The following is a 57,671-nucleotide window of genomic DNA, read 5'->3' on the forward strand; positions in this document are numbered from 1 at the left end:
AAACTTGAGTTGTCAGTATTGTCGCTTGCGTCTGACATAGTACCGATCGATCCAATAGGGTTGTTTAAGCTAAGTCCGCTTAAGACCTCATCTAAACTTCTATCACTATCAGCGTAGATATTGCTTTCATGACCGCCCTCGGTAAAATACGACTCGTTAAGCTGAGCTGTGCCACTGTTGTTGCCGCCTACAACACCTGCGGCGGTTTCCTCTAAGTCATCTAGACTTTCGCCTGCCAAGATCGCCTTTTGCAAGTCCGAAAGCTCGGCTATCGCATCGGCGCCAAAACTCTCACTGCTTGCAGTGCTTTGATCTATAGCCACCGTATCATTTTCTAATATCTCTATATTTTCGCCATTATCCATGGATAAAACAGCTCTAGAGTCGCCACCTTGCGTCTTTACCGTCTCACCTAAAAAGATCGCATCGCCAACATTTAGTGCTCTTTCTTTGCCATTTTCATCAACTGCTACGACGCTACCGATAATCTGCTTTACTACTCCAACTTGCGCTGCCATGGTATTTTCCTTAGTGTTTTACTTTTATTTTGACTAGATTATAACAAAACAAGTAGCTTGCGTCTATTGTACCTAGGTACAATACAAATAACATGATCACGAAGAGCGCTCTGCTTAATGCCCCTCTCTAATCCTTAAAAACACAGGAAATCTCGGCAGCCCGTTTTTGGTTAAATTTTGATATTTATAAGTTATTATCGTGCCTATTGCAGGTGGATTTTTACGCATTTTATCACTAAAGCCCGAGCCTATCTTAAAAGTCGCAGCATCTTTTAAATTTCTACAAGTAAGGCTTCCCATAAATCCTTGAAATTTACCCCTACCCGCATTTATCTTTATAACCTCGCACTCATCGTCTAAAAATTTCTTGAGTTTTAAAATTTTATCGCTTCTGCCACTTTGATAGCTAGCGTTTGGATCGCGCACGACAACACCCTCGCCGCCATTTAAGGTTACCTTATCAAGAAATTTTACTACATTTTCGTGCGAGATGGCTGGTAGTTGCTCTATGATTTTTATTTGCGGGCAAGGATTTTTATCTAGGTAATTCCTTAAAATTTCAAGTCTTTGTATAAGACTGCCATCTTCATTTGGTAGATCAAAGACATGATACTCTAACTCGCTCCAGCCCTTGTCTTGGCTACTGTTTACGATAGAAGTTATGCGTTCAAAGTCAAGAGAGCGACTGTAAATTTCACCGTCAAGGCTAAAATTTGGGAAGCATGACAGCCAGGATTTGGGTGTGGATATGGCTAAATTTGCCCTGCTTTTTAAGGTATTGCCATTCCAAATTCCACGCACACCGTCAAGCTTCTCACTCATCATCCATGTGCTTAAATTTTCATCGCCCTTATAGACTTTAAGGAGCATTGGCTCTTTAGCAAAACAACTCGCTACAAACACCAAAAATAAAGCAAAGAGCCTCTTCATGCGCTAAATTTTAACTCCGTAAAACTCACTATACCACTCGACAAATCTCGCCACACCGTCATTTACGCTTGTATTTGGCTTATAGTCAAAGTCCTCCACAAGATCACTCACGTCAGCAAATGTCGCAGGCACGTCGCCAGCCTGAAGTGGCATGAAATTTTTCTCTATCTCGCGCCCTATCCTTATCTCAACCGCCTTTATGTAGTCCATCAGCTCGACTGGACTGTTGTTGCCTATATTATAGACCTTAAATGGTGCTGACGAAGTCGCTGGATCAGGAGCTTTCGCGTTCCATTTTGGGTTTGGCTTAGCTGGGTTGTCCACGCATTTTATGATACCTTTTACGATATCATCCACGTAGGTAAAGTCGCGCTTCATCTTGCCGTGGTTAAATACGTCTATGCTCTTGCCCTTAAGTGCGGCTTCAGTAAATAAAAATAGCGCCATATCAGGTCTGCCCCAAGGGCCATAAACGGTGAAAAAGCGTAGACCCGTAGTCGAAACACCAAAGAGGTGGCTGTAAGTATGCGCCATCATCTCGTTGCTCTTTTTTGTCGCCGCATATAGGCTTATCGGGTGATTTACCGCTTCGTGAGTAGAAAACGGCATATTCTCATTTAGCCCGTAAACCGAGCTTGAGCTTGCGTAAACCAAGTTTGCCGTTTTGTTGTGGCGACAGCACTCTAAAATATTTAAAAAGCCCGTGATATTGCTATCTATATAAGCTTGTGGATTGATAAGCGAGTAGCGAACTCCAGCTTGTGCGGCTAGATTTACCACGCAGTCAAATTTATACTCTTTAAATAAATTTTCAAGCACCTCTTTATCGGCTAGATCTGCTTTTATAAATTTTAAATTTGCATTTGTTTTTGAGGTAATTAGCTTTCTTTCCTCTATCTCACTCACGTCAAAACCGGCATTTTTAAGACGCGCTAGTTTTAAATTTACGTCGTAGTAGTCGTTTATATTGTCATATCCAACAACCTCATCACCGCGTTTTGCTAGCGCATTTGCTAGGTGAAAGCCGATAAATCCAGCCGTTCCAGTTACTAAAATTTTCATATTTTTTCCTTTACTCATCATCTAAATTTATCTCAGGTAATTGCTCGTTTGATTCTAAATTTTCACGTTTTTTGTTTTTTAAATTTACCGCACCTTTTTGCAAGATCCCATCAAGTCCGACTTTTGCCAGATGTTCATCAAGCTCTTTAGGTTCGATCCGCTCAAGGTCTTCGTCTTCAAAATTTTCATCTTCAAAGTGCTCTTGAAATTCCTCTTCATACTCGCTCTTGCCCTCAAGTCTTAAAATTTCGCTCTCTACCGCATCACAGAAAACATCCGTATAACTCATTTTAGGACGCTCTTTTAGTAAAAATTCACTCATCACATTTAGGTAGCTAGCATAGTCTTCTGACGTTAAATTTCCACGCAAAAGCTCGTATTTTAAAAACAGCCAGTATGTGTTTAGTACGTCTGATTCACAATATTCGTTTATCTTCGCTATCTCGCCGCTAAAAAAGAGTTCGGTGACTTGATCGCCGTGCACATCGTATTTGCCAGGTAAATTTAACGAAGCACAAAGTGTGTCTAGCTTTAGACCTCTAACTGAACCAAAATCACTAATATGATCAAGCAAATCAAGATGAAATTTACCGTCGTATCTACTTCTGTAGTTTTCCCATTTATTTTTATTTAGCTCACGGTTTTCGCTCTCAAAATACGCAGGTGCACTTAAGTTATATTTCATCGCCCTTACCATGATCATAGGAAGATCAAACCCCCTTCCGTTAAAGCTAACTATGCGTGGATTATACTCGTTTATAAATTTGATAAATTTGGCCAAAATTTCTCTCTCATTTGCTCCTTCCATAGTATTTACGCGCAAAAATTTACCATATTCATCAGTCATAACCGCAGATATAGCCACCGTTTTATGAAACATCACAGGCAAAAACTCACTTCCGCTTGCGGCTTTTTGCGCACTAAATGCCTGCTGACACACACTCATGTCATCTCCCCTATATCCATAAATGCGCCTTAAAAGCGAAACATCAGGTATCGTCTCGCAGTCAAATACGCAAATGTAATTTCTAGCCATTTTAAACCTTTAAAAATTTTGTAAATCATATCAAATTTTAGATTTAAAACTAAGAAATATTTTTGATTTAAAAATTTAATCCGACAATTTTCATTTTACATATAATTTTGATAATTATTTGACATTAATTATCAAAATAGATATAATACTCGCGAAAAAATTTAAAGGCAGAAGAGAAATTTATGGAATTATTAAAAGGCAACCTCGACTACATTATTATAGGGATTTTAGGCTTTATGAGCTTTTTTGTTATTTGGTATAGCATTGAGCGCATGATTTATTACGCAAAAGTCGATATAACGCAATTTAAAGCCATAGAAACGCTCGAAGAAGCACTTACTAAAAATTTAACAACACTTTATATTGTGTATTCAAACGCTCCTTATATCGGGCTTTTAGGCACGGTTGGCGGTATCATGATAACATTTTACGACATGGGTATGGCAGGAGGGATCGATACAAAAAGTATTATGATAGGTCTTTCTTTGGCACTTAAGGCAACGGCATTTGGCCTGCTAGTAGCGATACCTACGCTCATGATCTACAACGGCTTTGTAAGAAAGGTCGATGTCATACTAAACCGCTATAAGGCATACAATGCGCTTAAATAGAAAAGACGGGCTAAATATCGTTCCTTTTATCGATATTATGCTTGTTTTGCTTGCCATTGTGCTTAGTATCTCGACATTTATAGCACAGGGAAATATCCCTATAGATCTGCCTAGTTCAAATAGCGCAAAACAAGAGAAAGGCGATAAAAAAGTGAGTATAGTTATTGATAAAGATAATAAGATTTTTATCGATGAAACAGAGGTTTATGACGAAGAGCTTAAAGACAAGCTTAGCAATGTCGACCCTAAAATGCTCATCGAACTTAGAAGTGACAAAGAGTCTAAATTTGACACTTTCGTCAAGGTTATTGATATTTTAAAAGAAAAACAACATGAAAACTTTGCAATCACAACTATCACTAAATAAATTCTCAAATTTTAGCGGATTTACTGTATCCGCTTTGGTTCACGCATTTTTTGTCGTATTTTTACTCCATCACCCTTTTGAGCAGATAAAACCTGCCGAAAACAAATCCATAAAGATAAACTTACACTCGTTTAACGTCCCGACATCAACAGTTGAAATTTCAAGCGCTCCACAGATAGCACCTGAGGTTATGATACCAGAGCCCACTCCTCCTGCTCCTGTGTTACCGCCAAAAGAGGCAGAAAAGCCAAAGCCTATCCAACCGATAAAAGAGATAAAACCTCAACCAAAAAAGATGGAAAGAAAAAAGGTTGAGAAAAAGATAGAAAAACCAAAAGAGATCGCCCCTTTGCAACCTACCCTAACACAAAATACACCTCCCGCTAACGTGGCTAATCCAAACAATTTACCGACGACTAATGCCGTTCAAGCAGCAGCTCCGATTGCAAAAATAGCTGAGCTAAATTTATCAAACTCTGCAGGCAGCGAAGAGTTTAAAAAGATAGTTGATGCGATAGTAAAAAACCAGCGATATCCCAAAAATGCAAAGAAAATGCGCCAACAAGGTGTCGCAGAAGTAAAATTTCTCATACGAAAAAACGGTTCGGTAGACGAGATAAAGATAGCCAAAAGTTCAGGATATGCAAGTCTTGACGAGGGAGCTATAAACAACGTAAAGCGTGCGAGTAAGGACTTTCCGATGCTTGGCGCGGATTATTACATAAACATTCCGATCTCATTTAGACTTTTATGATCAGGATAAATTTAAAGCTATCCACTAAAAATTTAGTGGATTAGCCGTTTTGTGTGTTAAAATTTTAAAAAGCAATTAGTCCAAAAATTCCTCTTTAAATTTCTCTTTATCAAAATTTTTATTTAAAAATTTACAGATCTGTTCCAAATCAACACGAGCCGTCTCAAAACAACTTGTAGCTCCCGGACTTGGCGTCATGTTAAAGCTTATGCCGTCATTTGTGCTTATCCTGCCCTCGCCAAGATCAAGCTTTTTATTAAGCCTATCCACAACTTGAGGTCTTACACCTCCAAAATTTTTAGCATAAAAAAGATCATCCTCTCTTAAGCTAGGCACGATTTTACGGGCATCTTTAACAAATTCTTTTTTATTTATAAAAGGGATCTCAAACAAGAAATTTCTTAAAACATAAGAGCGAATGTCTTCATCTTTCATTAAATTTACAAAAACTTCAAGCACATTTCTGTCAAATTTCAAAGCACTTAAAAATTCAAAAAAGCTTGAATTTCCATGATATCTCTCAAGCTTTGGCATGACAAGAGCAGTAGGTCCAAAGCGGGTATTGCCGTTTGCAAGGATGTCCGGATCTCCGTGAAGCGCAGCAAAAGGCAACTTGTCATTTTGCATCATATAAACCTTGCCTTTTAGAAAATTTTTCTTTGCAAAGTAAAAACTTCCCGCCACCGGCAGCGTGCTAAGGTGCATTCCATAGCCCATTTTATGAGCAAGATAGAGCGAGTGAGCACCCGCATCAACCACAACATAATCAGCACTAATCGACTGGCTGTCGCTTGTTTTTAGATAAAACGTATCGCCAACTTTTTTTATATCAAGGACATTGCAATTTAGACTTAGCTCATAACCGTCTCCGCCTATTTTTTGAGCGTTTTTTACGAGAGAGTCAGACATCGCACCAAAGTCAACCGTTGTGTATTGACCTTCTTTTGTGCCCATAGCCACTATATTTTCGGAGCGGGGATTGGCATTTATGTCAAATACAACATTTGGCTCTATCTGCTTTAAGTCCTCTTTAGAATAAAGCTCAAGATAAGGAAACACTTCTTTAAATTCACCGTATCTTGCCGTAAGTTTTTGCACCTCTTCGTCGCCAACGGCCAAAACCATCTTTTGATGAGAAAACATAAATTTGCCCTCATAGCCGTATTTTAGACCGTATTTTATCGGCATTTTTGCTACTTTATTGACCCGTTTTGCTTTTTCTAGTGTGTAGTTCGTCTCGATGTCACCACAATGAATCGTCTGCGAGTTACATCTGCCGTTTGAGTTTAGAGTAGCTACTCCTTCATATTTTTCCAAAAGGGCCACTCGTTTTATGTCCGTAAAAGCCGCTAACTCATAAAACAGTGCCGTCCCGCTGATACCTGCGCCAACTATAACTACTTCGAAATGTTTCTGCTGCATCAATGCCCCTAAGTTAAATTTGTAATCTAAATCATACTATATTTTTTAAAATTTCAAAGAGCAAAAAGTCAAAATACGATTTTATTTATATTAAATTTGACCTTTTGAAACACTTGTTTAGTAAAACCATATTTATATAAATTTTGCATATTTATCGCCTCAACACAAGCCATAAAATAAAGCAAAAATTTTAAAATAAATTTTACTTTTTCTCCTTATGTGATTTCATATTTTTAAGCTCTTCAGACAAGAACATGCCTGTGTATGAAAGCGTTTTTTTGTAATTTTTAGCGACATCTTTTACACTTCCCGCGGCTATGACTTTACCGCCTTTTGCACCACCTTCCGGACCCATGTCTACAAGGTAGTCGCAATTTTTTATAACATCTAAATTATGCTCTATTACAAAAACAGAATTTCCAAGCTCAACCAGATGATGAAGCACCCTAGTCAGCCTATCAACATCGGCAAAGTGTAACCCCGTCGTCGGCTCATCAAGTATATACAGGGTATTTCCTGTATCGCTTCTACTTAACTCTTTTGCTAATTTCACACGCTGAGCTTCACCACCGCTTAGAGTTGTAGCATTTTGACCAAGCGTGATATATCCAAGTCCAACATCGGCTATTGTCTTAAGTTTGGCATAAATTTTAGGGACGGCTTTAAAAAATTCCAACGCCTCGTCTATACTCATGTTTAAAACATCTGATATAGACTTACCTTTGTATAAAATTTCAAGCGTTTGCGCGTTATACCTTGTGCCGTTACACGCGTCGCAAACAACCATTACATCAGGCAAAAAATGCATCTCTATCTTTATCTCGCCGTCGCCTTGGCACTTTTCACATCTTCCACCTTTTACGTTAAAGCTAAATCGCCCGATCTTATATCCTCTTAATTTCGCCTCTTTCGTTTGGGCAAATAAATTTCTTATCTCGTCCATAACTCCGGTATATGTTGCCGGATTTGAACGCGGGGTGCGCCCTATCGGGCTTTGATCAAGATATATGACCTTATCTAAATTTTCAAGTCCGCTTAAATTTACACCGGCTACTTTTTTAACTTTTTTAGCACGGTTTAGCTGTTCTTGAGCCTCAGGAAGTAGAGTTTGAAGTATCAATGAACTTTTACCAGAACCGCTAACACCTGTTATGCCAACTAAATTTTTAAGCGGAAATTTTACGCTTAAATTTGAGATGTTGTTGATATTTACATTTGAAATTTCAAGCCATTTTTCTTGCTTTCTGTTTTGCTGATAGTCTATACTCTTATCACCGTTTAGATACTGGGCGGTAGTTGTGTTTGAGCTTAGTAATTTATCAACGCTTCCCGCAAATATCACCTCCCCGCCAAATTTCCCAGCTCCAGGACCGATATCAACCACAAAGTCAGCTTGCTCGATGGTCTTTTTATCGTGTTCGACTACGATTACCGAGTTGCCTTTTAGCTGTAAATTTCTAAGAGTTTTTATAAGTTTTATCGTATCTCTTTCGTGCAAACCGATACTAGGCTCATCAAGCACATACATGACTCCGCTTAAACCGCTTCCTATCTGACTTGCGATACGAATTCTTTGTGCCTCGCCGCCGCTTATGGTTCTAGCGTCACGGCCAAGACTTAGATAGCCAAGTCCAACATCATTTAAGAAAAATAGCCTTTCGCTTATCTCTTTTAAGATGGGGGCAGCTATGACTTTTTCTTGTTCGCCAAGATATTTAAATTTATCCTCGTTTGTAAAAAATGCTACACAATTTTCTATACTCATATCTAAAATTTCACCAAGCCCACATCCTGCTACCCTTACAGCTAAACTTTGAGGTCTTAGTCTATGACCACCACAATCAGAGCAGCGCTTTTCGCTCATGTATTCATCAAAGTCTTTATAGTCTTTAAGAAGATTATAGCTTATGGCTACAGCTCCTTCAAATTTACGACTAAGCTTATGTCTTTTCCACAAAAACTCAACCTCATTTGCATTACCATACAAGACAAGTCTACGCTCATCCTCGCTTAGCTCATAAAACGGCTTTTTGACATTGATGTTGTTTTGTTCACAAAAAGCCAGTAAAAATTTATAATAATAACTCATGTTATAGCCGTAAAGCAGCTTTATAGCACCGCCTTCTATGCTCTTATCCTCGCTTATAACCTTACTCATATCAAGACTGTATCTTATGCCAAGACCGTCGCAACTCTCGCATGCACCCTTTGGAGAGTTAAAACTAAAGCTCAAAGGTTCAAGTGGAGTAAATGAAATTTTACAATCAAAACAAGCCAAATGCTCGCTATAATGCACAAATTTATCATTTATGCCAAGCTCATCGGAATTTAAAATTTCAACCTCAACTTCGCCATAACTCTCATTTAGTGCCTTTTCCACGTCTTGCGCCAAACGAGTGGAGTTTTCATCACTTACGACAAGGCGGTCGATGACGACTTTTATCGTGTGTTTTTTGGTCTTTGAAAGCTCTATTTCCTCATCAAGTCTTACCGTTACTCCATCGATCTGCGCTCTAACAAAACCCTTTTGTCTTAAATTTTCGATAAGATCGGCCCATGTTCCCTTTTTTTCTCGCACAAGCGGAGCATAAAGCACAACTTTTGCACCATTTGGAAGCTTTGAAATTTCATTGATAATATCTTGCGCACTCATTTTTGATATCGGTTTACCGCATTTATGGCAGTGCTGAGTGCCTATTCTTGCATATAAAAGCCTTAGATAGTCATAAATTTCAGTTATCGTTCCTACTGTTGAGCGTGGGTTTTTAGATGTTGTTTTTTGATCTATCGCGATAGCCGGAGTAAGACCCTCTATCTTATCTACATCGGGTTTTCCTACTCGATCTAAAAACTGCCTAGCATAGCTTGAAAGACTTTCGATATATCGTCTTTGACCCTCAGCATAAAGCGTGTCAAATGCTAAAGTTGATTTACCGGAGCCGGAAAGTCCGGTAAAAACAGTAAGTGAATTTTTTGGAATTTCAAGATTTATATTTTTTAAATTATGCTCTCTTGCACCTGTTATTTTTATGATATTGTGGTTTTGCATATTTACCGCCTAATTTTTTTGAATTTACCATTATACATCATCTCTATTAATATTTTCATGTTACGTTTGTTGTCATTTTATTAAAAATATTTTAAAAATTTAAATCTAAACATACAATGTAAGCTATTTATTTGATAATATAAAATAAAAATTACAACAAGGTTTTATCATGTCAAATCCAAATATTCCTATCGATAGACGAACCAACAGAGTCGAGCTCATAGGGCTTATTTGCGGTATTGTTTTTGCATTTATCGTTTATAACATCATGCCCGGTAATGCAGGAGAGATAGCAACGGCGGCAGCAAACGGCAAAGTCTTAAAAGTAGATGCCATGCCTGCAGTTGCAGCTATCGCTACATTAATGGCGGTTTGGTGGATGACTGAAGCCATCGCACTTCCTGCTACGGCTTTGCTTCCTATGGTGCTTTTTCCAATATTTGGCGTAGATAGTTTTAGAGCCGTGGCTGCTCCTTATGCTTCCGATACTATCTATCTTTTTATGGGTGGTTTTGTTTTAGCACTTGCTATGCAAAAATGGAATTTGCATACCAGAATAGCCCTTGGCATAGTATCGTTAGTTGGAACAAGCCCTAGAAAACTAGTCGGCGGATTTATGATAGCGACCGGCTTTTTATCCATGTGGGTAAGCAACACAGCCACCGCCATAATGATGCTTCCTGTTGGCCTTAGCGTCCTTCACCTTGTAAACACCCTAACTAACAAAAACAATACCGTCTCTATAGAAGATGATATGAGAAATATCGATGAATTTTCTATCAAAGGCACACAAGGAGGCGTTGTTAATACAGCCTTTCATAAAGGTAGAGATATAGTAAAAGAGATAAAAGACAAAACAACGGCTTATAGCTCAAATTTCGGGATATCTCTTATGCTAGGTATCGCCTACTCGGCATCTATAGGCTCTATGGGAACTATCATAGGCACTCCTCCAAACACCCTACTTGTAGCATATATGAAGAATGAATTTAATATAGAAATAGGCTTTTTTGAGTGGATGTTAGTAGGTGTTCCGCTAAGCATTATCATGCTTTTTGTGTGCTGGTTTGTTTTAACCTGTGTTTTATTTAAACCCGAAATTAGCGAGATACCAAACGGCAAGGCTGTTATAAAAAATGAGCTTAAAAAGCTTGGTAAGATAAGCAGACCTGAAATTTTAGTAGGGGTTGTATTTTTATTAGCAGCAACTAGTTGGATAGGACTTGGTTTTGTGCTAAAAGGCTTTGGAGTCAAGCTAGCAAGCATTGATGCGATCATTGCCATGAGCACAGCCATACTACTTTTTATCATACCTGCAAATAAAAGCGGAGAGAGGCTGGTCGACTGGGATAGTGCCAAGAGGCTTCCTTGGGATATACTTATACTTTTTGGCGGAGGCTTATCACTATCGGCTCAATTTAGCAACACCGGTCTTTCGCTTTGGATAGGGCATCAAGTCTCTGCTCTTGGCGTTATGCCGATAGCTCTTATTATCTTGATCGTAACCGCACTCGTGATTTTCTTAACCGAGATCACATCAAACACGGCAACAGCAGCTGCATTTTTACCTGTTATCGCAGGAGTTAGTATAGGGCTTGGATATACTGGCACAAATGTCATGATATTTACTATACCTGTCGCACTTGCTGCTACTTGCGCATTTATGATGCCTGTAGCCACTCCTCCAAACGCCATCGCATACGGCTCTGGCTATGTCAAACTTAGCTCGATGATAAGAACGGGAATTTGGCTAAATTTAATAGGTGTAGCCTTAATCACCTTTACTACATTATTTATAGCAAAAGCGGTATTTGATCTTAGCATATAAATTTAACACACCTTAAAAGTCCGAACCGACATTTTCGGACTTTTACCTTTATTTATTAAAATATCTAACTTTGTAGTATAATGTAACTCGCACCTAAATTCTTGATTTGTCAAAAATAAACTTTATATCAATTTCAGTTTTTTTTGATACTCTAACGCTGAAAAATCAACCCAAAAGGAGAAGAAAATGGCAGTAAAAATTACAGATATTTGCATAAGTTGTGGCTCATGCATAGACGAATGCCCAGTAAATGCGATCGTAGATGACTCAGATAACCCAACAGGAGAGGATACATACTACGTATACGCCGATAAATGCGTTGAATGTGTAGGACACAATGATGAACCAGCCTGTGCTTCAGCCTGTCCAACAGACGGCTGCATAGTTTGGGATGCTCCTTATGCTGGTCAACCATCTCGTAGTGAGATCGGCGCAGATCTTAGAGATGGTCATAGCCCGGTTATAGCATAAATTTAGGCCCATTCTATGGGTCTATTTTGTTTTTTAGAATTTTTTTGATATAATTGCCGACTTTATTACGAAATACTTTAAGGAAATTTAAATGCAAAGAACACTTTCTATAATCAAACCAGACGCAGTCAAAAAAAATGTTATAGGCAAGATCGTCGATAGATTTGAAAGCAACGGACTAAGAATCGCGGCAATGAAAAAAATCAGACTAAGCAAATGCGATGCAAAAGCATTTTACGCAGTTCACAGTGAAAGACCATTCTTTAACGATTTAGTTGATTTTATGGTTAGCGGACCTGTTGTTGTTATGGTTCTTGAAGGTGAAAATGCAGTAGCTAAAAACCGCGAACTAATGGGTGCTACAAACCCTAAAGAAGCAGCAGCCGGAACCATCAGAGCAGACTTTGCAGATAGCATAGATGCAAATGCCGTTCACGGAAGCGATAGCCTTGAGAACGCTATAAATGAGATAAATTTCTTCTTTGCTGCAAGAGAAATTTGCTAAGCAAGAGGTATAAATTTGAAGATAGCATTTGCAAAAGTTGCAAATCAAAATGTAGACTTTGAAATCAAAAGTGAAGAGCTAAATTTCAAAGGACATTTAAAAAGAATAGATCACAAAAACGTAAAATGTTTAGGAAATATCAGTGGAAGCACAGCGCATAACTGCGATAGATGCGGAGCTGACATCTCGTTAGCCATAAATGAAAACGTAGGTCTTATCGTTAGCGATGGAGTATACACCGACCCCGAAAACGAATTAAGCGATGCGATAGAGTTTTTTGATCATCAGATTGATTTAGAAGAAATTTTAAAAAGCGAAATAGAAGCATTTAAGAGCGACTATTTTTATTGTAAAAATTGTAAAAATTTATAAAGGAGAATAAAATGGCAGTACCAAAGCGAAGAGTTAGCCACACACGTGCAGCAAAACGCAGAACACACTACAAAGTGACACTTCCAATACCTGTTAAAGATAAAGACGGTTCATGGAAAATGCCACACCGTATAAACAAAACAACAGGTGAATACTAAAATATGATACGCATTGCTATTGATGCCATGGGCGGGGATTTCGGCCCCGAACCTATAGTTACAGGTGTAGTCGAGGCTTTAAAAGACACAAATTTCTCTGCCGTGCTTGTAGGAGATAGCAATGCCATAAAACCTCTTATTCCAACTCATTTATTAAAAAACATAACATTTGTCGAAGCAAACGAAGTCGTTTCTATGTCAGACGGTGCAACTGATGCTTTAAAACGTAAAGATAGCACGATATACAAGTCGATAGAACTGCTTAGAAACAAAGAAGTAGACGCTGTTGTATCAGCCGGCCACAGTGGTGCAACTATGAGTTTAGCTACTTTGCGTGTCGGCAGACTTAAAAATGTCGCAAGACCGGCAATAGCAACTCTCATGCCAAATTCAAAAGACACTACTACTTTAGTGCTTGATGTCGGAGCAAATGTTGATTGTAAAAGCGAACACCTTTTTCAATTTGCCGTTATGGGGGAAGTTTACTCAAAGCAAATTTTAAACAGAGAAACTCCACGCGTAGGACTTTTGTCTAATGGCGAAGAAGCAAGTAAGGGAAATGAGGTAAGCAAAGAAGCTTTTAGCCTTATTTCAAGACTTGACAGCTTTGTCGGCAATGTCGAGGGTAACCAAGTTTTTGACGGAAGCGTCGATGTGGTGGTTTGTGATGGTTTTATAGGAAATATTTTGTTAAAAACCAGCGAAGGTGTCGCGGATGCGATCGGAAAAATCATAAAAAAACAGATCACTAAATCACCTTTGGCGATTGCAGGCTCTGTGCTAATGAAAAAAGTCTTTAAAAAGCTTAAAAAACAAGTTAGCTATGATGAATACGGCGGTGCACCACTTATAGGCGTAAACGGCTGTGTTATAATTAGTCATGGAAAAAGCAACGCGAAAGCTATCAAAAACGCTGTTTTCCAAGCTATAAATTTTGCAAATTCAGACATTAATAAAACAATAGAAGAAGAACTCTCAAATTTCGTAAGGTAACAAATGCCAAAAGCCTCTTTAATATCAATCGCAGCCTATACTCCAAGTCACGTTCTATCAAATTTTGATTTAGAAAAAATGGTTGAAACAAGTGACGAATGGATAGTAAAGCGCACGGGCATTAAAGAAAGGCGTATAGCAAAAGATGAGATCACAAGCGATATTGGCACAAAGGCAGGCGAGTTAGCCATTAAGCGTTCTGGGCTTAAAAAAGAACAGATAGATGCTATAATTTGCGCCACCATAAGCCCTGATCATCTTTGTATGCCTTCAACAGCATGTAAGATAGCAGCAAATTTGTCTCTTCCTCACGGAATAACCGCTTTTGACATAAGTGCCGCTTGCACGGGTTTTATATATCTACTTGAGATAGCAAAGTCCCTTGTAGAAAGCGGTGCTAAAAAAAATGTCTTAATCATCGGCGCAGAGAAGTTAAGCTCCGTGGTTGATTATACAGATAGAAGCACTTGCATACTTTTTGGAGACGGAGCCGGTGCGGCTGTTGTTAGCGCAAGCGATGAAAATGAAATTTTAAATGTTCACACAGCAAGCGACGGAACTCAGGGAGAGCTTTTAATCACCCCAGGATGTGGAAGCGCTTTTCCTGCAAGCAAAGAAACTCTTGATAAAAAACTAAATTTCATACATATGGCAGGTAATGAAGTTTTTAAAATAGCTGTTCAAACTCTTACAAAAAGCGTTCTTGACATACTAGAAAAAAACAACCTAACTAGCGATCAAATAGACTTTTTTATACCTCATCAAGCAAATATCCGCATAATCGAAGCGGTAAAACAACGCCTAAATTTTACAGATGAACAGTGCGTTTTAACTGTCGCAAAATACGGCAATACAAGCTCGGCTTCTATTCCGATGGCGATAAACGACGCATATGAAGACGGTCGTATCAAAAACGGCTCTGTGTTACTGCTTGACGCATTTGGTGGCGGGTTCACATGGGGTTCTGCAATACTAAAATTCGGTGGCAAAAACTACTGCGATCTTAACGCTTAAAAAGCGTTACACAAATTTAACCTTTAGATAGCTTTCATATATTTTAATCAAAAGCTTAGTCCCTGAAATTTTACTCAGGAACTAAACACCGTAAATATCGATTTAAACCTTAAACTGTGAAACCTTGCCGTCAAGCATTGCGCCCATATCTTGCAAATGTTTTGCCGCGGCACCTATTTCCTCTACGGCTCTTGCGTTTTCGCCTGAAAGGGCATTTGTTTTTGTGATATTTTCTATCATTAAATTTATCTGCTTAGCGACCTCAGCGTAATTACATATAAAATTATCGGTAACCCCTATGGCGTATTGCATAGAATTTGCCATTTGAGTTATCTTCTCCTCTACATTTGCGGATAAATTTGCTATATTTTGAATATTTTTCGCATTTTCGTTCATTGCTTCGCTTGATTGAGTGGTTGATTGCACTATGATTTTTAGTGTTACATTTATCTCATTTAATGACTTTTGCGTCTTTTCGGCAAGCTTCCTAACCTCATCGGCAACTACGGCAAAACCGCGTCCATGTTCACCGGCACGTGCGGCTTCTATAGCAGCGTTTAAGGCAAGCAAATTTGTCTGCTCGGCTATCTCTTCGATAACCGTTAGCACTTGCTTGATATTTTCGGTATCCGTAACAAGTCTTGAAAGTTTATTGGCAAATTCGGTCTCCACCTCGACACTCTTTTGCACTTCCTCGTTTAGTCGTAGGATAGAGTTGTTTGCTTCGCTTATATATAAATTTGATTTAAAAAGCTCGGTCTTGCCGTTTTCACCATCTTTTACAGACTCTTTTAAATTTTGCTGTATTAACATCGCATCTTTGGTTGTGCTGTTTAGTAAGAGTGCACCGTTTTCTACACGGCTTCCCGTGCTTATCGCGCTACTTGAAAGCTCTTGTGAGGTAGATAAATTCTCGCTTGAGAGTCCTTTTATCTCAATTACCATAAGTCTGATTTTTTCTATAAATTTATTTACCTCTTTGCTTACGTTGGCGATCTCATCATCGCCTTTTATTGGCATTTTTCTTGTTAGATCACCATCTTTTGAGGCTAAATTTTGCATATTTTGTGCCATTTGATTGATAGGGTGTGATATGATTTGTCTTATTAGAAGCGAGCTCATAAGTATCATTAGAACTATCATAGCAGCACTTGCTATATAAATATCCTTTTGCACCTCTTTTTGCGGAGTTAGATAATCGCTTGTAACCGCACTTCCTACAAGAACCCACTCAAACGGCTCAAATCTCTCAAACGCCATTATCTTTTCTACACCCTTATCTTTTATATGCACAAGTCCGCTTTTATCTTTTAAAACCGTATCTAAATCAAATGACGAATTTTCTCTTATGCTTTTGCCTTCACGAGTTGGGTCTATATCAAATTTTTGAGTTTTTAAATTTAATATAGAAAAATACCCGTTTTTACCGAGCTTCATCTGGGAGATCGCGCTCTTTAACGAGCTAAGTCCCTCCGTAAAATCATATCCGATAAATAAAATACCTATCAAATTTTTACTGTCATCAAGGATTGGCTCATAGATCGTCGTGTAATTTCTACCAAAAAGCATGGCCGTTCCTATATATCCTTGTTTTTGCATTATAGGCTCATAAGCCGGGTTTTGTTTTGTCAAAAATGTCCCAAGCGCCCTACTTCCGTCCTCTTTTTTAACCGAGGTAGAAATTCTCAAAAAATCATCTCCAACCTTTGCAAACACTGTAGCTACTGCGCCGGTGGCATTTGTGTATCTATCCATCATTGCAAAATTTAGATTTATTTTAGTGTCGCTTGCATAAAGAGTCGGCACTGCTTTACCATCCATAAACGAGATATTTTGGCTATCTATACTTATCTTTCCAAGACTGTCTTTTAAAACATTAAATGAGATTTTTGCATTTTTTTCATTATCCTCTTTAAAAACCATAATGGCGTGCATCGCCATCGCTACGCTTTGCTCTATAGTCCTTTCGACATCCTTTTTTATCTCACTCTCCAAAGACGATCTTACTCGTAAATTAAAAACCATCATAGAAATCATCAACAAAACAGCTAAAGCAACGGAAATTTTGCCCGCAAGACTTCTTAGATACCTCATTGCACCACCTCCTTATGTTTAAAATTTTTTGAAATTTAATTGTACTTAATAACATTTATAACAAATTTCAAAAACAGAATTTAAGTATTTTCTTTAATTGTTTATTAAGTAAATAGACATATAAATTTATTTTTTACCATTTAATGATTATTAATCTTTGAACGATATAATTTCGCTATTAATAAAATTTATTATTAGGAGAAAAAATGATAGTTACAAAAAAAGCACCTGATTTTACAGCTGCGGCAGTTTTAGGAAATAATCAAATTGTAAATGATTTCAACCTATATAAAAATATCGGCGAAAAAGGCGCGGTAGTATTTTTCTATCCAATGGACTTTACGTTTGTTTGCCCAAGCGAAATAATTGCATTTGATAAAAGATATGATGAGTTCAAAGCTCGCGGTATCGAAGTTATCGCAGTTTCAACAGACAACCAATTCTCACACTTTGCATGGAAAGAAACTCCGGTAAACAAAGGCGGCATAGGTCAAGTTCGCTTCCCTATCGTTGCTGATACAAACCACGCTATTTCACGCGGTTTTGACGTATTGATCGAAGAAGCAGGCGTTGCTCTACGCGGTTCATTCTTGATAGACAAAGACGGCACAGTTCGCCACGCGGTAGTTAACGATCTTCCACTTGGTAGAAACATCGATGAGATGGTAAGAATGGTTGATACAATGCTATTTACCAACGAGCACGGCGAAGTTTGCCCAGCAGGTTGGAACAAGGGCGACGCAGGCATGAAGCCTAGCACAGAAGGCGTTGCTAACTACCTTGGCTCAAATGCCGACAAACTATAAAATTTAAACAAAGAGGTCACTTGACCTCTTTAACACTTTCTTCAACTAAAATTATAAATTTTTAATTTTGCAAAAAACAAACCCCGATATGATATAATCCATCATTAAATTTAACCACGGAGAATCACATGGAGTTTAAAGGAAGGCAAGAGCTTGTGATTGCTTGTGAAGAGAGCATTTTAACACTTAAAAACCACTTCATACATACTAGTATAGAATTTTGCAAACACGAAAACATCTTTATATCACGAGAGAGAGAGCAGGCGATATTTGAGGATATCTTTGACTCGCTTTTGCTTCTACGCCCGGATGCAAACAAGCTTTATGACGAACTTAGCGAGATAATCAAAGATGAAAAAATACGAGAAAACTACATAAATTTCGCTATGTTAGGTCTTGTTTTAAATTTCAATAAACTACCAAATGTCCAAAACTACGTAGGCTTTTTTGTAAACGCCATCGAGCGAATAAAACAAACCCTTAGCAAGCTAAGCACAGCAAAAGAGCTAACATATGATGTTCCAAATTTAAACACAAGTTTTTTCTTTTTTGAAAATACCATAGACACACTTTCTCGCATGAAAAATGCAAACAAAAAACCGGAATTTCTAAATTTATATGACGGTGTTAATATCAAAAACGAGGCCGAAATTTTAAAAGTTCACGAAGATAGCGTTGTTTTTGGCGTGGATGTCATGCAAATTCTGGCCATGAAACAAGAAGGAAGCGGATTTATATTGCCAAATGAATTTTTCCCACAACACATAAAAGCTGACATCGTTGATTTTAGCACTATAAATAAAACGGTAACACTGGCAAATTTTACCCGCATATCAAAGATGAATGCAAACCTAAGAAAACATCAGCGCGTCCATCCAAATCGCTTTACAAAAGTCACACTCAAAAACCAAATTTCACAGCTTGGCGGAAATTTATATGATATTTCAGACGGCGGTCTTAGTGTCCTTAGCTCAAATATCGGCGATTTTAGGCAAGGTGATAGTTTGGAGGCAAATTTTGAGCTTTTAATGCCAAAAACAAACAAAATTTACAACGTATCGATAAAGCCGATCCTGATAACAGAGCTAGCTTATAAGGGTTGTATTCGCTATTGCTTACAAATACCACAAGATCAAAGTAGCGACATAGTGCACGAATTTACAACCGCACGTGTAGAAGAAACGCTAGAGGAGCTAAAAGCCCATATGGATCTATATAAATAAGGCAAAACATGAAAAGCATACAAGAAAATTTAAAGCTATTTTATCTAGGTCTTAAAGATAAAGAGCCGTTTTTTTATAAAAACAAGGATTTAACCACTCATGCAGCCATTATCGGTATGACGGGAAGTGGTAAAACAGGTCTTGGCATAACACTTCTTGAAGAGGCTTGTATAGATAATATTCCTTCGATCATAATCGACCCAAAAGGCGATATGACAAACCTTGCTTTGACATTTGAAAATTTAACAAGCGATGACTTTGTCCCATATATCGACGAAAATGAAGCCGTAAACAAGGGCATAAGTATAAGTGAATCAGCAAGTCTTCAAGCTGAGAGTTGGCGTAAAGGCATAGAAAGCAGTTTTCAAGAAATTTCACGCGTAAAAACACTCAAAGAAAGTGCCGATATAACGATATACACGCCAAAAAGTAGTGCCGGAGTCGGCATAGCTTTACTTAGTGATTTTCATGCGCCAAAGATAGATGACGAAGAGAGCTTTAGTGCATATATAAACTCGCTAACGGCTTCGGTATTATCTTTGGTGGGTATCAAAGATGACGACATGAGCTCAAAAGAGCAACTACTCATCGCAAAGATATTTGAGAGTAAATTTAAAGAGGATAAAGATGTAACGATAGAAGACCTTATCGGCTTTATCGCCTCTCCTTCATTTAGCAAAATCGGCGTTTTTGACATAGAAACATTTTATCCAAGCGCCGAGCGCATGAAACTAGCAATGAAGATAAACGCACTTTTAGCAAGCCCAAGCTTTAAAGGCTGGAGCGAAGGCGTTCGTCTTGATATTTCAAAAATGCTCTTTGATGCAAACGGCAAAGCAAAATGCAACATCTTTACCATATCGCATTTAAGCGATGAAGAGCGAATGTTTTTTGTAACGCTTCTACTAAACGAAGTCATCGCCTGGATGCGCACGACAGAGGGCACAAGCTCACTTAGAGCCATACTTTATATGGATGAAATTTTCGGATTTTTCCCGCCAAATTCCAATCCTCCGTCAAAAACACCTATGCTTACACTCTTAAAACAAGCCCGCGCCTTTGGTATAGGCTGTGTTTTAAGCACTCAAAACCCTGTCGATCTTGACTATAAAGGTTTATCAAATATCGGCACTTGGTTTATAGGGCGACTTCAAACAGCTCAAGACAAAGCGAGGGTGATCGACGGCCTAATAGGAATCTCAGGCTCGTCGCTTGATAAAAACGAGATAGGAAACACCATATCAAATTTAGCCAAAAGGCACTTTTTAGTTAAAAACATAAACGAAGACGGACTAAATATCATCTCGACAAGATGGGCGCTAAGCTACCTAAAAGGTCCTTTATCACGCGATCAAATTTCAAATTTAATGAACGAGAAAAAGACAAATTTACAACATAAGATAAGTAAAAATTTAGCAAAAACAGGCGGAACAAAACCCGTCTTATCAAACGAGATAGAGCAAATTTTTGCTCTAAACGAAAACAAATTTCTCTCTCCTTGTCTATTTGCAAAGGCTAAAATTCGCTACTTTGACGCCAAAAAAGGTATCGAAACAACAAAAGACGTGAGCTATCTTTATGAACTCGATGAAACGCAAAATTCCATAAACTGGCTAGAGGCATCGGAAGATTTAGATATAAGTTTAACAAGCAAAAAAGACGATGCAAGCTTTAAGGAGCTGCCAAATTTCATCCAAAACGCTAAAAATTTCAAAAATTTCGAACGCGATTTTAAAGACTTTGTGTTTAGAAACCGCAAGCTAGAGCTCTTTGAAGCCATGGGGATAAATTCAACCCCAGATGAAAGCAAAGAGGAGTTTTACGTAAGACTTAGCGATAAATGCAATGAAATTTTAGAGCAAAAAACCGCTGATCTAACACAAAAATTTCAAAAAGAGCAAGCAAGGCTTGAAGATGCTTTAAGCAAGGCAACCGCAAGGCTTGAAAAAGAGCAACGAGAGATGAATGCGAGCGGTCTTGAAGCGATAATTAACATAGGCTCAAGCCTACTTGGGGCATTTTTGGGAAGCTCAAGAGGTGTTACAAAAACCAGTGTCGGTAAGATCGCCACTAGTGTAAAAAGTGCAAACAAAGTCTTAAAAAACAGAACCGACGTAAAACTTGGCGAAGAGAGTGTTGAGGCGATAAATGCTAAGATCGAGGAGTTGATCCAAAATTTCACGAACGAAGCCCAGGCACTAAAAGATAGCTATGATATAAAAAATATCACCCTAAACACCATCGCCCTTGCTCCTAAAAAAAGTGACATTTATGACGAGAAAATCGTTCTTTTGTGGAGATGATTTATAAAATTATCAGCAAATTTTAATTATCATCTCGGTTTTTAAATTTAAACAAGGTTAAGACATGAATGAAAATTTAATAGCATATTTACTAGCATACATACTAGGCGGGATACCTTTTGGGCTCGTTTTTTGCAAACTTTTTTGCAACGTAAATATCACGCACTCTGGCAGTAAAAGTATAGGCGCTACAAATGTTTTACGCGTACTAAAAGAAAAAGAGCCAAAAAAAGCCAAAAAAATAGCCGTCTTAACCGTGGTTTTTGATGTTTTAAAAGGACTTTTACCATTAATCATCGCAAAAATGATCGGACTTAGCGAGCAAACTCTTTGGGCGATGGCAGTTTTATCAGTTATAGGACACTGTTTTTCACCGTTTTTAAAATTTGAAGGCGGCAAAGGCGTGGCAACGGGAGCCGGGGTGCTTGGGTTTTTTCTACATTTTGAGCTTTTAATAACACTTGCGGTTTGGTTTATCGTTGGAAAAATACTTAAAATAAGCTCTCTAGCATCACTTCTAGCACTTGTTGCACTTGTTATCTCAAGCTTTATTTTGCACCCAAATTTAGAGATAAACTCACATGCTCCGATATTAATTATCGCCTTTATCGTGATCTATAAACACGCACCAAATATCAAACGCCTCATTTGCGGCGAAGAGAAAAAAGTGATATGACAACAAAAATCACGACTTTGATTAAGGATTATGAGTTTGAAACCATAATCGGCATGCTTGATTTTGAACGAGTAAAGCCGCAAAAAATTCGCATAAATGCAAATTTTACAAGCGATGGTTTTATCGACTATGTTGAGATCATAAATTTCATTGAAAATTTTTACAATGAGCATAAATTTCAAAGCGTAGAAGAGTCAGTTGAAAAAATTTCAATTGCTTTAAAGCAAAAATTCAGCAATTTAACAAGTCTAAATTTAGAAATTTTAAAGCTAGAAATTTTAAAAAATGCCCTTGTGGGCGCAAAAGTAGAAAGTATTTATTAAAAATTTATTAAAGTATCTTGAAAAATTGCTTAATTTATGATACAATCGCGCTTAAATTTTAAAACAAGGAATTAAAATGAGAATTTTAATAGTTGAAGACGAGGTAACGCTAAACAAGACCATCGCGGAAGGTCTACAAGAGTTTGGTTACCAAACCGATAGCTCCGAAAATTTCAAAGATGCCGAGTATTATATCGGTATTAGAAATTACGATCTAGTGCTAACAGACTGGATGCTACCAGACGGAGACGGCGTAGACTTAATAAATGTTATCAAACACAAGTCACCTCGCACTTCTGTTGTTGTTCTTTCGGCAAAAGATGACAAAGATAGCGAGATCAAAGCGCTTCGTGCCGGTGCTGATGACTACATAAGAAAGCCATTTGATTTTGATGTTTTGGTTGCTAGAATAGAAGCTAAACTTCGCTTTGGCGGAACAAATATCATTAAGATCGACGACCTTATCATTAACCCTGACGAAGAAAAGATAACATACCTAGGACGCGACATAGAGCTTAAAGGCAAACCTTTTGAGGTATTAACACATCTTGCTCGTCACTCTGATCAAATCGTAAGTAAAGAGCAACTTCTTGACGCTATCTGGGAAGAGCCTGAGCTAGTTACTCCAAACGTTATCGAAGTTGCGATCAACCAAATTCGCCAAAAAATGGACAAACCTTTAAATATCTCAACTATCGAAACAGTAAGAAGACGCGGATATAGATTTTGCTTTCCCAAAAAAGCTTAAGAACTAGATTTATATTACAACTGGCATCCGCATCGATGATGCTAGTTGTAATTATCTCGGTAATACTCTACTACTACATCAAGGTAACCATTTTTGAAACTGCCGTTCAGGATCTAAATTTTGAAGCAAAAAGCATAGTTGAAAACAAAGAGAAATTTAATCCAAATAATCTAAAAAATTTTGACATTCAAATACCGCATAAAACGCTAAGTAATGTCCAAATCATACACACTAACACCAAAAAAAACCAAAAACCTTACTACTCTATGCAAAAAGAGGAAACTCATGTTTTTATGACGTTAAACTACCCTTATGATAGTGATTCGTATATGATACTTAAAAAAGATACAACCCTACAAAGTAAAATAGTAGATCAAATTCTAATCGATATCATGATGGTAAACGCAAGTGCGATACTACTGGTGCTTTTTTATGCGTTGTTGCTTTCAAGAATGATGCTAGTACCAATAAAAATACTAACAACAAAACTAACCAATCTTGATGAAAAATTTTTAAAAGAGATAGATTTTAAGCATCTTCCGGAAGAATTCTGTCCGCTTGGAAACAGTATAAATAAACTCATAAATAGGATACAAACCTTTGTAAAATACCAAAAGGAGCTTTTCGTCGGTGTTGCACATGAACTAAAAACACCACTGGCAGTCATGAAAACAAAAAACGAAGTTACTCTTTTAAAAGAACGTGACAAAGAGCGTTATATAGAGGCACTGGCATCAAACAACGAAGCCATAAAAACCATGAATTCCATGATAAGTTCTATCTTAGAGATCGGGCGACAAGAGGGCGCACAATTTGAAGAGCCTGTAAATGTTAATATTATTAGTTTTTTAGAAAAGCTTGGAAACGGCTTTAAAATTTTAGCTCATCAAGAAAGCAAAGAAGTTATCTTAAATCTTGAGCCAAAAATTTTAAATATGAAAATTCAAACAACATTACTAACTCATGTTATACAAAATTTCGTTCAAAATGCTATCAAATTTTCGCCAACAGGAGCAAAAATAACAATATCTTCAAAGGTTGTAAACTCAAATTTTATAATCGAAGTTACCGATGAAGGCGTCGGCATAGATGAGAGCAAGGATCTATTTGCTCCGTTTAAGAGATTTGGCGATAAGGGCGGAGCCGGACTTGGGTTATTTTTGGCAAAAGGTGCGGCTCAAGCACTGGGAGCTACAGTAAGTATCAAAAATAGAACCGATAGAAGTGGGGCTATTTCTACACTTATCGTGCCTATACAAAATCACAGAATCAAACAAACTTCTATCGGTAAAAAAGTTTAAAACAAGGCAAAGCAAAATGGCAAAAAGAACAGCGGTTATTGATCTTGGCTCAAATTCTATGCGTATGGCGATCTTTGAGCGCACGTCGCGCTGGGCATTTTTTATACTTGGCGAATACAAAATGAAAGTTCGTCTAGGAGAGGGTGGATATGGCTCAAACAATGAAATTTCAGCCCAGTCGTTACAAAAAGCATACGAAGCCTTTAGCGAATTTAAAAATATAGCCAAAAGCTACAAATGCGGTAAAATTTTATGCGTTGGCACAAGCGCTCTTCGTGACGCTCCAAATTCAAGCGAACTTATCTCACTAATCCGCAAGAAACTTGATATCGGCATAAAGGTCATAGACGGCAAAAAGGAAGCTACTTACGGTGCAATAGCCGCAAATAATCTCCTATCGCCGATAAAAGAAGCCGTAACTATAGACATAGGTGGTGGCTCAACCGAGCTAGCTCGCATAAGCAACTCAAAAATCATAGACACGATCTCTCTTGATATCGGAACAGTGCGCTTAAAAGAGCTATTTGCTAAAAACAAAAGCGAAATTTCGACTTTCGTTCAAAATATATCAAAGCAAATTCCGCCACACTTTAAATCCCAAAACATCATCGCTATCGGTGGTAGTTTGCGTGCTATCTCAACTGCAATCATAACAAAGACAAATTATCCCCTAAACACCTTGCATGGCTTTTCTTATAAACTAAGCGATCAGAAAAATTTCATACAAAGCATAATAAACGCCGACTACGACGACTTGAATAAATTTCTAATCAAAAAAGACAGACACGATACTATAAGAGAGGGTGCGCAGATATTTTTAACCATAGCAAATGCACTTGAAGCAAAAACTGTGCACACAAGCGGAGTTGGTGTGCGTGAGGGCGTATTTTTGAGTGACTTTTTGCGTCCTAGTTTAAAATTTCCACAAAATTTAAATCCAAGTGTAAAAAGCCTGCAAGATCGCTTTATGCCTACTGCAAATAAAAACATCATAAGATATGCTAAAGAAATTTTCCTAGCACTTGCGCCTATACATGAGCTTAATGAAAGCTATCTTGAGCATCTTCTAACAGCAGCAAGACTGTTTAATATCGGTCAAGAGATCGGCTTTTACGGAGATCATCAAAACTCCGCGTATCTTGTGTTAAACGGGCTAAATTTCGGCTTTACACACGAGCAAAAAACTCTAATCGCAGCCATCATCGGAACAAACGGTAAAAAAACAGTATATGAGTACGAAAGATACAAGGCGCTTTTGCCAAAGCAAGAACACGTCAGATGGTTAAGCTTTATACTAACTTTAGCAAAAATTCTTGATCTAAATTGCAGTGGAACGAAGCTTAAATTTGAGCTCATAGCCCATACACTTCAAATTTACGGAGCTAAAAATTTAATAATGTCAAAAGAGGAGATAAAAAAACTTGCAAAGCCTGAGCTTTTTGCTATCTGCTTTGCTTAGTTCATACTCATCTTGTCTTTATAGTCGCTAAGGCTGTTTTTGCGCTCTTCCAAAAATGAGCCTAGCTTCTTTTTATTATCTTCAAAAAACGCTTGAAAATCCTCTTCGTTTTGTATCTTGTCTTCACCAAAGCTATCAAGCATAACATTTGAGTTGCCGACTATCACAAGATATCTGCGATTTTCATAGCTTAAAAGCATAAGCTTATTGGCCTTATCAAGATGTTTTTCATATATCACGTTTACATCACTATTTTGATTTTTAAGAAGCCAGCTAATAGACTTCGTTTTGTTTGCAGGAGCTTGGGCAGGAGCCGTAAATCCTGAAAAATTTTGCTTACCAAGCATGATCTTTTTAAACACAAACAAGAACAATAAAAGCAAGACAAGGACACCAAGGATTATAAAATACCTTGAGTCCACAACCGGCTCATTACTGTTTTTAGGGGCTGATGTAGACGGGGTTTCTACTTTTACACTTGCTTGTGGCATTGTAGCTACTTGGGCCGGTGTATTTTTCGGGCTTACTCTTATGCGAAGACCAAAACCATCTGTAGTTTTTGAAGCATTTACTACGATAGGATCTTGGGATTTTAAATTTAATATAAGTGAATTCTGCTTAGGTTCGATATCAAATTCTTGTAAAATTTTAGAATTTACAGCCTTGCTTACGGTTTGATCAAAACTTAGCGAATTTAGTATCAAAGACGTTGTATTTTTCTCGCGTTTTTGAAAGATATTTCCCTCATAAGGCGCATCAAAACTTAGCATGATATCTACACGGTCTGTTCTTTCGTAGATATTATATGTAAGTAGATTAGAAGCCAAAATGGGCAAAAAAGATATTAAAAACGTAAGTAAAATTTTCATAAAAGCTCTTTTTTAAAGTATTGTATAACCGACTTAGAGTCTAAAATTTCATTGATACGGATGGCTAGGTTTTTCTCGTAAACCATAACTTCACCCTTGCCAAAAATTCTATTATTTATATAAAGCTCCACGCTCTCTCCTGCAGGCTTTTCAAGATCTACAACAGATCCTGACTCAAGCTTTAAAAGCTCATGCACGCTTATAGTAGTCGTGCCAAGTTCCGCGATGAAGTCAACTCCGATGTCCATCAACTCATCATAGCTTTTAAACAAGCCAACACTGTCTAAATTTTCTAATTTTTCCTCTTCACTCATGCTTTTTTATAGCCTATCTGAAAAGTTCGGTTTTTCATTTTATATATAAATTTTTCATCAAGCTTGACGTGAAATTTATCAACTTCACCGAGAAATTCCGGAGTTCCAAGCTTATATGCGTCATCTTCTTGTTCATTTAGTAAATTTTTTGCTTTGCCGATGATCATGTTTGCTATCTCTTTGCAAAGATCATCAAGGTCATTTCCCTCAAATTCTTTAACTCCAAAAAACGCTTCTAGAAAAATTCTTAACGTATCTTTTTTAAAAAATAGATAAAAATGATACTCTTCTTTGCCTTTATATACAGGAATACTAGCACCATAAAAGCCGTTTCCGATACTTGACCCACTTTCTAGCTTAAAGCCTAAAGTATCAGAGCAAAGATATCTAGTTGATACGTCTATAACGTTTTTCATCTTATTTCCTTAAAAATTTATGACCTCTATTATACTTTGCATTTTCTAAAAAGGTTATAAATTTAGCAACCAAGCCAGCGCCGCACAAGGTAACATTATCACTGAAAATTCGCACTCATACGGGTAGCATTATCAAAAAGGATATGAAATGAACAGACGAAATTTCTTTAAATTTAGCGCCCTGTCTGCTGCTGGCACAGTCGTAACGGCAAATAATGCACAAGCAAGCGAAGTTAAGGACAAAGCAATGGCAAGCATTATCGATATTGATCTTTGCGATGGATGTAAAGACTTTGATATACCGCGTTGCGTAAATGCTTGTCGCACAAAAAATGAGCAAATTTTTCCTGTTCCTAAAAAACCCATCATGCCGTATTTTCCTCAAAAGAAATTTGAGGACTACTCAGATCAAAAAGATAATATCTCACGCCTAACGCCATATAATTTTACCTATATAGAAACGCTAAAGATCGATGAAAAACAGGTATTTATACCGCGCAGATGTATGCACTGCGATCATCCACCATGTCAAAAGCTCTGCCCTTTTGGAGTCATAGGCAAAAGCGACGAGGGTGCTGTAAGTATAGATAAGGATTTTTGCGTTGGCGGGGCAAAATGCAGAGATGTCTGCCCTTGGGGAGTGCCGCAACGCCAAGCAGGAGTTGGTATATATTTAAAAGTTATGCCTAAACTTGCAGGCGGAGGCGTGATGTATAAGTGCGATATGTGTGCGGACTTACTTGCTAAAAACCAAAAACCCGTATGCGAAACGGCATGCCCGAAAAATGCCATAAAATTTGGCAAAAAAGATGAGATATTTGCCATTGCAAACGAGATGAAAAAGAGCCGTTTTATATACGGCATGAATGAAAATGGCGGAACCTCCACTATATACGTAAGTTCGGTTGATTTTAACACCATAGACGAAGCTATATCTAAAAAATATAAAGACAAGTCAAAATCCGGGATAATGGATATGAAATTTAACACAAATCCTCTGCGCAACTCTCAAAATCTTACAATGGCTACGTTAATAGCCCCTATGGCTGCATTAGGTGCTGCAAGCATAGCCGTCATAAAGAGCAAAAAGGATAAAAAATGAATGATAAAGTCATTAGACAGAGCCTTCAAAATCGCATAATCCACTGGGGTATAGCCTTTAGTATTTTTGGGCTAATTATCACGGGGATTTTACAAATGCCGGTAGCAAAAAGATATAATATAACTAAAGTTTTCGAGTGGAGTGGGGATTATTTTTTTACTCTAAATTTGCACTATATTTTTTCGGCTACGTTGATATTTTTTAGCTTTTATCACATCTTTTATCATGGACTAAAACGTGAATTTGACATAGTTCCAAGAAAAGCAGATATCAAAAATAGCTATCTTGTCATAAAAGCAATGATAAAAAAAGACAAAGAGCCTCCAAGCCCAAAATACCTGCCAGAACAGCGTATCGCCTACGCGGCAGCCGTGTTTATCATTGCTCTTCTTATCGTAACTGGACTAATTAAAGCGTATAAAAATTTATTAGGATTTGATATATCAAATTCACTCTATACCTGGGCGGCCACTTTACATAACGTAGGTCTTGTTTTGATAATACTTTTTATCATAGCTCACTTAATGGCATTTGTCCCAAAGGCAAATAGAGCACTTTTAGGCGGTATGTTTAGCGGTAAAATAGATAAAAAATACGCAAAACACAGACATAGTTTATGGAAAATAGAGTAGAAATTTTTAAAAATTTAAGCTACTTTTAATTTTGGTAGTAAAAATGAAAAAAGAGCCGAAACAACGCAAACTAACGATATAGCGTAAAATGTATATGTTATGGTGTAAGTGTCGGCTATCTTGCCAAAAAACGGTGCGGTTATCCCGCCTATACTAACGGCAAGTCCTAGTGTAACACCGGAAGCTAGCCCTATGTGATTTGGTAAGTAACTCTGCGCTAAAACAACCATAGGGCTATATGACATACCCATAGCGGCTCCAAGCGGTATAATCACGGCAAGTGCCATATAAAAGTTGTCATTTATTGCAAATAAAAAGATCGAAAATAACAAAAAAGTAAATGCAGACTTGATAACCGTGTGGTATCCGTATCTATCAGCCAGCACCCCACCAAGAAGCGTGCCCGCCGCAACAATAGCATAGTAAGTGCTTAGTATAACGCTCGCGCTTGAAGCGGAATTTCCAAATTTACTTATAAAAAACAGAGCCAAAAACGTGTTTATACCGTGAAAAACTATAGACCTACTCATGATCACAACACAAAGATAGCCAAACGCACTCCAGTCATCCTTACTCTCTTTTTGCACTATCTTTTTTGTTTTAATATATGTCCCAAGCTCGCTTATGCCCTTATAATGATATATAAATAACATAGCAAAGATAACTTGAGGCAACAAAAACCATATCATGCCTCTAAGCCCAAAAAGATAAACAACTAAAGATACGAATACCGGACCCAGTGTAAAACCTAAATTTCCGCCAAATGAAAATATACTAATATTAATCGCACGGTTATTATCGTTTGAGGCTTGGTTGATGATCTTTGCGGCTTGAGGATGAAACATCGCCATGCCTATACCGCTTATCGTTACAGCAAAACAAAGTAGATAAAAATTTGAGCTAAATCCAACACAAGACATACCGCTACCTGCTAGTATAAGCCCGATCAAAACTATATATGGGGTATTTTTCTTATCGTTTATATATCCAATAAACGGCTGGACAAACGAGCCTATAATATTTGCATACAAAACAAGCATGGCTGCGGTTGTGTAGTCATAGTTATAAGTAGCAATCAAAAATGGCAAAATAGCGCTTAATGCACCTTGATTAACATCAGAGCAAAAATGCCCAAAAGATATTAGGTATTTATAAATTTTGTTGTTTGTCATTTAATTTTGCCGAGAGTTAAATTTAAAGAGGGGCTTCTCCCTCTTTAAATTTAAAAAAGCTCCGAGATCTTATCCATCAGCTCTTTGCCGCTGTATTTTGCCGTTAGCTCAACTATCCCAGTGCCGATTATCGCACCATCGGCATAGCCTTTGACCTCATTTACATCAACGCTATTTTTAACACCAAAACCAACTGCAACAGGCAGGTCGCTCTTTGACTTTAGCTCCTTTACCAACATTGCCAAACGCTCATTACTGGCACGTTTTGAGCCGCTTACTCCAATAGCGCCGATAGCGTAGATAAATCCAGATCCAGAAGTTAAAATTTTATCCGTTCTATAGGCTGAAGTTACGCTAATAAGAGGCACAAGCGCTATCTTATGAGCCGTGCAAAGTTTGAAAAATTCACCATTTTCCTCATAAGGCAGATCAGGCACGATAAGCCCGCTTACACCGTATTGCGCGCATGTTTTTACAAATTTTTCCATGCCGTATGAAAATATAAGATTAAAATATATCAAAAACACTATCGGCTTGTTAAATTCACCCTTGCACTCTTTTAAAATTTCAAACACGCTATCGGTATTTACGCCGTTTGCTGCTGTAGTAAAACTTGCCTCGGCTATAAGCTTGCCGTCTGCTAACGGATCTGAGTAAGGCACTCCAAGCTCAAGCAGATCAAGCGAACTTTTGTCATAATTTCGCAAAAATTCTTTCGTGTGTTCTATGCTTGGATATCCTGCGACGATATAGCCGATATTTGCCTTTTTGCCATTAAATGCTTCTCTTATCTTATCCATAAATTTTTCCTTTTTCATAACCCATTATCGTATCCATATCTTTATCGCCTCTGCCTGAAACGTTAACGACTATCGTCTTTTTAGACTCTAAACTTGGGCAAAGCTTTTCTAAATACGCCAAAGCATGCGAGCTTTCTATCGCAGGAATGATACCCTCAAGCCTTGTCGTAAGTCGCAATGCATTGACACACTCATCGTCAGTTATAGCGTAGTATTTTACACGCTTTATATCATGCAAATGTGCGTGTTGCGGACCAACACCAGGGTAGTCAAGTCCTGCAGATATGCTATGAACCTCCTCTATCATGCCGTAAGCATCCTGAAGCACCATGGTTTTCATGCCGTGTATGATACCCTCACGACCGTTTGTAAGAGTTGCCGCATGATAAGGAGTGTTAGCACCAAGACCTCCTGCTTCTATGCCGATTAGTTCGGTGTCTTTATCATCTAAAAATTCGTTAAAAATTCCTATCGCGTTACTTCCTCCGCCAACACAAGCGATGATATAGTCAGCCTTTATGCCATAGTCTTTAAGCTGGGATCTAGTTTCACGCCCTATGATACTTTGAAAGTCGCGCACCATTTTTGGATAAGGATGTGGACCGACAGCCGAGCCTATAACGTAAAACACGCTTTCTATCTCATTTACCCATGCTTGTATCGCAGCCGTTGTCGCCTCTTTTAGCGTCTTTAGACCATCTTCTATGCTAACAACGTTTGCTCCAAGAAGCTGCATGCGGTAAGCATTCAGTTGCTGTCTAGCGATATCAACCGCACCCATATATACATCACACTCTAGCCCTAAAAGTGCCGCCGCAGTCGCACTAGCAACGCCGTGTTGTCCCGCTCCCGTTTCTGCTATGATCTTTTCCTTACCCATCTTTTTAGCAAGCAAAGCTTGTGCTAAAGCGTTGTTTATCTTATGCGCTCCTGTATGGTTTAAGTCTTCTCTTTTTAGATAAATTTTATGCCCATAATGCTCACTTAGGCGCTTTGCATAATAAAGCGGACTAGGACGTCCAACATAATTTTTAAGCAAGTCGTCTAGCTCTGCTTGAAATTGTGCGGTAGATGCGATACTTTCATACGCACTTTCTAGCTCGTCAAGCGCAAACATCACGGTTTCAGGCACAAACTGACCGCCGAATTTTCCAAAATACGCCTTTTTATCCATATTTTTTATCCTTTATTCTATTTTCATTTTGTTATTTACTATAGCGGCTAGCACGGCTACCTTGCTTGGAATTTTTATAAATTTTTCATCTTCAAGCTTGCTATTTGCATCTATTACAAGTGGATGAAATTTTAACGCCGCGCATGCGTTGTTTTCATCTATCCCACCTGCTATACCAAAGCTAAACGGTTCTAAATTTTCAAGCTTTTGCCACTCAAAACTAACACCGTTTCCGCCTAAATTTCTTCCTTTGCAGTCATAAAGCACCATGTCGTTTGGTTCATTTGTTTTTGGAAGATCACCCTCTGAGACACTTAAAACACGCCAAACCTCAACATCTAAATTTTTTAGACCAAGATATAAACTTTGGCTTATTTCGCCATGAATTTGAGCCACATTAAGCATTGCAAATTCACAAAGCTCAACTATCTCGCTATCGCTTTGTCCCGCAAAAACCCCTACACACTTCCTATCCCGCTCCCGCGCTAAGGCTGAAATTTCTTTTGCCGTATCAGGAGCTACCTGACGCACACTTTGTGCAAATATCACGCCTATATAATCAACATCGAATTCAAGCACATCAAGCGCTTCTTTGACGTTTTTGATACCACAAATTTTAAGACGTGTAGCGTTTAAAGAACTCATAGGCTTTCCCGCTTTCTATCGCTTCAAGCACGATCTCTTTGGCATCCATAGGTGTTTTAACCACGTCTGCCGCATATAGTGCAAACATTGCGTTTAGCACAACTATATCAAGCTTTGCGCCCTTTACTTCGCCTCGCAAAGTCGCTCTTAAGATTTCGGCGTTTTCTTCGCTTGTGCCACCCTCTATGTCGGCGTGAAACGCTCTTTTAAAGCCAAATTGCTCCGGCGTTATGCGGTATTCTAAAATTTTACCGTCTCTTACCTCATGAACTAACGTCTCATCGCAAAGCGTGATCTCATCCATACCGTCCATGCCGTGAACAACCAAGGCATGTTTTCTGCCAAGCTTTAAAAGAGTCTTTGCCATTAGTTCGTTCACCTCTTCAAGATAGTTGCCCACCATTTGAAATTTAAGTCCTAAATTCGGGTTTAAAAGCGGTCCTAGCATATTAAAGCAAGTGCCTATTTTCAGACGATCACGCACCTCTTTTATCTCAGCTGTTATTTTATGGAAAAACGCCGCATGGAAAAAGGCTAAATTTTCATTTTTGATCCTCTCGCGATTTTCGTCTATGCTTGCGCTTAGTTTTACACCTAGCGCGCTTAACGTATCGCTACTACCGCTTTTGCTTGTTATGGCTTTATTGCCGTGTTTTGCAACCTTTACACCAAGACTAGCAAGTATAAACGCAACCGTAGTTGAAACATTTATAGTTTTTAACCTATCGCCTCCGGTGCCAACTATATCAAACATATCGCTTGGGTCATTATAAGTTATGGAATATTTTAGGATATTTTGCACCAAAGCCACAACGCTTTCAGAATAAAGGCTCTTTTCGCTTATAAGCACAAGCAAGCCGGCCAGCTGAACAATGTCGTATTCTTTATCGTTTATAGCTTTGCAAATAACAGCGTAATCAGCCCCATCAAGCATCAGACCCTTTTGTAGTTTTATCATAAATGGTGCAAAATTTACCACTTCATTCTCCTTTATCATCTCTTTTTTGTTTATATTTAAAAAATTATCGATTATTTTTTTGCCATACTGTGAAAAATAGCTTTCAGGATGAAACTGAACACCGTATATTGGGCGATCTTTTACCTTTAAAGCCATCACTACGCCATCATCACTTACAGCCAAACACTCTAAATTTTCGCTAAGTTCATCGACATAAAGCGAGTGATAGCGCATGACGCTAAATTTTTGAGGAAGTCCCGTAAATAATGGCTCGGCATTTAAAATTTCAATATCTGAAGTCTTACCATGAAGAGGCTTTTCAAGACGCTTTATCACACCGCCAAAACATAGTCCAATCGCTTGATGACCCAGACAAATTCCAAGTATCGGCTGGGTTAGATCTGACTTTAAAATTTTTAGACAAATTTCACTATCTTTTGGGTGTTTTGGGCCCGGGCTTAAAATTATTTTTGTAGGATTTAGTGACTTTATCTCACCAAGAGTAATTTTATCGTTTCTAACACATAAAATTTCCTCATCGCTTAGATCCTCTAAATACTGTTTTACATTAAAAACAAAACTATCGTAATTATCAATTAAAAGTATCATCTTACCTCTTTGCAATTATCTCTAAAAACCCTAACGACACTGGCGCGTTTATGGCAAATTTCAGCGTATTCATTCTTTGGAGTAGAGTCATAAACTATACCAGCACCGGCTCCCACAAAAACATCTCTAAAGCCTTTTGTGTCGGTCTTTGCATTAAAAAATGCCGAGCGTATCAATATCGCCATTTGCACGTCACCGTTAAAATGTAAAAATCCTATACCGCCGCCATATATGCCTCTTTGAAGACCTTCAAGCTCAGATATGATCTGCATGGCGCGAATTTTTGGCGTTCCACTAAGTGTTCCTGCAGGAAAAATACTTCTAATAACATCAAGCCACGAAAGGTTATCGCGGCAAATTCCATAAACCTCGCTTACGATATGCATAACACTCTCGTAATACTGAATATGCATTGGATTTTTTACAACTACGCTTCTTGGCTTTGCCACATGTCCGATATCGTTTCGCGCCAGATCTATTAACATCTTATGTTCGGCTAGCTCTTTTTCATCGCTTAAAAGATCGTTTTTTAACCTCTCGTCTTCATTTGCATCGCTTCCTCTTGGACGAGTTCCTGCTATCGGTGCAACGAAAATTTTTTTATCTCTCATTTCAAAAACAAGCTCAGGCGAAGAGCCTACGATATCGCCGTAAGGTGTGGGAAAATGAAACATATATGGGCTTGGATTAAGCGTGCTGAGTTTTTTATAAAACTCCACGCTATCTAAATTTGATGAGATTTTTAGCTGTTTTGCAAGAACAACTTGGAAAACATCGCCCGATCTTACATACTCTTTAGCTTTTTCAACAATATCTTCAAAATGTTTCTTTTCGGCATCTAAATCTGTTAAAATTTGAAATTTTGCCTCTTGATATTTACTCTCTAATGGCTTTAGCTCTTTTAAAAACTCGTAATAATCATTATTATCGCCGTAAAATGTATAAATTTTACTCACTTTATCAAAATGTAAATAAGCATTTGCATTTGCGTAAAAAAACTCCGGAAATTCATATGCACACTCGCTAGGCTCGGCTATATCTTCAAAAAATTTAACACTTCCGTGAGCAAAAACACCAAAAAGACCCGCAAACGGAGCTTGGCTCTTTTGAAGATTTGCATTATAATATCCCACGAGTGCGTCTAAATCATAATTTTTAGCGTCAAAATATTCGCAGTCTATGCCGATTATCGCTTGAAATTTATCTTCTGCAAGGTAGCTTTTAGGGAATTTGTTTTTGATCTGTTCGTAGTAAAAAATCGGTTCATATAAGAGCATTTGATTTCCGTTATAAAATTTTACTTTCATTATAAATAAAAAAGCTTTGCATTTTTTAAAATTTAAAATTCTTTTTACATTTTAAACAAAATCAATACGCATTTTACACAACTTTAAATTCATTTTGATAAAATTCAAGTTTTATAAGGACTTACCATGCTATTTGCTCTTTTGTTGATTGTTGGCACATTTGTGGGCTTTATCTCGGGATTTTTCGGTATCGGAGGCGGGACTATCATAGTGCCTATCATGCTAGCTTTAGGCTATAACATCAAAACTGCTATAGGCATAAGCATAACGCAAATGTTAATGGGTGCTATCTTTGGCTCATGCATGAACTATAAAGCCGGTCTTTTGCGTCTAAACAAAGGAATTTATCTAGGTCTTGGCGGCATGAGCGGGGCTAGTCTTAGCGGATATATCGTGGAGCTTGCACCTGAAATTTTACTAGAGAGTATCTTGCTTGCGACATTTGCTTTTTCTATTTTTAGACTTTATTTTACAACCGTCAGTGAAAATTCTTCACCAAATACTTCAAATTTATTGCTATTTTTAGTAGGTTTTTCAGTTGGAGCTATAGCAATTAGTATCGGTATCGGCGGAGCGGTTTTTATAACACCTATTTTGGTTGGATTTTTAGGGTATGAGATGAAAAAGGCGATTTCCATGGGCGTCTTTTTTGTTATGTTTGCTTCTATTTCGGGATTTATTTCTATGGCATACCATGGGCACGTGGAGTATGCAGAGGGCTTTACTTTGGGTATCGGTGCGCTTTTAGGAGTTTATTTTGGCACAAAAACAACTCACAAAACAGACAAAAAAGTTCTTAAAAAATGGTTCTTACTTCTTTATCTGGTCATGAGTTCGTTGATGATAAAAAAGATATTTTTTAGTTAAAATTCTCTAAAAAATACGCCTCGCTTAGCTTGTTGCTAAGCTTATTTAAAAACTCATCCGCATTTTTTAGAGCAAGCGAGGTTTTTATCTCTTCAAGGCTATTTTGACCATCAAATTTTAATGCCGCTTTAGCTTCGCTAGGAGTTAGCTCAACTTTTAAATTTAGCTCATTTGCAAGCAGTATCACAGGACTTGGCTCGTTTATAAAATACTCAAGATAACGTGCAACACAAGGTTTTATGCGAATTTTGCCCTTTTTGTATTTTACATGATGAAATTTCTTTGGTGCTATGCTAACATTTTGTGTGGCAAAAATTTCGATAAGTTGCGAATAAGTGCTTTGCAAATCCTGCTCTAACATATTTGATAGCTCTGACAAATTTAAACTTTGCGGATATGCGTTTTTTAATGCCTCATAAACTGCGTTACCGCTTTTATCGTCTCTTGAGTGAAGGATAAAATTTAATTTACTAAATTCATTCACGCCGATATCCATATCAAAGTCACTCTTGCCGCCTAAAATTTCACTCTTCATAACAAGACTTTTTCTAAACGAGCGATTAAGCATAAAGTCCCTCATCTGCTCGCCCTCTATACGACTTGGGTAGTTTTGCGAGATATGAGCGTCAAAGCGGTAAATCCCAAGACTGTTTCTAAAAATGTCATCAAGCCCTGCATCTATAAGATAGCAAAGCCCGCTCTTCTTAAGAGAAGCGGCAAATTTATAAAAATACATTGGGTCATTTGAAGTCTCTAAAAAATCATGCAAAACATAATAGTCATGTCCTTTTTTGATGATATTTTGCAAGAAATTTGCCTGAGTTAGTAAAAGCTGGGTGCTATCCCTTAGGGTCGGATCATTTTGCGCTTGTAAATTTATTCTAAGATAATCACTTAAAAATTTAAGCTCTTTTTTTGCTTTTTCAAGTCTACTTGTTTGATCTTTTTGAGTAGATGAAACAAATATCATATAATCACGCAAAATATCAAAACTCTTCCAACCCGGATAGACATTATATGAGATATAGGCTATGCCATTTTGGCTTAAAAGCTCGTGTATAAGGCGTAAGATAGCCTCTTTAACCTCATCGCAAACCCAGCTATAAAGCCCATGTGCGATAATATAGTCAAATTTGCCAAGCTCTTTCAACTTATCTTTGTCGATACTTAGGATATCTTTTTCGATAAGTTTAAAATTTTCAAGGCCCATGCCTTTGGCTATCTCGTTACCGACTTTAACCTGAGTGCTTGAGATATCAATACCAACAATATCGGCTTGGCTGTTATGGACTGCAAATGGAAGGATATTGCCACCGTAAGCGCAACCAAGCTCAAGCACACGAGCGGTATTTGCCTTTGGTGCATCTAAGCCTAAAAATTCAGCTACCGACTGAAGTCTTAACGGCGAGCAGTCTGCAAACGCAGCTGAAAAATAAGGGAATTCATCATAGTATTCTTTTACGTTTTGCATTTTTATCCTGGATTTATTGTTATTTATGCTTTTTGTAAAACATAAAGCATCTCTTTGACGTAAGTATCTCTTGCGCCCAAATTTCTACTACCTCTAAAGGCGTTATATCGTTGTTCTAAAATTTTTAGTTCGCCCATTTTGGCAAGATTATGGACAAAATTTTCTCTTGTTATAAAGCCCTCTGAGTTAAACGAGATAAGTACAAACCGCGCTTTTAGTGAATTTATAAGGTCAAAAAATGCTTCGGGCGCTTTTGTCTTTTGGTTGTAAACAGAGCGGTTCCAGTCTTGCGAGATACCGGATACTTTTGAAATTTCACTTGGTCTTTCGTTTTTAGCGATCAAATTTAGCATGAAGTAATTTGAACTATAAGGGTGCTGGTTATAAGGAGGATCAAGATATACAAGATCAAGCGTGTCAAGATCTGAAACAATGGCGTTTGCATCCTTTTGAAACACCGTATACGGCACACTAAAATTTGAAAAAACAGGCATTTTAAGCAAGATATCGCCGGTTATTCGTTTTAATGCGTTTTGCCCCTCTCCTCCGTATTGTCCTATGCCCTGTTTGTTTTTATAAAATCCCTTAAACACGCCGCTTGTATTTGCGCGGTTGCTAGCCTCATAAAGCAAGGGTGCGATAAAGAATTTTTGCATTTCACAAGGTAGATCATCGATCAAATTTCTAGCCGTATCGATAAATATCGCATTTTTTCTAGTGTAAAAGGCACGTTCGCCTTTTTGTATGTTTTTATCATCTTTTGGCGCATAAAGCTCTGTTATAAACCCTGGCTTTAGTTCCTTGTTTATACGCTTTACAAATGCTTGATATGATGCTTTTAAATGTGTCTTAAACTCTTCATCGGCATTGTATAGATAGCATTCGTTTGCTATACGCGAGTAAAGCTCGATGTCGTTTGCTATTATAAAATTTGAATGCTGTTTTAAAAACCTAGCCACTATGCCAGAGCCTGAAAACAGATCACCACAGCTAAGTTTATCTTTATCAAGCTTGCTCTTGGCATACTTTACGCCCTGCCCGATAAGCCCGAGCAAGGCGCGTTTGTTGCCAAGATATGTTAAAATTTGTTCTTTTAAAAAGGCGGGATTTTCAGCCATTTTTACGAGCAAATTCTTTCATAAAATCAACCAAAATTTTTACATCGTTTTGACTTACGGCATTGTAGATTGAAGCACGTATGCCACCTAAATGACGATGTCCTTTAAGCCCTAGCATGTTGTGTTTAAGCGCTTCTTCTACAAACAAAGGCTCAAGGGTGGCATCAGGAGTGATGTTATAGCTTACATTCATTACTGAACGATGCTCTTTTTGTGCGTGTCCTTTGTAAAAGCCACTAGATTCGTCAATCGCATCATAAAGCAACTTAGCCTTAGCGTCATTACGAGCTTTTATGCCTTCTAGTCCGCCATTATCCATTATCCACTGCATTGTTAAATTTAATAAATATATTGCAAATGTCGGCGGTGTATTATAAAGACTTTTTGCGTCCGCATGGGTTTTGTATCGTAAAAATGTCGGCACATTTTGACTACTTACGCGCTCTATCAAATCCTTTCTTATTATCACGATAGTTACACCACTAGGACCGGCATTTTTCTGTGCTCCGCCGTATAAGATACCAATATCACTAAAATCAAGTGGCTGCGAGAAGAAGTCACTACTTGCATCAACAACAAGCGGTGCTTTACTTTTTGGAAGTGCTTTATACTGAGTGCCATATATCGTGTTGTTTGAGCAGATATAAGTATAGTCTGCATCATCGCCAAATTTTATCTCGGGAATATAGCTAAATTTATCATCTTCGCTTGAAGCTGCGACACGGACATTTACACCCATTAGCTTTGCTTCTTTTATGGCCTTGTTTGTCCAAACGCCCGTGTTTGCATACTCACACACGCCGCCTTGACTTAAATTCATCGGTATCATAGCAAACTGCAAATGTGCTCCGCCTTGTAAAAATAGCACCTCATACTCATCGCCTATGCCATAAAGCTTTTTAATCTTATCCATCGCGCCAAAATGCACCTCTTCATAGGTCTTTGAGCGATGTGAAATTTCCATAACAGAGTAACCCTCTCCTCTATAATCAACAAGCTCTGACTGCGCGTGTTCTAGCACGCTCAAAGGTAGTCCCGTAGGTCCTGCACTAAAATTTATCATTCTCATGTTTGCTCCTTAAATTTTGGCTGTTATCTATAAAATTTTTGCTTTTTTAATGGCGTTTTGTCCGACAAGTTCTACTTCGTCGCCCGCTTGCAACTCTTCAAGTATAGCATTTGTGTTATTTAAGCGCACTTGAATTAAGCCTTTTGTGCTCTCAAAAAAGCTCTGGCGTGCCTTATATGTAGCATTTAACTCATTTATCTTGCTCTCAAGCTTTAAAATTTTACCCCTTAAAAGCATATCAAGCTTTTGAGAACTTGCTAAAATTTGTGCTATTTTAAGATCAATTTTGACTTTTAGGGCATTCGTAGAAAGTTTTGCCATGATAAAATTTAGTCTATTTTCAAGCTTTGAAATTTTTTGTAGCATAACCGTATCAAGCGACTTTTCAACAGCGTCTAAATATTGTAGAATTTCATTTTCATCTGGCAAAATTTGCATCATAGCAGCTGTTGGGGTCGGTGCCCTAAAGTCAGCCACAAAGTCACTTATGACATAGTCTATCTCATGCCCTATCGCCGATATTACAGGCGTTTTAGCGTCAAATATCGCCCTAGCAAGACCCTCATCGTTAAAACACCACAAGTCTTCCCTACTACCGCCTCCGCGCGCCAATATAATCACATCAACGCCATATCCGTCAGCTTTTTTAAGCGCACTTATGAGCGAGGTTGGTGCATTTTGACCTTGAGTTAATGCATCAAATATAAAAATTTCAGTCAGCTTCCAGCGAGAGTTAGCGACCTTTAGCATGTCTTGTAAAGCCGCAGAAGTTGCCGAAGTAACAAGTGCGACCTTACGAGGCATACGCATAAGTTGCTTTTTGTAAGACGTGTCAAAAAGCCCCTCCTTTGATAGCTTTTCTTGGAGTTGCTTAAACGCAAGTTCTAGCTCGCCCTCGCCGTCAGGACGCATGGATGAGGCGATAAGCTGATAGCTCCCGCTTGGTGTATAAAGCGAAATTTTACCGTAAATTTGCACCTTCATACCATCTTTAACGTCAAATTTAAGTTTGGCATTACTCATACGATACATTACGCACGAAATCGCCGCTCGCTCGTCCTTTAGTGTAAAATACCAATGCCCAGAGCCATGCTTTGTAAGACGCGAAATTTCACCGACTACTTCAACATACTCAAAATGCGTCTCAAGCAAAGCCTTAGCTTGTTCGTTTAACTCAGATACGCTTAGCATTTTGCACCGTTAAAATTTATTAAATCTTTGGCATAAATTTTTAGTGTATTCATAAATTTTTGAACGTTAATTACAATGTGTTTTTTCTTAAGCGTAGTAGATTTTAAAATTTTAAAATCAACCGCAGGCACAAGAAAAGACCAAGCGGTCATTAGCGCACTTTCTTTGCGATAAATAGCGTTGAGATATCCATACTAAAACCGCGACACACCTCAACTTCAAATCCCGCTTCATAAAGCTCATCACAAAAAGTCTTTGCGTCTAAGAAATTCTCTATCGAGCTTGGCAGGTATTCGTAAGCCTCTTTGTTTTTAGAGATAACTCCGCCTATACGAGGTAAAATTTTACTAAGATAAAAGTCCCTTGTCGATGTTATAAGACCTTTTTTACTGCGTTTTGTAAATTCAAGCACAACCACATAACCGCCTGGTTTTAAAACACGGTTAAACTCACGTAGTGCAGCCTTGCGCTCTACTACGTTTCTTATGCCATAACTTATACTTAAAATTTGAGCAAATTCATCACCTAAAGTCGTGTTATCCGCATAAGCTTCGATAAATTTAAAATCCGGAAATTTAAGTCTTGCAGCATCAAGCATGCCACTTGAAGGGTCAACCCCCACAAGCTCGTCTATATGAACTCCAAATTCACGTGCCATACTCTTCCAAATACCCATCATATCGCCTGTTCCACACGCTACGTCTACGATATTTATACTTTGTGCGCGAAATTTTTCAAGCATGTATCTGCAAGCAAATTTACGCCAGCTAACATCTATGCCAAGACTCAAAACACGATTTGCCAAGTCATAAGTAGGCGCTATCTCATTGAACATTTGAACTATTTTTTGTTGTTTTTCCATAAATTTTAAGACCTTTTTAAATGTAATAATACTTTAATTTTCGTGAAATTTTACATGTTTTTTCGACAAATTTTACCCTTTTTTGCAAAATTTCTTCTCTTAGTTTATAAATTTGTTTATAAATTTTTGACTGTAGTTTTTTCACTCTTTGGCTTGGCGGCATTTTGTCTAAAATTTCAAGCCATATATCGCGATCTTGAAGCGAGCCAAAAAGCTCTTGCATAAATTTAAGACGACTTTCGTATTTTTTAAAATTCCCGACATAAAGAGTGTTTGAAAAATACTCCATAGCATATCTTAAACGCTTAAGTTCGATCCTGATCTTATGAAATTTTTCGTTTGCACTTTTTTCATTTAGGGCCATGATCTTGCGCTCAAATGCCACAAGTTCTCTTCGTATATGATATGACGCGACTGTTTTTAGATCAAGCTTGGCTTTTGGACCGTTATAAAAGTCGCTTTCTTCTTTTAAGAACAACTCCCAATCATCTAAAAATTCATAATTTTTAACATCGCTTAGAAATTTTTTTATCTCTTCGCTCTCTTTTTCATTGGCTTTACTTATAAAATACACTATCTCATCAACATTTTTTTGAGAGCTCAAAAAGTCCAAAAATACATCAAAATCACGTTTTAGGTTTGTAGAATTTGCCAAAATTTTAAATTTATCACTAAAAATTTCAGTCGTTTTTTGGTCAAAAATATCACTAAACATACGAAGCAAAGAGCGATTTTTACGTAAATTTACGCGAAACTGATGAAGCACCTCCTCATCAAATATCAAAAGATACTCATCTTTGTATTTTTTGATATTATTTAAAATTTTAAAAAACAAAACTCTAAACGCCTCTTTGCTGTCCATGTTAGGTGGAAATTTAAGCTCGACATCGCTATTTTCCAAAACATTAAAGATATTGTTTATACTAAAATTTACATTTGGATCGCCGCATATCGCAAGATTTTTATTTTTATATCTTGCATCACATGTAACATCGCTGTGTATAAAATTTGAAAAAAATTCAGGCAGCTTATAAAAAACGGCAGTTTGCTCATCTTTAAATTCAACCTCAAACGTGCAAAGTCCGTTTAGTTCAGCGTTAAAAATGTCGATATTGCAGGAGTTATTGTTTAGCTTAAAGAGATAACGATCTTTTTGTATAAGTGTGCCGATGCGATTTTTAAGAGCCTCTTTAAACTCTTTTTTGTCGCACTCGCACTCGTTTTCTTCGCGTATAAGTCCTTTGCCGATTTTAATGGTTTTTATAAATTTACCATCTTCGCTTCGGTATCTTATCTCTTCGTTTTTTGTGATTTTTATGTAAAATTGCAAAATTTCAAGGTGCTTAAATTTCAAACCTTCTTTTTCTAAGAAACTAATAATTTCAGCATTATGAAGCAAAAATTTACGCTCTATCTCTAAACCCATCAATGCCCCCTGAAATTTTTTATATATTTTATCAGGTTATGGCTTAAAATGCGAAAGAAAGCGCCTTTTATCTACAATGTTTACAGCTTTTTACACTCGCTACTATGTTTAATCTCTCTATGATATTGCAAAGTTTTTGCTCTAATTTCTCTTGGTATTTTCCAAGCTCAGAGTCTTCGTAGCTTACATCTTCAACATTTCCGCAACCCTCGCAAACAACGTGTATATGCGGATGCTCGTAGATGTCGTATCTTGGTTTTTGATTTACGATATTAACCTCGACAACAAGACCTTCATCTTTTAAGGTATTTAAATTTTTATAAACGGTTGCCAGCGAGATCGATGGGTTTTCTTTTAAAATTTCCTCATAAAGTTCATCGATAGTCGGGTGTGTGTGACGATCAAGTATCTTTAAAACACTCAATCTTTGCGGTGTCACTTTTAGTCCAGAGTGTTTTAACATTGATATATACTGCATATTATTTCCTATTTTTTTAGAGAATAATACTACATTTACTTTTAAAAATGGCTTTATTATCTAATATTAATTATCTAATAATAATTTTTGGGCTATTTGTTCTGCACTTATACCAAGATAGTTTTCAACTTCTGCGGTATTACCGTGTGGAATAAAAGCGTCATTATACTCAAAACTTGCTATAGATACGTCATAAATTCTATTGTCTTGCAAAAATGCGCTTAAAATTTCACCTACTCCGCCTTTTTTGGCGCTATCGCTAATGATATACCATTTTTTGCAGCTCTTACTAAGCTCCAAAAGCATCTCTTTATCAAGCGGCTTTACAAATACCAAATCAACAAGACTCACATCAAGGCTATCCTTGAGTAAATTTCTTACACTAAGACCCTTTGCAACAGCATTACCGTAACAAATTATCGCCGTGTCAGCGCTTCCTTTGATTAAAATTTCGCCTTTGCCAAGCCTAAAATCCTTTGCCTCAAATTCATCATTTAAACCAAAAGCTCCACGAGGATAGCGAAAAGCGCTAACTCCTTTGTAATGATAGGCAAATTCCATGGCTTTTTTCATGCTAGTTTCGCAACGTGGGGCAAACATCACAACATTTGGGATAGCGTTTAAAAAGCTTATATCAAAAGCACCCTGATGTGTCTCTCCGTCTTCTCCGACTATGCCAGCTCTATCCATAGCAAATGTGATATTTAATTTTTGTATACAAGCATCATGTATAAGCTGGTCGTATGCGCGCTGCATAAAAGTAGAGTAGATAGCAACGAACGGTTTAAAGCCCTCTTTTGCCATCGCCGACATTGAAGTTACCGCGTGTTGTTCAGCGATCGCCACATCCCAAAAACGCTCTGGAAATTTTTCTATCAAAGCGTCTAGCCCCGTGCCTGTTGGCATGGCTGCTGTTACACCGACGATGTCGCTATGCTCTCCAGCCATCTTTAAAAGATGTTCGCTAAATATTGCCGTGGCTGACTTGTTTGACTGTTTTTTTATAAATTCCCCGCTCTTTAGGTCAAATGGACCAACTCCATGCCAACCGGCAAGATAACCCTCTGCATACTCGTATCCTTTGCCCTTTAAAGTCTGAACATGCACAATAACAGGCTTTCTCATCGCTTTTGCTGTTTCAAAAGTGCTTAGAAGCGAAGAGAGATCATGCCCGTTTACCGGACCTATATACTCAAGTCCTAACTCTTCAAAAAACATACCAGGAGTGATAAGTCTTATGCCCTCTTCCATCCTGCGCGCCATGTAAGCGGCACCGTCTGGCATATACTCTAAAAATTTCTCGACTCTGCCTTTAAATTTTTGGTAAAACTGTCCAGCCATCATCTGGCTTAAATACTTGCTAAGCGCGCCGATGGGTTTACTTATGCTCATTTCATTATCGTTTAGCACGATAACACATGGGTATTTTCGGTCGCCTAACTCATTTAACGCCTCATACGCCATACCTCCGCTAAGCGAACCGTCACCGATAATAGCAACAGGTATGCGGTCTTCATTCTTTAGTTTTATTGCCTTTGCTGCGCCCACGGCTAGCGATATAGATGTAGAACTGTGCCCCGCGATAAAGTAGTCAAATTTACTCTCACTGGGCTTTGTATATCCGCTTACGCCTCCAAATTTACGCAAGGTATCAAACTGATCCCAGCGTCCGGTTAGTAGCTTGTGCGCGTAACTTTGATGGCTTACGTCAAATATAAAAGGATCTTTTTTGACATCAAAAATATAATGCATAGCTACGATGATCTCGACTGCACCGATATTAGAGCTTAAGTGTCCGCCGTTTTTGCTTACGGTTTGTAAAATTTTATCTCTAAGCTTATGGCAAAGCTCGTTTAGTTCTTCTAAATTTAATCTTTTAATATCCAAATTTTGCACTTACTCACCAACCAACATTTTTAACTTTTCAATCCTAGTTTCGATAGTCGCGTCAATGTTTCCAACCTCACTAATAATCACAACCCCACCCTTGCTAATAGCATCATCGGGAATGATTTTGATATTTTCTTTTGCACTAAAGTGCGACTTTAGATACTGAGCGTCGTCCGGATGAACTCGAATTTGGATATTTTTTGCATCGCTTAAATCACGCACCAAAGAGCTTGAGATATTTGTAGCTATGAGTGCCGAATTTGATGAAATTTCTTTTGCAACTATCTCTTTTGCTATTAAAGTAGCAGCATCGGCAAGTTCAGTCTCGCTCTTTTTTAAAAATTCTTCAAATTTATCATATTCGTCATCAAGTTTTGCAATAGATGATGTAAATCTAGCTTCAAGCTCAGCGATCTTAGCTTCATATGATGTGCTTGCTTGAGCTAAACCTTCGTTTCTGCCATCCTCTTTTGCGCGTAAAATTTCACTCTCAAGCCTTTTAGCAAATTCACTTTCTTGGTTTTCTATTTGCATTTGAAGCTTGATGATGTTTCCACTAAGTTCGTCAGTTTTTTTAAGCAATTCTTCAACAAAATTTACATCAAAACCTGCTTGAGGCTGGTTTAAACTTTGCTGTGGTTGTTGGAACTGGCTTTGCGCAGGCTGGATAGGATCAGACTCTTGCGTCTGTGCAACCTGGCTTTGCGGAGTAGCATACTCCACAGCAGGCTCGTCAGAAACCATTAACATCTCTTCGCTGTATTCGTTACCTCTGCTGTCATTACCCAGTACCTTAAAGCGGTAGTTCTCAACAAAATGCGTTGATGCATTTTCGTTTGTTATGACGCTACTTTTCATTTTCTACTCTATCATCTCGTCTGCTTCACCGACTTGGAATACTCCCTGCTCGGCTAGAGCTTGAACTGCTTCTACTATGCGACGCTGCGCCTCTTCGACATCCTTAACACGAACGGCTCCAAGATAGCTCATCTCCTCTTTAAACGCTTCAGATGCACGCTGCGACATATTGCCAAGGAATTTATCTCTAAGAGCCTCACTTGAGCCCTTAAAGGCAACCATAAGGTCTTTTTTATCAACATTTTTAAGAATTTCTCTAATGGCGGTATCATTAAGCGTGATAATATCTTCGAAAGTAAACATAAGCTCTTTGATTGTAGTTGCAAGCTTTTGATCGTTTTGTTCGATCCTCTCGATAGTTGTTTTGCTAGCTTTTTGGCCAAGGCGGTTAAGCACCTCTGCAACGGCTCTTGGACCGCCGACTTCGACTTTGTATGAGGTAAGACTTTCAAGTTTACCTTCAAGGACGGTAGAAACACGTTTGATAACAGACGGGCTGATATCGCCTAAATTTGCCATCCTAATCACAACTTCCCCTCTAAGCTCATCGCTAAAAAACGAAAGCGTTTCCGCCGCACTCGTAGAGTCCATGTGAGCCAGGATTAGCGCGATAGTTTGCGGGTGTTCTTTGATGATAAAGTCGGCTAGTTGCTGAGGCTTGATCTTACTAAGATAGCCAAAGCTTTTTGTATTTTCCATACTTTTTGCTAGTTTATCAAGGATCTTTTGCGCCACTTCGGCTCCAAAAGTTCGATATAAAATTTCTTTTGCGTATTCTAAACCACCGCTTCTCATGTATTGATTTGACTGCATGAGAGCATAAAATTCTTCCAAGATAGCAGCAGCTACTTGCTTGTCTATGTTTCTTGCGGTTGCGATATATCCCGATATATCAGTGATAACATCAACATCCATATGAGAAAATATAAGGCTCGTCGCCTCCTCACCAAGCTGAATAAGAAAAATAGCAATCTTTTCAGGCATAGAAAGGTCATCATATATCATCTTTTGTTGTTCGGTTAATTTTACTGACACTAAATCTCCTTGCGGACGTTAAAGTCGCTATCGTTTCTAACTAGCTCTTGAAGTAACGACGCTATCTCTTCGTTTCTATCAATCACCATATTTCTTATCTTTTCAAGAAGCACATCATATCTAAGCTCATCCTCATTAAAGTCACCGCTAAGACCAAGTTGCTCCTCAACCTTTCGTCTTGCCGCCTTAAATTTCTCAAGTGTATCTTCCGCATCTGTTTCGATCTCTTCAAGCTGATCTTGTAACATTTGTGGATCGTCTTCTTTTGTCTCTTCAAGCATTTTCTGCATAAAGACAACGATGACCTTTTTATAAAACACATAAAGTAGTAGCACGACAAAAAGATATTTAAATATCGGCATAAACGGCATGATATAATTTTGCATAAAACCGTTTACTCGTTGGTCTGTGCTTAAATCATCTTTAAATTTAAATTCAAAATTATCAAGCGTGACCTCATCACCTCTTTGCTGGTTATATCCAATAGCTTGTTTGATCAAATTTGTTATAGACTCTTTTTGTGCGGGTGTAAGCTCTACAAATTCTATCTCACCGGTATCTTTACCGTTTTCATCTTTTTTGCTTTGATACTTACCGTCAACAACGACTGCAGCACTAACTCTAACAATACTTGCAAACTGACCTTTTATGTTTGTAACTTTTTTTGAAACTTCGTAGTTTGTTTGTTGTGAGCTTTTATTGTATTGCTCTCTTATGTTGCCATCTTCAAGACCTTGAACCGGGCCTATATTACTAACGGCACCCGGTACTCCCTGGATCTCATTTGGAGAGGTTCCTTGACGTTTTTCTTCGATATTGCTTTCGCTTCTAACCACGTTGTTTGGGTCATAAACTTCACTCAAGCTATCTTTTTTATCAAAGTCAAATTCTATATTTACCTTTGCAACAACACGCTCACTACCTCCTACTATCGGAGAAAGAACGTTTATGATCTTTTGCTCGTAGTTATTTTCAAATTCTCGCTTATATCTTATCTGCTGAGCGATCATCTCACTATCAAATTCGCCATCCTCTTCGCCAAGAGCTATGCCGTCTTGATTTACGATCTTGACATTTTCTATATTTAAATTTGTAACTGCGGCTGCGACTAAATTTTTAATACCAAAAATTTGCTTTGAATTTAGACTTATACCCTGCTTTAGCTCAACAACGATCGAAGCCGTCGGAGGTGCTTGGCGTTCGGTAAATACCGTCTCTTTGGGTATCGCAATGCGCACAGTTGCTTTTTGTATAGTTGAAAGGCTTTCTATCGTTCTAGCAAGCTCTCCCTCTAGTGCACGTTGAAATTTCACGCGCTGTTCGGCATCGGTCGAGCCAAATTCTTGTTTGTCAAATATCTCAAAACCTATCTTGCTATCTTTTGGAATTCCAAGCGTAGCAACCGCGATACGTTCTCTATAAACATCCGCGGTAGGAACAAGGATAGTACCTTCGTTTGCAAGCTTGTATTTTACTCCGTCTTTATTTAGTTGATCAACTATCAAGGCGGAGTCATTTGGGCTTATGTTTTCAAAAAGCACACTATAGCCTGCGTACGTATCGCCTCGCATATCTTTGTATATACTTAAAAAAACTAAAAATCCCACAACAACGACAACCGAGCTTGCCGCTACTATCCTCTGCTTTAGTGTTAGTTTTTGGTAAATTTGACTTATTTGCTGAAGTAATGCCCGAAAATCCATATCTTCACTTTAACATTTCTTTTAACTCTTTAAGCACCCTATCGTTTTGCCACGGCTGGCCTATGGTTATACGCAAAGCATTCATGCCGTAACTTTTAAGATCCCTTAAAATTATACCTTTTTTTAACATTTTTTGCACTATTTCGCTTGCGTTTTGCTCTTTAAATTTAAATGTAATAAAATTAGTATAGCTAGTGATAAATTCTATATCGAATTCGCGAGCAAATTCCTCATATCTAGTCATCTCTTTGAAGTTATTTTCAAGAGATTTTGTAACAAATTCTTCATCTTTTAGGGCCTCTATCGCGGCTTTTAAACTAAGAGTTGTTATGTTAAAAGGAGAGCGGATTTTACCTAGTTCTGCTATTATATTTTCATCAGCTATACCGTATCCTACGCGCATGCCACCAAGTCCGTAAGCCTTTGAAAATGTCCCAAGATAGATCGCATTTTTAAATTCATTTACGATCTTAGCAGGATCTATCCATTTTTTCTTATCTTTAAATTCCGCAAATTCATTATACGCACAATCAAAAACAACAAGTGTTTCTTTGCTGATTTCATTTAAAAATTTATATACCTCGTCTGCATCCAAGCAGCCTCCAAGCGGATTATTAGGAAGGCATAAAAATATGATCGCGATCTCATCTTTGTTAGCTTTATAAATTTCTAAAAATTCAGTCAAATCATGCTCTTGTGCTTTCGTGCGATAAACTTTAGCCCCTACGTGCTTTGTGTAAATTTCATACATAGCAAAGGTTACGCCAGCCATCAAAACGGCATTTTTTTCATTTGCTTTTGCGTGTATGCAAAATTCTATCACCTGATCACTTCCGGAGCCTATGATTATATTTTTTGCACCGATATTAAATTTACTAGCTAGAGAATTTTTAAGCTCAAAGTAGCTATCGTCAGGGTATAAAAACGCATTTTTAGCCACATCTTTTATCGCGTTTACAACACGCTCGCTAGTGCCAAATGGGTTTTCATTGCTTGCAAGCTTTACAACATCTTTTGGTTCTATTCCAAACTCTCTAACAACAAGTTCTATAGGCTTTCCTGCTTCGTAATTTACAAGTTGGGCTAAATTTTCATTAAATTTCATTGTTCGTCTCCGTTTAAATAGCTTCCAAGCCAAGTGATCTCGGCACCGCATTCTTTTGCTAACGAAAAGACATTTTGGACTTTCTCGTCATCAACATGACCTTCAAAATCAAGATAGAAAACCGACTTAAATTCGCGTTGTTTTATCGGACGGCTTTCTAATTTTGTTATATTTATATTTTCATTTTTAAAAATTTGAAGTAAGTCCACAAGACTTCCGGGCTTATGATCAGTCTTTGCAAGTATCGAAGTCTTAGAGCCTTGTGCTTTTGCATTTTTAAAGTCACTTAGTATAAAAAATCTCGTTCTATTTGCCATATTATCCTCTATGGTGTCATAAAGAATAGGCACATTGTGAAGCTTTGCCGCTATCTTCGAGCAAATGGCTGCCGAGTTTGAATTTTTAGAAGCAAGATAAGCAGCTTCAGCGGTTGATCTTGACGGTATAAATTCCACATCCAAAAGCATATGATCTTCTAAAAATTTACGACACTGGTTATAGCCTTGGGGATGTGAATATATCTTTTTTATATCTTTTATGTTTTCGCACTCGCTTACAAAACTGTGGTGTATGTCAAGATAAAGTTCTGCAACTATCTTAATATCAGGGAATTTTCTAAAACAGTCAAGAGTAGCGCCCACTGCGCCTTCGGTGTTATTTTCGATAGGAACAACGCCGTATTTTACCTCTTTTTGAGCAAGTATATTAAACACGGCTTCTATGGTTGCAAGTGGCAGATAAGAGCTCATCGCACCAAATCTACTCTCCGCGGCTTGATGAGTATATGTGCCTTCAGGTCCGAGATAGGCTATCTTTTGAGGCATCTCTAAATTTCTGCTAACTGCAAAAATTTCAAGATATATAGCCTCTATCGCCGCACGGTTTAAAAGCCCGCCTTTACGATTTATTAAGCGGTTTATTATCGCTTTTTCGCGCTCGGGTCTATAGATAGGAGCGCCGCTTGTTTGCTTTAAAACTCCTATCTTTTTAACAAATTCCATTCTCTCATTTAATTTTGACAAGACAAGATCATCTATCTCGTCGATATTTTTACGAAGTTCGTTTAACTCTTGCATGTTTTTCCTACATCAAATCTTTTTCAAGCGCGACTATATCCTCAAAACTCTCTCTACGTCTAATAAGCCTATCTTCACCGTCTTGCACCGCTACTTCAGCTGCGCGAGCTCGTGAGTTATAGTTAGAACTCATTGTAAAACCGTAAGCCCCGGCACTTTTTACCACAAGCAAATCCCCGCTCTCGCATGCAGGTAGATTTAAATTTTTAGCCAAAAAGTCGCCGCTTTCACATATCGGTCCGACTACATCGCAAAGTCCGGCACTTGTGTTTTTGCCGACAACATTTACATCATGATATGCACCGTATAAGCTGGGACGGATAAGGTCATTCATCGCACCATCTACTACGATAAAACGCTTTTGCTTATTAAATTTCTCATACAATACGCTAGTTACGAAGTATCCTGCATTTCCCACGATAAAACGTCCGGGCTCGCAAACTATCGTTAGGTCTTGCGCGCTTAATTGTCCTAAAATTCCTTGAGCGTAGTCATACAAGCTAACATTGTTTTCATTTTGATAAACGATACCTACACCGCCTCCGACGTCAAAAAATTTAATATCTATATCAAGCGCCTTTAACTCACGCACAAGTTCGCTTACTATACCTGCCGCTTCGATGATAGGCTCGATATTTGTAAGCTGTGAACCGATATGAAAATGCACTCCGATAGGCTCTATATGAGGTGAGTTTTTAGCATAGATATACATTTTCTTGCCGGTTGTGATATCAACACCGAATTTATTTTCATTAAGTCCGGTTGAGATGTATGGGTGTGTTTTTGCGTCTACGTCAGGGTTGATACGTATGCTTATGCGAGCTTTTAAATTTAGCTCCTTCGCGATACTTTCAAGACGATACATCTCGGCTTCGCTCTCTAAATTTATCATTAAAATTTCGTTTTCAAGCGCCTCTTTTAGCTCGTCGTCGCTTTTACCTACGCCGCTAAATATGATTTGATACTTTTTGGCTCCCGCCATGATCGCGCGTCTTACCTCACCGATGCTTACGCAGTCAAATCCTGCTCCAAGCTCTGCTAAGAGTTTTAAAACACTTAAATTTGAATTTGCTTTTACTGCGTAGCATATCAGGGATTTTCTAGCGTGAAACGCATCTTTTAGCTCGTTGTATCTACTTTTTATATGATCAAAATCATAAACATAAAGAGGGGTTTTGTATTTTTGTGCGAGAGCTTTAAAATTCATAAAATAACCTTTGTTAAAATGGGTTGATTTTACAAAAAAAATGCCAAAATTTGGCTTAACGATGCGTTTTTAGAAGATAAAGAGCATAAAGCATGAGACCAAAAACTGGCAAAACTATGCCAAGCTCAGGCAAGATGACCGAATTTTGAGAAAATTTACCAAGCACAAACAGCAATCCCCAAACCACAAGCGTGCTCACAACAAAGACAAATGTAGCAAACGCAAGGTTAAAAAACCTACCCGTAACAGGCAGATGATAGTAAAGTATAAGCACTAAAAACGGTGCGAAAAACGGTGCTATCGCAAGCGTATAAAAAACCGACTTAGCTCCGTCAAGCTCAACACCTTCGTCTTTAAACGTAAAGATAAAATCAAGCACATCAGGTATACTAAAACTCGTTCTCTCACTCGTGTTTGCGCTTTGGATGCTTTTTGGGGTAAATCCCTTGAGCCCTTGACTTCGGGAGATATTTTGCACTTCAAGACCTTTTGCGCCAAGCTCTAAATTTGACGGCAAATATGTAACATTCATGTCTTTTAGTAACCATCTATTATCTTGAAAGTCGGCACTTTTAGCAAATGCGGTTGAGACTAAATTTGTGCCGTTTATATCAAAAATTCGCAAGTCGTTAGCAGTTTTTTCAAGTAAATTTAGCTCTTTTATATATATAAATTTGCCTTCGAATTTTAAAAAAGTATCGGTTGTGCTTTTACCAAAAGTAGCATTTGCGATATTTTTTTGAAATTCGTATGCGTATGCAAACGGGGTGCAATTTAACCCAACGTATATAATCGTTACACATAAAGATATAAAAAACGGCGGTAAAATAAGTGCGTTTTTACTCACACCAAGAGCATAAAAACTGATAAGTTCGTTAGAGCGAACCATATTTATATGCGCTACGATAATAGCAAAAACAAGCGAGATCGGCATAACGTAAGATGTTGCCGTAAGCATTGTAAGACCAACATAAAGCAACTGCAAGTTTGCAGAACTCGGTAGATCTTTTAAATTTGTAAGTAGATCAATACCGACATAAAAAAGCTCAAGTGCAAGAAAGATTATCAAAAACGACTTTAGATAAACCCAGCCGACATATCTGGCATAAAGATTCATATCTCTACGCCTTTTTTGATGCTAAATTTCTGAGAAATAGCATTTATATCGCTTTTTAAAAGCTCAACTACGGCCTCTTTGCAGTGAATTAAAATTTTATCTAAATACTCTTTCTCGGCTTGGCTAAATTCGCCTAAAACAAAATTTGCCGCATTTCCCTTGCGTCCGATACCGATACGAACACGCTCATAGTCGTTGCCGATAAGATTATCGATAGACTTTATACCGTTGTGTCCGCCGCTACTTCCGCCTTTTTTAAATCTTACTGCGCCGAAATTTAGATCCAAATCGTCATGTATCACTATAATTCTATCAGGTTTATAAAAGTCATTTACGGCCTTTACGCTATTGCCTGATAAATTCATATAAGTTTGAGGTTTTAAAAGTAAGGTATTTTTAAATTTATAAAGTTCGCCTTGAAATTTAGCCGAACTAACATCGATAAATTCAGGACTCTTAAGTAGATCTATCAGCATAAAGCCGACATTGTGTCTTGTGTTTTCATACTGTTTTGTGGGGTTTCCAAGCCCCACGATAAGCGTCATCAACCAGCCTTATCTAGCTTTGATAACCCCAAGAACAGCAACACGATCCGTATCAACGATAGTGACACCTGCAGGAACTGCTATGTCACGAACCAAAATCGTATCATCAACGTCAAGCTTACTAACATCTACATCAAATGAATTTGGTAGATTTTCAGCTGTACATTTTACTGCTAAACGACGTTTTGACTGGATCAAAACACCCTTGTTTTTAAGACCTATCGGAGTGCCTACAGGTTTAACAGGGATCATATATCTTGATACAACACCAGGAAGTGCCACTTTAAGGTCAACGTGTTTTAAGTCGTTTGTTACAACGTCTCTTTGGTAGTCAACAATAACAACGTTATATACCTTGTCGCCAACTTTTACATCAAACGCAAGGGTCTCTTTTTTACGTGCCTCTTTTATAAAGTCATTGACTTTAAATGCAGCAGCAATATTCTCTAATCCCTTACCGTAAATGTTCGCGATTAGATAACCATCTCTTCTTAAAGCCTTTGCAGACTTCTTACCGATACTCTCTCTAACGATACCTTCTAACATCGTTATCCTTTCATAAAAAATAAACGCCGAGTATATCTTAAATTTGTTAAATTTAAGATAAATTTAACCAACCGGTAAAGTCTAATTATAGCTTTATCGCCGGTATCGTGACGTTGTGTTTTGATTACAATTTTTTTAGTGCGATTATATCATTGCCGATATCGTTTATGTTTTGCTCTTCGTTTGATGTCTTAGATCTTGATAAATTTACATTTTTTATCTTTATCTCAAGATCGTTTCGTCTGCTTGACTTTTCTAACGCCTCATTGGCACTTATAATGTCGTCTGAGTAAAGCTCGAGCAAATGCTGGTCAAAAGTCTGCATACCATAGGTGTTTTTACTCTCGGAAATAGCCGTGTAAATATCATCAATCTTGTCATTTAATATCGTCTCTTTGATACGAGCGTTATTTATCAAAATTTCAACCGCAGCACGTCTTTTGCCATCTTTGGTTTGCGCAAGGCGCTGTGATATTATAGCGCTTAGAACCGATGTAAAAGTAAGTTTAACGCGGTTTTGCTCCTCTTTTTTAAACATATTTACGATTCTATTTATACTCTCTTTTGCGTCAAGAGTATGAAGGGTAGAAAGCACCAAGTGACCTGTTTCGGCAGCTCTAATCGCTGTTTCTATCGTTTCTAAATCCCTCATTTCACCTACAAGTATGACATCCGGGTCTTCGCGCAAAGAGGCCCTAAGCGCATCGGCAAAATTTAAAGCATCCTGTCCGATAGAGCGTTGGTTTATAATACTTAGTTCGTCCGAATAGACATACTCTATTGGGTCTTCAATGGTTATTATATGTTTTCTTTTGGTTTTATTGATGTGATTTATCATGCTGGCTAAAGTGGTTGTCTTGCCGCTACCAGTAGGTCCGGTTACCAGTATGATACCGCGATTTGTATTGTTACAAATTTTTTCAATCGAAGCAGGAAGTTTTAAGTCGTTAAAATTTGGAATTTTATTTGGTATTGTTCTAAAAACCGCCGACACACCTTCCATTTGGAAAAATATATTCACACGAAAACGATAGTCAGAATTCAGCTTATGGGTAAAATCAACACTTAAGTTATTAACAAGATTTTTAAAATTTGAGCGCAAAAGCTCTTTTGCTAGAGTGATACCATCCTCTCTTGAGAGAATTTTATCACTCATTTTTACTATCTCGCCGTTAAATCGGCCTCTGATATATCCGCCTGACTTAATGTGTAGGTCACTTCCTCCGCCATCTACTAGACGTTTTAGGTATTCATTTAACTCATCTCTTAGCTTAAAGTTGAGCTTGCTGACATCAACGTCAAATTCCATATTTCTCTCTTATTTTAGAGTCTTCATAATATCTTCAAATGCAACCACAAAGGCTTTTAGTCCATCATTTAAAAGCTCTTTATAAGCAAAGTTCATATCGATATCGGCATTATTTACAACTTCAAAAAAGCTCTCTATGCTCTCTTTGCTAGGGGCTTTTTTAGGTGTCGCTTTCTCTTTTATAAATTCTTTTATCGTATCAAGCGGAGCTGTATTTATCGAGTTTTCATACATTAGCTCACGAACATAATAATCAGCCCTTAGCTCACCGCCCTTAACGCCTGTGCTAGCAAAAAGCGCGCGAACATTTGGTAAATTTCTATCTTGTATGATGTGATAAATTTTTGCGGCGTTCATTATGCCAATTTGCCCTTTAGGTAGGCTTTTTTGCGCCATTTTCTCATCAAGAAGTCTATCAAAACGGCTAACAAAAATACTTATAACGCCTTTTGGTAGCGGAGTATTTGGGAAGCGTCGCTTATAAATTTCAGCTCCTGCCTCAAAAGCGTCAAGACAATTTTGTGCTTGCTCAGGTGAAAAGATAAGAGTTGCATTTACGCTTATACCTTTTGCCATAAGCGCGCTCATAGCTGTAAAACCCTCTTTTGTGGCAGGAACTTTTATCATCACATTTGGCATGCCGATACTTGCATGAAGTCTAACACCCTCTTCTATGGTTGCATTTGTATCATCTGATAAATTTGGATCAACTTCAATACTAACAAAACCGTCGTCATCATTTACGTAATTTTTAAGCATCTTACATGCAGCCATCTT

General features: G+C 37.9%; 55 protein-coding genes and 3 pseudogenes (1 of these 58 running past the window's edge). 21 read left to right on the forward strand and 37 right to left on the reverse strand.

What is annotated here, in order from left to right:
* The 4 genes from CCAL9328_RS01560 to CCAL9328_RS01575 form a co-directional block, all read right to left on the reverse strand.
* The coding region (locus tag CCAL9328_RS01560; protein WP_169999853.1) for a retention module-containing protein at positions 1–518 on the reverse strand (518 nt) is incomplete at its 3' end.
* Between the two features lie 114 nt (positions 519–632).
* On the reverse strand, positions 633–1,448 hold the full coding sequence (locus CCAL9328_RS01565) for a DNA ligase (RefSeq protein WP_169999854.1): 816 nt from the start codon (positions 1,446–1,448) through the stop codon (positions 633–635).
* Positions 1,449–1,451: 3 nt separating this feature from the next.
* Positions 1,452–2,510: an NAD-dependent epimerase gene (locus CCAL9328_RS01570; RefSeq protein ID WP_169999855.1), complete on the reverse strand. Its 1,059-nt coding sequence runs from the start codon at positions 2,508–2,510 to the stop codon at positions 1,452–1,454.
* A gap of 10 nt (positions 2,511–2,520) precedes the next feature.
* Entirely contained in the window at positions 2,521–3,546 is a 1,026-nt protein-coding gene (locus CCAL9328_RS01575) for a 3'-5' exonuclease (RefSeq protein WP_169999856.1), read from the reverse strand.
* Positions 3,547–3,728: 182 nt separating this feature from the next.
* Here CCAL9328_RS01575 and exbB point away from each other — a divergent pair, with 182 nt between their 5' ends.
* From exbB to CCAL9328_RS01590, 3 genes are read left to right on the forward strand one after another with little or no spacing between them, the layout of a single operon-like run.
* Positions 3,729–4,157, forward strand: a complete 429-nt coding sequence (gene exbB, locus CCAL9328_RS01580) for a TonB-system energizer ExbB (RefSeq protein WP_169936612.1) — start codon at positions 3,729–3,731, stop codon at positions 4,155–4,157.
* The gene (gene exbD, locus CCAL9328_RS01585) at positions 4,144–4,524 is read left to right on the forward strand and encodes a TonB system transport protein ExbD (protein ID WP_169971948.1); all 381 of its coding nucleotides are present in this window, start codon (positions 4,144–4,146) and stop codon (positions 4,522–4,524) included. The genes exbB and exbD overlap by 14 nt, the downstream gene beginning before the upstream one ends.
* Entirely contained in the window at positions 4,490–5,278 is a 789-nt protein-coding gene (locus CCAL9328_RS01590) for an energy transducer TonB (RefSeq protein ID WP_228026605.1), read from the forward strand. Before exbD ends, CCAL9328_RS01590 begins: the two co-directional genes overlap by 35 nt.
* A gap of 75 nt (positions 5,279–5,353) precedes the next feature.
* Here the strand turns inward: CCAL9328_RS01590 and CCAL9328_RS01595 are convergent, their stop codons facing one another.
* Together CCAL9328_RS01595 and uvrA are read right to left on the reverse strand one after the other, a co-directional pair.
* On the reverse strand, positions 5,354–6,700 hold the full coding sequence (locus CCAL9328_RS01595; protein WP_169971949.1) for an FAD-dependent oxidoreductase: 1,347 nt from the start codon (positions 6,698–6,700) through the stop codon (positions 5,354–5,356).
* Positions 6,701–6,902: 202 nt separating this feature from the next.
* Positions 6,903–9,749: an excinuclease ABC subunit UvrA gene (gene uvrA / locus CCAL9328_RS01600; protein ID WP_169999857.1), complete on the reverse strand. Its 2,847-nt coding sequence runs from the start codon at positions 9,747–9,749 to the stop codon at positions 6,903–6,905.
* 169 nt (positions 9,750–9,918) lie between these two features.
* Here uvrA and CCAL9328_RS01605 point away from each other — a divergent pair, with 169 nt between their 5' ends.
* The 7 genes from CCAL9328_RS01605 to CCAL9328_RS01635 all read left to right on the forward strand — a co-directional run bounded on the left by CCAL9328_RS01605 (position 9,919) and on the right by CCAL9328_RS01635 (position 15,090).
* Entirely contained in the window at positions 9,919–11,577 is a 1,659-nt protein-coding gene (locus CCAL9328_RS01605; protein WP_169999858.1) for a DASS family sodium-coupled anion symporter, read from the forward strand.
* 186 nt (positions 11,578–11,763) lie between these two features.
* The gene (locus tag CCAL9328_RS01610) at positions 11,764–12,048 is read left to right on the forward strand and encodes a DUF362 domain-containing protein (protein ID WP_169936623.1); all 285 of its coding nucleotides are present in this window, start codon (positions 11,764–11,766) and stop codon (positions 12,046–12,048) included.
* Between the two features lie 91 nt (positions 12,049–12,139).
* The gene (ndk, locus tag CCAL9328_RS01615; RefSeq protein WP_169999859.1) at positions 12,140–12,553 is read left to right on the forward strand and encodes a nucleoside-diphosphate kinase; all 414 of its coding nucleotides are present in this window, start codon (positions 12,140–12,142) and stop codon (positions 12,551–12,553) included.
* A 15-nt stretch (positions 12,554–12,568) separates the two neighbouring features.
* Entirely contained in the window at positions 12,569–12,925 is a 357-nt protein-coding gene (locus CCAL9328_RS01620; protein WP_169999860.1) for a DUF177 domain-containing protein, read from the forward strand.
* 11 nt (positions 12,926–12,936) lie between these two features.
* Positions 12,937–13,083, forward strand: coding sequence for a 50S ribosomal protein L32 (rpmF, locus tag CCAL9328_RS01625; RefSeq protein ID WP_069633196.1), 147 nt, complete (start codon positions 12,937–12,939; stop codon positions 13,081–13,083).
* Between the two features lie 3 nt (positions 13,084–13,086).
* Positions 13,087–14,076 (forward strand): phosphate acyltransferase PlsX, encoded by a 990-nt coding sequence (gene plsX, locus CCAL9328_RS01630; protein ID WP_169999861.1) that lies wholly within the window; start codon positions 13,087–13,089, stop codon positions 14,074–14,076.
* Between the two features lie 3 nt (positions 14,077–14,079).
* Positions 14,080–15,090, forward strand: a complete 1,011-nt coding sequence (locus tag CCAL9328_RS01635) for a beta-ketoacyl-ACP synthase III (protein WP_169936631.1) — start codon at positions 14,080–14,082, stop codon at positions 15,088–15,090.
* Positions 15,091–15,192: 102 nt separating this feature from the next.
* Here the strand turns inward: CCAL9328_RS01635 and CCAL9328_RS11320 are convergent.
* Together CCAL9328_RS11320 and CCAL9328_RS11325 are read right to left on the reverse strand one after the other, a co-directional pair.
* A pseudogene (locus CCAL9328_RS11320) lies at positions 15,193–15,711 on the reverse strand (methyl-accepting chemotaxis protein); the annotation flags it as partial.
* 339 nt (positions 15,712–16,050) lie between these two features.
* Positions 16,051–17,184: pseudogene (locus CCAL9328_RS11325) on the reverse strand (Cache 3/Cache 2 fusion domain-containing protein); the annotation flags it as partial.
* A gap of 206 nt (positions 17,185–17,390) precedes the next feature.
* On the opposite strand from CCAL9328_RS11325, the gene CCAL9328_RS01645 reads away from it, so the two are divergent.
* The 8 genes from CCAL9328_RS01645 to CCAL9328_RS01680 all read left to right on the forward strand — a co-directional run bounded on the left by CCAL9328_RS01645 (position 17,391) and on the right by CCAL9328_RS01680 (position 26,023).
* The gene (locus CCAL9328_RS01645; RefSeq protein ID WP_169936635.1) at positions 17,391–17,990 is read left to right on the forward strand and encodes a peroxiredoxin; all 600 of its coding nucleotides are present in this window, start codon (positions 17,391–17,393) and stop codon (positions 17,988–17,990) included.
* Positions 17,991–18,118: 128 nt separating this feature from the next.
* On the forward strand, positions 18,119–19,213 hold the full coding sequence (locus CCAL9328_RS01650) for a PilZ domain-containing protein (RefSeq protein ID WP_169936637.1): 1,095 nt from the start codon (positions 18,119–18,121) through the stop codon (positions 19,211–19,213).
* A gap of 8 nt (positions 19,214–19,221) precedes the next feature.
* Complete coding sequence (locus CCAL9328_RS01655) at positions 19,222–21,516, forward strand: ATP-binding protein (RefSeq protein WP_169936639.1); 2,295 nt, start codon at positions 19,222–19,224, stop codon at positions 21,514–21,516.
* A 64-nt stretch (positions 21,517–21,580) separates the two neighbouring features.
* Positions 21,581–22,192, forward strand: coding sequence for a glycerol-3-phosphate 1-O-acyltransferase PlsY (gene plsY / locus CCAL9328_RS01660; protein WP_169971956.1), 612 nt, complete (start codon positions 21,581–21,583; stop codon positions 22,190–22,192).
* Complete coding sequence (locus tag CCAL9328_RS01665; protein ID WP_169936643.1) at positions 22,189–22,515, forward strand: dihydroneopterin aldolase; 327 nt, start codon at positions 22,189–22,191, stop codon at positions 22,513–22,515. The genes plsY and CCAL9328_RS01665 overlap by 4 nt, the downstream gene beginning before the upstream one ends.
* 76 nt (positions 22,516–22,591) lie before the next feature.
* Positions 22,592–23,263: a homeostatic response regulator transcription factor HsrA gene (gene hsrA / locus CCAL9328_RS01670; protein ID WP_169936645.1), complete on the forward strand. Its 672-nt coding sequence runs from the start codon at positions 22,592–22,594 to the stop codon at positions 23,261–23,263.
* A 38-nt stretch (positions 23,264–23,301) separates the two neighbouring features.
* Complete coding sequence (locus CCAL9328_RS01675; RefSeq protein ID WP_169972037.1) at positions 23,302–24,564, forward strand: sensor histidine kinase; 1,263 nt, start codon at positions 23,302–23,304, stop codon at positions 24,562–24,564.
* Positions 24,565–24,580: 16 nt separating this feature from the next.
* Positions 24,581–26,023, forward strand: a complete 1,443-nt coding sequence (locus CCAL9328_RS01680; protein WP_169936649.1) for a Ppx/GppA phosphatase family protein — start codon at positions 24,581–24,583, stop codon at positions 26,021–26,023.
* Between the two features lie 700 nt (positions 26,024–26,723).
* On the opposite strand, the pseudogene CCAL9328_RS11330 reads toward CCAL9328_RS01680, so the two are convergent.
* From CCAL9328_RS11330 to CCAL9328_RS01695, 3 genes and pseudogenes are all read right to left on the reverse strand, one after another.
* A pseudogene (locus CCAL9328_RS11330) lies at positions 26,724–26,892 on the reverse strand (hypothetical protein); the annotation flags it as partial.
* The gene (gene fliN / locus CCAL9328_RS01690; RefSeq protein WP_169936653.1) at positions 26,889–27,206 is read right to left on the reverse strand and encodes a flagellar motor switch protein FliN; all 318 of its coding nucleotides are present in this window, start codon (positions 27,204–27,206) and stop codon (positions 26,889–26,891) included. The gene fliN and the pseudogene CCAL9328_RS11330, both read right to left, overlap by 4 nt.
* Complete coding sequence (locus CCAL9328_RS01695) at positions 27,203–27,622, reverse strand: chemotaxis protein CheX (RefSeq protein WP_169936655.1); 420 nt, start codon at positions 27,620–27,622, stop codon at positions 27,203–27,205. The genes fliN and CCAL9328_RS01695 overlap by 4 nt, the downstream gene beginning before the upstream one ends.
* 148 nt (positions 27,623–27,770) lie before the next feature.
* Here CCAL9328_RS01695 and CCAL9328_RS01700 point away from each other — a divergent pair, with 148 nt between their 5' ends.
* The gene (locus CCAL9328_RS01700) at positions 27,771–28,724 is read left to right on the forward strand and encodes a 4Fe-4S dicluster domain-containing protein (protein WP_169971958.1); all 954 of its coding nucleotides are present in this window, start codon (positions 27,771–27,773) and stop codon (positions 28,722–28,724) included.
* Entirely contained in the window at positions 28,721–29,356 is a 636-nt protein-coding gene (locus CCAL9328_RS01705) for a formate dehydrogenase subunit gamma (protein ID WP_169971959.1), read from the forward strand. The genes CCAL9328_RS01700 and CCAL9328_RS01705 overlap by 4 nt, the downstream gene beginning before the upstream one ends.
* 14 nt (positions 29,357–29,370) lie before the next feature.
* Here CCAL9328_RS01705 and CCAL9328_RS01710 read toward each other — a convergent pair whose 3' ends face one another.
* Genes CCAL9328_RS01710 through CCAL9328_RS01735 form a run of 6 tightly spaced genes read right to left on the reverse strand, consistent with a single transcriptional unit; the run spans position 29,371 to position 35,991 of the window.
* On the reverse strand, positions 29,371–30,528 hold the full coding sequence (locus CCAL9328_RS01710) for an MFS transporter (RefSeq protein WP_169999862.1): 1,158 nt from the start codon (positions 30,526–30,528) through the stop codon (positions 29,371–29,373).
* Positions 30,529–30,578: 50 nt separating this feature from the next.
* Positions 30,579–31,328 carry a tryptophan synthase subunit alpha gene (trpA, locus tag CCAL9328_RS01715; RefSeq protein ID WP_169999863.1) on the reverse strand — a complete coding sequence of 250 codons (750 nt, stop codon included), beginning with the start codon at positions 31,326–31,328 and terminating at the stop codon, positions 30,579–30,581.
* On the reverse strand, positions 31,321–32,502 hold the full coding sequence (gene trpB, locus CCAL9328_RS01720; RefSeq protein WP_169999864.1) for a tryptophan synthase subunit beta: 1,182 nt from the start codon (positions 32,500–32,502) through the stop codon (positions 31,321–31,323). Before trpB ends, trpA begins: the two co-directional genes overlap by 8 nt.
* Positions 32,503–32,514: 12 nt before the next feature.
* Complete coding sequence (locus CCAL9328_RS01725) at positions 32,515–33,147, reverse strand: phosphoribosylanthranilate isomerase (RefSeq protein ID WP_169936667.1); 633 nt, start codon at positions 33,145–33,147, stop codon at positions 32,515–32,517.
* Positions 33,119–34,714, reverse strand: coding sequence for an anthranilate phosphoribosyltransferase (gene trpD / locus CCAL9328_RS01730; RefSeq protein WP_169999865.1), 1,596 nt, complete (start codon positions 34,712–34,714; stop codon positions 33,119–33,121). Before trpD ends, CCAL9328_RS01725 begins: the two co-directional genes overlap by 29 nt.
* A complete protein-coding gene (locus CCAL9328_RS01735; protein ID WP_169936976.1) occupies positions 34,711–35,991 on the reverse strand; it encodes an anthranilate synthase component I family protein in 1,281 nt (426 codons plus the stop codon). Before CCAL9328_RS01735 ends, trpD begins: the two co-directional genes overlap by 4 nt.
* Before the next feature lie 156 nt (positions 35,992–36,147).
* On the opposite strand from CCAL9328_RS01735, the gene CCAL9328_RS01740 reads away from it, so the two are divergent.
* Positions 36,148–36,888, forward strand: coding sequence for a sulfite exporter TauE/SafE family protein (locus CCAL9328_RS01740; RefSeq protein ID WP_169999866.1), 741 nt, complete (start codon positions 36,148–36,150; stop codon positions 36,886–36,888).
* On the opposite strand, the gene CCAL9328_RS01745 is transcribed toward CCAL9328_RS01740, so the two are convergent.
* The 20 genes from CCAL9328_RS01745 to CCAL9328_RS01840 all read right to left on the reverse strand — a co-directional run.
* On the reverse strand, positions 36,881–38,359 hold the full coding sequence (locus tag CCAL9328_RS01745; RefSeq protein ID WP_169999867.1) for a methyltransferase domain-containing protein: 1,479 nt from the start codon (positions 38,357–38,359) through the stop codon (positions 36,881–36,883). The genes CCAL9328_RS01740 and CCAL9328_RS01745 overlap by 8 nt on opposite strands.
* Positions 38,360–38,382: 23 nt before the next feature.
* Positions 38,383–39,477 (reverse strand): DNA adenine methylase, encoded by a 1,095-nt coding sequence (locus CCAL9328_RS01750; RefSeq protein WP_169936675.1) that lies wholly within the window; start codon positions 39,475–39,477, stop codon positions 38,383–38,385.
* Positions 39,470–40,546, reverse strand: coding sequence for a phosphoserine transaminase (gene serC / locus CCAL9328_RS01755; RefSeq protein WP_169999868.1), 1,077 nt, complete (start codon positions 40,544–40,546; stop codon positions 39,470–39,472). Before serC ends, CCAL9328_RS01750 begins: the two co-directional genes overlap by 8 nt.
* Before the next feature lie 27 nt (positions 40,547–40,573).
* The gene (xseA, locus tag CCAL9328_RS01760) at positions 40,574–41,737 is read right to left on the reverse strand and encodes an exodeoxyribonuclease VII large subunit (protein WP_169999869.1); all 1,164 of its coding nucleotides are present in this window, start codon (positions 41,735–41,737) and stop codon (positions 40,574–40,576) included.
* A complete protein-coding gene (locus tag CCAL9328_RS01765) occupies positions 41,731–41,889 on the reverse strand; it encodes a hypothetical protein (RefSeq protein WP_169936681.1) in 159 nt (52 codons plus the stop codon). The genes xseA and CCAL9328_RS01765 overlap by 7 nt, the downstream gene beginning before the upstream one ends.
* Positions 41,889–42,599, reverse strand: a complete 711-nt coding sequence (gene ubiE / locus CCAL9328_RS01770) for a bifunctional demethylmenaquinone methyltransferase/2-methoxy-6-polyprenyl-1,4-benzoquinol methylase UbiE (protein ID WP_169999870.1) — start codon at positions 42,597–42,599, stop codon at positions 41,889–41,891. Before ubiE ends, CCAL9328_RS01765 begins: the two co-directional genes overlap by 1 nt.
* A gap of 16 nt (positions 42,600–42,615) precedes the next feature.
* The gene (locus tag CCAL9328_RS01775) at positions 42,616–44,025 is read right to left on the reverse strand and encodes a CYTH and CHAD domain-containing protein (protein ID WP_169999871.1); all 1,410 of its coding nucleotides are present in this window, start codon (positions 44,023–44,025) and stop codon (positions 42,616–42,618) included.
* 67 nt (positions 44,026–44,092) lie between these two features.
* Positions 44,093–44,503 carry a Fur family transcriptional regulator gene (locus tag CCAL9328_RS01780; protein ID WP_169999872.1) on the reverse strand — a complete coding sequence of 137 codons (411 nt, stop codon included), beginning with the start codon at positions 44,501–44,503 and terminating at the stop codon, positions 44,093–44,095.
* 66 nt (positions 44,504–44,569) lie between these two features.
* Positions 44,570–46,390: a 1-deoxy-D-xylulose-5-phosphate synthase gene (dxs, locus tag CCAL9328_RS01785; RefSeq protein WP_169999919.1), complete on the reverse strand. Its 1,821-nt coding sequence runs from the start codon at positions 46,388–46,390 to the stop codon at positions 44,570–44,572.
* Positions 46,391–46,399: 9 nt separating this feature from the next.
* Positions 46,400–47,251, reverse strand: coding sequence for a flagellar assembly protein FliH (fliH, locus tag CCAL9328_RS01790; protein WP_169999873.1), 852 nt, complete (start codon positions 47,249–47,251; stop codon positions 46,400–46,402).
* 3 nt (positions 47,252–47,254) lie between these two features.
* Positions 47,255–48,256, reverse strand: coding sequence for a flagellar motor switch protein FliG (gene fliG / locus CCAL9328_RS01795; RefSeq protein ID WP_194239021.1), 1,002 nt, complete (start codon positions 48,254–48,256; stop codon positions 47,255–47,257).
* Between the two features lie 29 nt (positions 48,257–48,285).
* Positions 48,286–49,989, reverse strand: coding sequence for a flagellar basal-body MS-ring/collar protein FliF (gene fliF / locus CCAL9328_RS01800; RefSeq protein ID WP_169999874.1), 1,704 nt, complete (start codon positions 49,987–49,989; stop codon positions 48,286–48,288).
* Positions 49,990–49,993: 4 nt separating this feature from the next.
* Complete coding sequence (gene hisC, locus CCAL9328_RS01805; protein ID WP_169999875.1) at positions 49,994–51,094, reverse strand: histidinol-phosphate transaminase; 1,101 nt, start codon at positions 51,092–51,094, stop codon at positions 49,994–49,996.
* On the reverse strand, positions 51,091–52,170 hold the full coding sequence (pheA, locus tag CCAL9328_RS01810; protein ID WP_169936699.1) for a prephenate dehydratase: 1,080 nt from the start codon (positions 52,168–52,170) through the stop codon (positions 51,091–51,093). The genes hisC and pheA overlap by 4 nt, the downstream gene beginning before the upstream one ends.
* A 7-nt stretch (positions 52,171–52,177) precedes the next feature.
* On the reverse strand, positions 52,178–53,377 hold the full coding sequence (gene lysA / locus CCAL9328_RS01815) for a diaminopimelate decarboxylase (RefSeq protein WP_169999876.1): 1,200 nt from the start codon (positions 53,375–53,377) through the stop codon (positions 52,178–52,180).
* A gap of 55 nt (positions 53,378–53,432) precedes the next feature.
* Positions 53,433–54,494 (reverse strand): LptF/LptG family permease, encoded by a 1,062-nt coding sequence (locus tag CCAL9328_RS01820; protein WP_169936703.1) that lies wholly within the window; start codon positions 54,492–54,494, stop codon positions 53,433–53,435.
* Positions 54,491–55,039 (reverse strand): aminoacyl-tRNA hydrolase, encoded by a 549-nt coding sequence (gene pth / locus CCAL9328_RS01825; RefSeq protein WP_169936705.1) that lies wholly within the window; start codon positions 55,037–55,039, stop codon positions 54,491–54,493. Before pth ends, CCAL9328_RS01820 begins: the two co-directional genes overlap by 4 nt.
* A gap of 9 nt (positions 55,040–55,048) precedes the next feature.
* A complete protein-coding gene (locus CCAL9328_RS01830) occupies positions 55,049–55,585 on the reverse strand; it encodes a 50S ribosomal protein L25/general stress protein Ctc (RefSeq protein ID WP_169971973.1) in 537 nt (178 codons plus the stop codon).
* A 124-nt stretch (positions 55,586–55,709) separates the two neighbouring features.
* Positions 55,710–56,894 (reverse strand): type IV pilus twitching motility protein PilT, encoded by a 1,185-nt coding sequence (locus CCAL9328_RS01835; RefSeq protein ID WP_169936709.1) that lies wholly within the window; start codon positions 56,892–56,894, stop codon positions 55,710–55,712.
* A gap of 9 nt (positions 56,895–56,903) precedes the next feature.
* A protein-coding gene (locus CCAL9328_RS01840) for a transaldolase (RefSeq protein WP_169971974.1) crosses the window boundary here: on the reverse strand, positions 56,904–57,671 show its 3' portion. Its footprint extends 231 nt past the window's final position; the window shows 768 of its 999 coding nt (coding positions 232–999); its start codon lies beyond the right edge, outside the window; it ends in the stop codon at positions 56,904–56,906.

The organism is Campylobacter sp. RM9328 (genome assembly GCF_012978615.1).

Coding starts and splice junctions, on each gene's coding strand:
- CCAL9328_RS01765 (WP_169936681.1), bottom strand. CDS start 41,889: ATGACCGCTTGGTCTTTTCTTGTGCCTGCGGTTGATTTTAAAATTTTA.
- CCAL9328_RS01635 (WP_169936631.1), top strand. CDS start 14,080: ATGCCAAAAGCCTCTTTAATATCAATCGCAGCCTATACTCCAAGTCAC.
- CCAL9328_RS01705 (WP_169971959.1), top strand. CDS start 28,721: ATGAATGATAAAGTCATTAGACAGAGCCTTCAAAATCGCATAATCCAC.
- CCAL9328_RS01735 (WP_169936976.1), bottom strand. CDS start 35,991: ATGCTCTTATATGAACCGATTTTTTACTACGAACAGATCAAAAACAAA.
- CCAL9328_RS01610 (WP_169936623.1), top strand. CDS start 11,764: ATGGCAGTAAAAATTACAGATATTTGCATAAGTTGTGGCTCATGCATA.
- CCAL9328_RS01665 (WP_169936643.1), top strand. CDS start 22,189: ATGACAACAAAAATCACGACTTTGATTAAGGATTATGAGTTTGAAACC.
- ndk (WP_169999859.1), top strand. CDS start 12,140: ATGCAAAGAACACTTTCTATAATCAAACCAGACGCAGTCAAAAAAAAT.
- ubiE (WP_169999870.1), bottom strand. CDS start 42,599: ATGGAAAAACAACAAAAAATAGTTCAAATGTTCAATGAGATAGCGCCT.
- pth (WP_169936705.1), bottom strand. CDS start 55,039: ATGACGCTTATCGTGGGGCTTGGAAACCCCACAAAACAGTATGAAAAC.
- exbB (WP_169936612.1), top strand. CDS start 3,729: ATGGAATTATTAAAAGGCAACCTCGACTACATTATTATAGGGATTTTA.
- CCAL9328_RS01565 (WP_169999854.1), bottom strand. CDS start 1,448: ATGAAGAGGCTCTTTGCTTTATTTTTGGTGTTTGTAGCGAGTTGTTTT.
- CCAL9328_RS01595 (WP_169971949.1), bottom strand. CDS start 6,700: ATGCAGCAGAAACATTTCGAAGTAGTTATAGTTGGCGCAGGTATCAGC.
- CCAL9328_RS01820 (WP_169936703.1), bottom strand. CDS start 54,494: ATGAATCTTTATGCCAGATATGTCGGCTGGGTTTATCTAAAGTCGTTT.
- CCAL9328_RS01590 (WP_228026605.1), top strand. CDS start 4,490: ATGAAAACTTTGCAATCACAACTATCACTAAATAAATTCTCAAATTTT.
- CCAL9328_RS01605 (WP_169999858.1), top strand. CDS start 9,919: ATGTCAAATCCAAATATTCCTATCGATAGACGAACCAACAGAGTCGAG.
- CCAL9328_RS01830 (WP_169971973.1), bottom strand. CDS start 55,585: ATGTTAGAAGGTATCGTTAGAGAGAGTATCGGTAAGAAGTCTGCAAAG.
- CCAL9328_RS01780 (WP_169999872.1), bottom strand. CDS start 44,503: ATGCAGTATATATCAATGTTAAAACACTCTGGACTAAAAGTGACACCG.
- CCAL9328_RS01775 (WP_169999871.1), bottom strand. CDS start 44,025: ATGGGTTTAGAGATAGAGCGTAAATTTTTGCTTCATAATGCTGAAATT.
- plsX (WP_169999861.1), top strand. CDS start 13,087: ATGATACGCATTGCTATTGATGCCATGGGCGGGGATTTCGGCCCCGAA.
- rpmF (WP_069633196.1), top strand. CDS start 12,937: ATGGCAGTACCAAAGCGAAGAGTTAGCCACACACGTGCAGCAAAACGC.
- CCAL9328_RS01680 (WP_169936649.1), top strand. CDS start 24,581: ATGGCAAAAAGAACAGCGGTTATTGATCTTGGCTCAAATTCTATGCGT.
- CCAL9328_RS01655 (WP_169936639.1), top strand. CDS start 19,222: ATGAAAAGCATACAAGAAAATTTAAAGCTATTTTATCTAGGTCTTAAA.
- pheA (WP_169936699.1), bottom strand. CDS start 52,170: ATGCAAGAGTTAAACGAACTTCGTAAAAATATCGACGAGATAGATGAT.
- CCAL9328_RS01725 (WP_169936667.1), bottom strand. CDS start 33,147: ATGAGTTCTTTAAACGCTACACGTCTTAAAATTTGTGGTATCAAAAAC.
- CCAL9328_RS01750 (WP_169936675.1), bottom strand. CDS start 39,477: ATGGCTGAAAATCCCGCCTTTTTAAAAGAACAAATTTTAACATATCTT.
- trpD (WP_169999865.1), bottom strand. CDS start 34,714: ATGATACTTTTAATTGATAATTACGATAGTTTTGTTTTTAATGTAAAA.
- fliF (WP_169999874.1), bottom strand. CDS start 49,989: ATGGATTTTCGGGCATTACTTCAGCAAATAAGTCAAATTTACCAAAAA.
- CCAL9328_RS01740 (WP_169999866.1), top strand. CDS start 36,148: ATGCTATTTGCTCTTTTGTTGATTGTTGGCACATTTGTGGGCTTTATC.
- fliH (WP_169999873.1), bottom strand. CDS start 47,251: ATGAAAAGTAGCGTCATAACAAACGAAAATGCATCAACGCATTTTGTT.
- trpB (WP_169999864.1), bottom strand. CDS start 32,502: ATGGATAAAAAGGCGTATTTTGGAAAATTCGGCGGTCAGTTTGTGCCT.
- xseA (WP_169999869.1), bottom strand. CDS start 41,737: ATGCTAAGCGTATCTGAGTTAAACGAACAAGCTAAGGCTTTGCTTGAG.
- CCAL9328_RS01645 (WP_169936635.1), top strand. CDS start 17,391: ATGATAGTTACAAAAAAAGCACCTGATTTTACAGCTGCGGCAGTTTTA.
- fliN (WP_169936653.1), bottom strand. CDS start 27,206: ATGAGTGAAGAGGAAAAATTAGAAAATTTAGACAGTGTTGGCTTGTTT.
- CCAL9328_RS01710 (WP_169999862.1), bottom strand. CDS start 30,528: ATGACAAACAACAAAATTTATAAATACCTAATATCTTTTGGGCATTTT.
- lysA (WP_169999876.1), bottom strand. CDS start 53,377: ATGAATTTTAAAGCTCTCGCACAAAAATACAAAACCCCTCTTTATGTT.
- hsrA (WP_169936645.1), top strand. CDS start 22,592: ATGAGAATTTTAATAGTTGAAGACGAGGTAACGCTAAACAAGACCATC.
- CCAL9328_RS01745 (WP_169999867.1), bottom strand. CDS start 38,359: ATGCAAAACGTAAAAGAATACTATGATGAATTCCCTTATTTTTCAGCT.
- trpA (WP_169999863.1), bottom strand. CDS start 31,328: ATGGATAAGATAAGAGAAGCATTTAATGGCAAAAAGGCAAATATCGGC.
- serC (WP_169999868.1), bottom strand. CDS start 40,546: ATGAGAATGATAAATTTTAGTGCAGGACCTACGGGACTACCTTTGAGC.
- CCAL9328_RS01570 (WP_169999855.1), bottom strand. CDS start 2,510: ATGAAAATTTTAGTAACTGGAACGGCTGGATTTATCGGCTTTCACCTA.
- CCAL9328_RS01835 (WP_169936709.1), bottom strand. CDS start 56,894: ATGGAATTTGACGTTGATGTCAGCAAGCTCAACTTTAAGCTAAGAGAT.
- CCAL9328_RS01675 (WP_169972037.1), top strand. CDS start 23,302: ATGCTAGTTGTAATTATCTCGGTAATACTCTACTACTACATCAAGGTA.
- CCAL9328_RS01575 (WP_169999856.1), bottom strand. CDS start 3,546: ATGGCTAGAAATTACATTTGCGTATTTGACTGCGAGACGATACCTGAT.
- exbD (WP_169971948.1), top strand. CDS start 4,144: ATGCGCTTAAATAGAAAAGACGGGCTAAATATCGTTCCTTTTATCGAT.
- CCAL9328_RS01695 (WP_169936655.1), bottom strand. CDS start 27,622: ATGAAAAACGTTATAGACGTATCAACTAGATATCTTTGCTCTGATACT.
- uvrA (WP_169999857.1), bottom strand. CDS start 9,749: ATGCAAAACCACAATATCATAAAAATAACAGGTGCAAGAGAGCATAAT.
- hisC (WP_169999875.1), bottom strand. CDS start 51,094: ATGAAATTTAATGAAAATTTAGCCCAACTTGTAAATTACGAAGCAGGA.
- fliG (WP_194239021.1), bottom strand. CDS start 48,256: ATGATATATGATGACCTTTCTATGCCTGAAAAGATTGCTATTTTTCTT.
- plsY (WP_169971956.1), top strand. CDS start 21,581: ATGAATGAAAATTTAATAGCATATTTACTAGCATACATACTAGGCGGG.
- CCAL9328_RS01700 (WP_169971958.1), top strand. CDS start 27,771: ATGAACAGACGAAATTTCTTTAAATTTAGCGCCCTGTCTGCTGCTGGC.
- CCAL9328_RS01650 (WP_169936637.1), top strand. CDS start 18,119: ATGGAGTTTAAAGGAAGGCAAGAGCTTGTGATTGCTTGTGAAGAGAGC.